Origin of the sequence: Micromonospora sp. A3M-1-15, assembly GCF_024213425.1 — a bacterium.
GTDB classification, from domain to species: Bacteria; Actinomycetota; Actinomycetes; order Mycobacteriales; family Micromonosporaceae; genus Micromonospora; species Micromonospora chersina.
Genome location: NZ_JANAVK010000004.1, coordinates 279,715 through 335,699, shown reverse-complemented (window position 1 = coordinate 335,699; position 55,985 = coordinate 279,715). Strand labels below are relative to the sequence as shown.

Genomic DNA, 55,985 nt, shown 5'->3' with positions numbered 1-55,985 from the left:
CTAGAGCGACAGGTAGCGCTGCCGCTCGTAGGGGGTGACCTCGCGGCGGTACTGCTCCCACTCGGCCCGCTTGTTGCGCAGGAAGAAGTCGAAGACGTGCTCGCCGAGCACCTCGGCCACCAGCTCGGAGCCGGCCATCACGTCGATCGCCTCGGCCAGGTTCTCCGGCAGCGCCTCGTAGCCCATGGCGCGGCGCTCGGCGCTGCTCAGCGACCAGACGTCGTCCTCCGCGCCCGGCGGCAGCTCGTAGCCCTCCTCGATGCCCTTGAGGCCGGCGCCGAGCATGACCGCGAACGCCAGGTAGGGGTTGGTCGCCGAGTCCAGCGAGCGGACCTCGACCCGGGCCGAGTTCGGCTTGCCGTAGGCGGGCACCCGGACCAGCGCCGACCGGTTCAGGTGACCCCAGCAGACGTACGCCGGGCTCTCGGTGATCCGGTCCGGCAGCGCCAGCGGGAAGAGCCGCTTGTAGGAGTTGACCCACTGGTTGGTGACGGCCGTGTACTCCCGCGCGTGGGTGAGCAGGCCGGCGATGAACGACTTGGCCACCTTGGAGAGCTTCATCGGATCGCCGGCGTCGTGGAACGCGTTGCGCTCCCCCTCGAACAGCGACAGGTGGGTGTGCATGCCGCTGCCCGGCTGGTCGGTGAAGGGCTTCGGCATGAAGCTGGCCTGGACGCCGGTGGAGAGCGCGACCTCCTTCACCACGTGGCGGAAGGTCATGATGTTGTCGGCCGTGGTGAGCGCGTCGGCGTAGCGCAGGTCGATCTCCTGCTGGCCGGGTGCCACCTCGTGGTGGCTGAACTCCACCGAGATGCCGATCCGCTCCAGCGCCAGCACGGCCTGCCGGCGGAAGTCACGGGCCACCGCGTGGGTGGTGTGCTCGAAGTAGCCGCCGGTGTCGACCGGGACGGGCAGCGAGCCGTCCTGCGGGCCGTTCTCCAGCAGGAAGAACTCGATCTCCGGGTGGGTGTAGAAGGTGAAGCCCTTCTCGGCCGCCTTGGACAGCGCCCGGCGCAGCACGTGCCGCGGGTCGGCCCAGGACGGGCTGCCGTCGGGGAGCAGGATGTCGCAGAACATCCGCGCGCTCTCGCCGCTGACCCCGCCCTCGAACGGGAAGACCTGGAAGGTGGTCGGGTCGGGCATGGCCACCATGTCGGACTCGAAGACCCGGGCGAAGCCCTCGATGGCCGAGCCGTCGAAGCCGATGCCCTCCTCGAAGGCCGCCTCCAGCTCCGCCGGGGCCACCGACACGCTCTTGAGCGTGCCGAGCACGTCGGTGAACCACAGCCGGACGAACCGGATGTCCCGCTCTTCCAGCGTACGGAGGACGAACTCCTGCTGACGGTCCACTTCCACCCCTCGCGACGCGTACGTCCGAACCGGTCGGGCCGGCCCGGCCTGACCGCCCAGTCTCCACCGGGCTCGTTACGCCGACGTTACGCCCCCGGCGTCTCCCGCGTCCGGTCGGATTCGGCCCCTGCCGCTGGGGCAAGATGAGGGCATGCCCACCCTGCGTCTCGCCCTGTGCCAGGTCGACCCGACGGTCGGCGACATCGCCGGCAACGCCGACCTGGTCCGCGCCTGGACCCGGAAGGCCGCCGACGCCGGCGCCCAGCTCGCCCTCTTCCCGGAGCTGATGCTGACCGGCTACCCGGTCGAGGACCTGGTCTTCCGCCGGTCCTTCGTCGCCGCCTCGCGGGCCGCGCTGCACCGGCTCGCCGCCGACCTGGCCGCCGACGGCCTGGGTGACCTGCCGGTCCTGGTGGGCTACCTCGACGCGGACGGCCCGCCGCAGGTCAGCGCCGACGCCGAGCCGGGCCGGGGTGCCCGCAACGCGGCCGCGCTGCTGCACGGCGGGGCGGTGGTGGCCACCTACTTCAAGCACCACCTGCCCAACTACGGGGTCTTCGACGAGGACCGCTACTTCGTCTCCGGCGACGCGCTGACCGTGGTCCGGATCGGCGGGGTGGACGTGGCGCTGACCATCTGCGAGGACCTGTGGCAGGCCGGCGGCCCGTTCGCGGTGGCGCGGCACGCCGGCGTCGGGCTGGTGCTCAACATCAACGGCTCGCCGTACGAGCTGAACAAGGACGACATCCGGCTGCCACTGGTCCGCCGCCGGGCGGCCGAGGCGGGCGCCGCCGTCGCGTACGTGAACATGGTCGGCGGCCAGGACGAGCTGGTCTACGACGGCGACTCGATGATCGTCGACGCGACCGGCACGCTGCTCGCCCGGGCGCCCCAGTTCGTCGAGCACCTGCTGGTGCACGACGTGGACCTGCCGCCGGCCAAGGAGCCGGTCGACGGCGAGCAGGTCGCCGGCGGCATGCGGATCGTCCGGGCCAAGGTCAGCGACATCCTCCCCCCGGCGCCCGTGGGCGAGGTCGCGGTCGGCGGGATCATCGCGCCGGTCGCCGACGAGGCGGAGGTCTGGCAGGCGCTGGTGGTGGGCCTGCGCGACTACGTCAACAAGAACCGCTTCCCGTCGGTGGTGCTCGGCCTCTCCGGCGGCATCGACTCGGCGGTGGTGGCGGCCCTGGCCGTGGACGCGCTCGGCCCCGACCGGGTGGTGGGGGTGTCGCTGCCCAGCCAGCACTCCTCCGAGCACTCCCGCGCCGACGCCGAGGAGCTGGCCAAACGCACCGGCCTCGACTTCCGGATCGAGCCGATCCAGCCCATGGTGGACACCTTCCTGGCCAACATGTCGCTCTCCGGGGTGACCGTGGAGAACCTCCAGGCCCGGGTCCGTGGCGTGATCCTCATGGCGCTGTCGAACCAGGAGGGCCACCTGGTCCTCACCACCGGCAACAAGAGCGAGCTGGCGGTCGGCTACTCCACCCTGTACGGCGACTCGGTCGGCGGCTACAACCCGGTCAAGGACGTCTGGAAGACGCTGATCTGGCGGCTGGCCAAGTGGCGCAACGCCGACGCCGAGCGGCGCGGTGAGACGCCGCCGATCCCGGAGAGCTCGATCGGCAAGCCGCCGTCGGCCGAGCTGAGCCCCGGCCAGCTCGACAGCGACAGCCTGCCGGAATACGACGTGCTCGACCCGATCCTGATCGGCTACGTCGACGGCGACCTGGGGCGGGAGGGCCTGGTCGCGTCCGGCCACGACCCGGCGATCGTGGACCGGGTGCTGCGGATGGTGGATACCGCCGAGTACAAGCGCCGGCAGTCCGCCCCCGGCACCAAGATCTCCATCAAGGCGTTCGGCCGCGACCGGCGGCTGCCGATCACCAACCGCTGGCGCGAGGACGGCTGACCCGGTCCCGGCGGCCCGCCGGGAGTGAAATCCTCCACTCCGCCCTGCCCCCGGCCGGTGCCCCGGTGCGACGATCGCGGCGGAACCCGGGGACCGCGAACGCGGCCTCGAGGAAGGAGAGAGTCATGGTGGAGTCCACCCCGACCGAGGTGACCGCCCTCTACGGCGGGCCGGCCACCCGACGGGTCCGCACCCGAGACCTGATCGCCGCCAAGGAGCGCGGCGAGCGCTGGGCGATGCTCACCTCGTACGACCAGTACACCGCCTCGATCTTCGACCAGGCGGGGATTCCGGTGCTGCTGGTCGGCGACTCGGCCGCGAACAACGTGTTCGGCTACGAGACCACCCTGCCGGTGACCGCCGAGGAGCTGCTCCCCCTGGTCCGCGCGGTGGTCCGGGCGACCCGGCAGGCGCTGATCGTCGGCGACCTGCCCTTCGGCTCCTACGAGGAGGGGCCGACGCAGGCGCTGCGGACCGCGGTGCGGTTCATGAAGGAGGGCGGCTGCCACGCGGTGAAGCTGGAGGGCGGCCGGCGCTGCGCCGCCCAGATCGAGGCGATCGTCGGGGCGGGCATCCCGGTGATGGCGCACATCGGCTTCACCCCGCAGAGCGAGCACACCCTGGGCGGCTACCGGGTGCAGGGCCGCGGCGACACCGCCGAGGAGGTGCTCGCCGACGCGCGGGCCGTGGCCGAGGCGGGCGCCTTCGCCGTGGTGCTGGAGATGGTGCCCGGTGAGGTGGCCAAGCGGATCACCGCCGAGCTGCGCATCCCCACCGTGGGCATCGGCGCCGGCCCGGACACCGACGGGCAGGTGCTGGTCTGGCAGGACATGGCCGGGCTGCGCACCGGTAAGGCCCCGCGCTTCGTGAAGCGCTACGCCGACCTGGCCGGCGCGCTGACCGACGCCACCCGCCGGTTCGCCGAGGAGGTGCGCGGCGGCGAGTTCCCCGCCGCCGAACACACCTTCTGACCGTACGCCGGGCGGCGCGGCTCCCGGCCGCGCCGCCCGCACCGGTCAGACCACGCAGAACTCGTTGCCCTCCGGGTCGGCCAGTTGGAACGAGTAGTGGTCGTTGTCCGGCGCGTCCATCCCGCCGAGCACCCGGGCGCCGAGCGCGGTCAGGCGGGCCACCTCGGCGTCCACGCGGGACCGCCGCTCGGCCAGCGGCACCGCACGCCCGCCACCGACCTTCAGGTCGATGTGCAGACGGTTCTTGACCGCCTTCGGCTCGGGGACCGGCTGGAACCAGATCCGCGGGCCGGCGCCGGTCGGGTCCTCCAGCCGGTCGGCGCAGTCACCGTCGCCGAGCTCCTCCTCCGGGATGCCGACCGAGAGGTACCAGTCCCGCCAGGTCGCGTGCCCGTCCGGCGGGGGCTGCGGCCGGTAGCGCAGCGCCTCCGCCCAGAACGCGACGAGCCGCGACGGCTCCCGACAGTCGATCACCAGTTGCCATTCCATGCGGCGATGGTGCCGCACGGGTACGACGGTCAGAGGTCGGTGACGCGGATGCCCGCGTGCGCCTTGTAGCGCTTGTTGATCGCGATGAGGTTGGCGGTGAACGCCTCGATCTGGTGGGCGTTGCGCAGCCGGCCGGCGTAGATGCCCCGCATCCCCGGGATCCGGGCGGCGAGCGCGGCGACCACACCGACCAGGTCCCGGTCCTCGGTGCAGATCAGCACGTCCAGGTCGATCCGCTCGACCTCCGGATCCGCCAGCAGGGGCGCGCTCACGTGGTTGAACGCGGCGCAGACCCGCGAGTCGGGCAGCAGCCCGGCGGCCTGCTGCACGGCGCTGCCCTCGGCCACGGCCAGCGCGTACGGGCCCTGCTTGTCGAAGCCGAGCGGGTTGACGCAGTCGATGACGATCTTGCCGGCGAGCGGGGCGGCCAGCGCCGCCACGATGGCGGCGTGCCCGTCCCACGGCACCGCGATGATCACCACGTTGCTGCGGCGGGCGACCTCGTCGTTGTCCGCGCCGGACACCGTGGCGCCGGCCGGCACGCCGGGCAGGGCGGCGATCTCGGCGGCGGCCTGGGCGGCCCGGTCGGCGGCGCGGGAGCCGATCAGCACGGTCTGCCCGGCCCGGGCGAACCGGTAGGCGAGACCCCGCCCCTGGTCGCCGGTGCCACCGATGATGCCGACGGTCAGCCCGGAGACGTCGGGCAGCGTGGTCGCGTCGTAAGCCATGCGCTCATCCTCGCAAAGGTCACCGCCCGGCAGCGCGGCCGGGCGCTGTGACAATCCCCGCGCTCGGCGCGCCTCACGCCCGTTCGAAGGCCACCTTGCGCTGGGTCGGGTCGGCGGCGGTCAGGCGGACCCGGACGCGCTCGCCGAGCGGCAGGTCACCGGTGCAGCGGCCGCGCACCGGCGGCTCGTCCAGGGCGACGGTGCCACCCGGCGGGCGGCCCGCCCGGCCGTTGCCCGCCGGCCGCGGCTCGTCCACGTCGAGCACCGCCGCCTCGAAGGTCTCCCCCACCCGGTGCGCCAGCAGCACCGCCTCGGCCAGCTCCACGGCACCCCGGGTGGCCGCGGACGCGGTCCGGTCGGTCGTCGCCATCACCTCGGGCAGCTGCGGCAGCGCGGCGCGGACGTGCTCGGGCACCTCCCGGCCCTCGTGCAGGGCCAGGCACAACTCGGTGGCGTACCGGTCGGCGAGCCGGCGCAGCGGCGCCGTCACGTGGGCGTACGCGGCGGCCACCCCGCCGTGCTCGGGCTGCTCGGGCACCTGCCCGTCGAACGCCGTGTACGCGGCGCCGCGCATCAGCTCGGCGGCCTGGTCGACGAAGGCCGCCGCGCGGGGCTGCGAGGCGTCCAGCCCGACGAGCACCGTGCCGACCGGGGTGTCGGCCGGCCAGGGCACGCCGAGCGGCCCGGCGGCCAGCCGCAACCGGTCGACCGCCTCCGGTCGGGGCGGCGGCATGGTGCGCAGCAGCCCGATCCGGCCGGCCAGCATGAGGTCGGCGGCGGCCATCCCGGTGAGCAGGGAGATCTGCGCGTTGTGCTCCTCCATGGGGCCGGGCCCGCGCAGCACCAGCCGCCAGCCGTCGCCGTCCGGCTCGACGTCCTGCTCGGGCAGCGGCAGGTTGATCGCGCCCCGGCGCAACCCGCGGGCGGTGAGCAGGGCGCCGATCTCGGGCAGGAGGGCGATCGGGTCGGGCAGCCGGCCGGCGTCGGCGTCGCGCTGCACCCCGGAGTAGTCGAGCTTGGCCCGGCTGCGCACCCGGGCGCGCTCCAGCGTGACGGCGACCGTGCCGCCGTCGGCGTCGAGGTCGATGGTCCACAGCACCGCCGCCCGGTCGGCGTCGGGCAGCAGGCTGGCCGCCCCCTCGCTGAGCGTGTGCGGGTGCAGCGGCACGTTCCCGTCGGGCAGGTAGACGGTCTGCCCCCGGCGCCAGGTCTCCGCCTCCAGCTCCCCGCCGGGGCGGACGTGGGTGAAGACGTCGGCGATCGCGTACCGGACGCGGAAACCGCCACCGGGCCGGCGGGCGAGGTGCATGGCCTGGTCGAGGTCGCGCGAGGTCGCCGGGTCGACGGTGACGAACGGGATGTCGGTCCGGTCGGCGACGGCCGGCAGCGGCGCGGCGGCGGCCGCGTCCGCCTCGCGCTGCGCCGCGGCCGGGAAGTCTTCGGGAAGTCCCAGCTCGCGGCGCAGCGCGCCGAAGTCGATGCGGGGCGCCAGTACGCGTCGGATCACCACGGGGTCAATCCTGACAGCGCTCCGCGTGATCCGCTCACCGGCCAGCGGCTCCCGGCCGGTGAGCGGCGGCGTCGGATCCGCCGCGCCGGAGTTGCCACCGGCGGTGCGCCGGTCGGCGGCGGAACCCGGATCTCAGCCCGCGGTCCGCGCGGTGCCTCCCGGCTTGGCCGTGGACCGGCCGGCCACGACCCGCGTGCCGGCCGGCTTCCGGGCGGCGGTGAGCCGCTTGTGGGTTCCCGTCGAGGTGCTCGTCCGGGCTTCGACGGGGCCGACCGACGACGCCGCGGAGGTGGCCTTGCGACCCGCCGACTTGCGGGCCGTGGCGGAGGAGGTGCCGGTGACCTTCCTGGCCGGCGCCTTCTTCGCCGCCGCCTTGCGGGCGCCGCCGCTCGGGCGGCTCACGGTGGCCTTGGCGGCGGTGGTCTTCTTCGCCGGCGCCTTCTTCGCGGCGGTCTTCTTCGCCGCCGCGCCGGTCTTCTTCACCGCGACGGTGGCCTTCTGCCCGGTGGAGGTGACCTTGCGGGCGGCGGTGGTCTTCTTCGCCGGGGCCTTCTTCGCCGCGGTCGTCTTCTTCGGCGGGGCCTTCTTCGCCGCGGTCGTCTTCTTCGCCGGCGGCGCCGTGGTGGTCTTCCGCGCCGGCGCCTTCTTCGCGGCGGCGGTCTTCCTGGCCGGAGCCTTCTTCGCGGCGACCGTGGTCTTCCTGGCCGGAGCCTTCTTCGCCGCGACCGTGGTCTTCCTGGCCGGAGCCTTCTTCGCCGCGACCGTGGTCTTCCTGGCCGGGGCCTTCTTCGCCGCCGTCGTCTTCTTGGCGGCGGTGGTCTTCCTCGCGGCGGTGGTCTTCTTGGCGGGCGTGGTCTTCTTCGCCGCCGCGGTGGTCTTCTTGGTGGTGGCCTTCGTGGCGGGCGCCTTCTTGGCCGTGGTCTTCGTGGCCGGGGCCTTCTTCGCCGGCGCCTTCCGGGCGGCCGACACGACCTTCTTGGCGGCGGCCTTCCGCGCGACCCCGGTCTTCGCCGGCACCCGGCCGGCACCGGCGCCGGAGGCGTTCGGGGACGCCTTGGTGACCGTCGTCGTCCTGCCCGCGGTGGTCTTCTTCGCGGTCGTCCGTTTCGCGGCCGGGCGGGTGGCCTGCTGTGCTTCGGCCATCTCGGTTCCCTTTCCTGGGGACGTGCTCCCGCCCTCGCGGGAGCACGGATCACCTCGACGCGGGCCGTCCCGCGCCGTCTACCTGTCCTCCCCGGCCCAACGGGCGTCCTCGGCTTCCCACGCTTCGTTGCGCTCCCGCACCTGCTGCAGGGCGTTCTCCGCGTCGGCGGCTGAGGCGTACGGTCCGAGAACGTGCTTCGCGGGGCACACGTCGGCATCGGTCTCGACCCGGTGGTGTCGGGTGCACCAGTAGTAGTGCCCACCACGTCCGTCGTCGCTCATGCGATCACTGTGCACCGCGAACCGCCCGGCCGCCACCGGAACGCCGTAAATAGTCGCCGATGTCCTCCACATTAGACCTGGTCAGGGCGGTTCCGGGCCGGAACGGCGAAAGACGGGGCAGCCGGCTGCCGGGTCGGTGTCGGACAATCCCCGGGTGCGCTTCGGGGGAGGACGGTCGGCCCGCCTGCGCCGCCGGCTGGCGGTGGGGACGGCGCTGGCGGCCCTCGCGGCGGTCGGGCTGGCGGTGGGGGTGCCGCTGCTGCGGGACCGGTCCCAGCATCGGCTGGAACGGCGGGCCGACCGGGAGGTCACGGCCACCGCCCAACGCACCCGTGCCGTCCTGCTGGCCGAACCGTCGGCCGGGGAGGCGGACCTGCGGCGCGCCGCCGGAACCGTCGACGGCGTCGAGGTCCTCACGGTGGCGGCGGCCGCCGCCGAGGTCCGGCTGGTCTTCCGGGTGCGCGTGGCGAAGACCGCCGCGTCGGTGTTCGGCTGGCAGCGGGCCGACGCCGACGGCTGCTTCGCGCAGGTGGTGCGCCGGGGGGACAGCCCCGCCCCGCTGGAGCGGCTGCCCTGCCCCTCCTGACCGGCCCGGCTAGTCTCGCCCGCATGGTTCCGCACCGGCTCGACCGCGCCACCGCCCGCCGGGTCGCCGTCCGCGCCCAACTGCTCGACGCGCACCGCCCCACCGAGTTGCTGGCGCTGGTGGACCGGTTGACGTTCCTCCAGATCGACCCCACCGCCGCGATCGCCCCCAACGCCGATCTGGTCGCCTGGACCCGGCTGGGCGCCGGCTACCGGCCGAGCGACCTGACCCGGGCGCTGGAGCGGGACCGCAGCCTGTTCGAGCACCGGGCCATGGTGCGGCCGATGACCGACCTGCGGCTGCACCTCGCCGAGATGGCCGCCTGGCCCGAGCCGGGCCGGCACCGCGACTGGCTGGCCGCGAACGACGCCTTCCGCCGCTACGTGCTGGATCTGCTGCGCGACGCCGGGCCGCTGCTCAGCCGCGACGTCGAGGACCGGAGCGCGGTGCCGTGGCCGTCGACCGGCTGGACGAACAACCGCAACGTCACCCAGATGCTGGAGTTCCTCGCGGCACGCGGCGAGATCGCCGTCGCCGGCCGGGTCGGCCGGCAACGCACCTGGGACCTCGCCGAGCGGGTCTACCCACCCGGCACGCCGGCGGTCCCCGCCGAGGAGGCCCGCCGGCTCCGCGACGAGCGGCTGCTCCGCTCGCTCGGCGTGGCCCGCCCGCTGGTGGTCGGCGAGGCCGGCGAGCCGGCGGAGATCGAGGGTACGGCCGGCGCCTGGCGGGTCGATCCGGCGGCGCTCGACGGCGCGCCCTTCGGCGGGCGCACCGCGCTGCTCTCCCCCTTCGACCGGCTGGCGCACGACCGCAGGCGCGCCCTGGAGCTCTTCGACTTCGACTACCGGCTGGAGATGTACGTGCCGAAGGCACAGCGGCGCTGGGGCTACTTCGCGCTGCCGGTGCTGCACCACGACCGGCTGGTGGGCAAGGTGGACGCGACCGCCGACCGGAAGGCGTCGGTGCTGCGGGTCGACGCGGTCCACCAGGACGTGCCGTTCACCGCCGGGGTGACGGCCGCGGTCGACGCGGAACTGTCCGCGCTGGCGGCCTGGCTGGGCCTGGCCGGCGGGGTCCGTCGACAGTGAGGGGTCGGCGCGGGCCTATCCGAGAACCTGCTGGAGGAAGGCGGCCAGGTTGGTGGTGGTCCGGTCGATCTTCTCGGCGAGCGTGATGGACTCGTCGAGGCGCCGTCCGGCGTTCTTCTTCCCCCGCAGGTAGAGCGAGCAGGCAAGGTCGGTGCAGAGGTAGCTGCCGACCGAGTTGCCGGCCCGGCCGTCCCGCCCCGCCTTGCGGGCGGTCATCAGCGAGACGCCGTCCCCGGTGTGCGTGGTCAGGCAGAGCGAGCACATGCTCCGCCGGACGCGCCCGGTCTGCGGCGCCACGCGCAGGGCCACCCCGAGCAGCCCCGTGCCGGACCCGGCGACCAGGTAGGCGCGCTCCGCCGCCGCGGGGTCGCGCCAGCCGAGGAAGTCGAGGTCGGCCCACGGCCGCTCGGCGAGATCCCGGGGCACGGCCAGGCGCTTCGCCTCGCCCTTGGTGCAATTGACGAAGGAGGCCCGGATGTCGGGCTCGGTGAGGGGTGTCATAGGCGCTAGTCTAGACCTCCTAGGTAAAGAACTTGAGCATCTAGACGTGGGGTGGGACACATGGCCCGTACCGGGTTGACGGTCGAACGCCTGACCCTGGCGGCGGCGGAGATGGCCGACGAGGTCGGCTTCGAGAACGTGACCGTCTCGGCGCTCGCCCGCCGGTTCGGGGTGAAGGACGCCAGCCTGTACTTCCACCTCAGGAACGCCCAGGAGCTACGGGCCCGGGTGGCCGTGCTGGCCCTGGCGGAGATGGCCGACCGGGCCGCCGACGCGCTCGCCGGCCGGGCGGGCAAGGACGCGCTGGTGGCGTTCGCCAACGCCTACCGCGACTACGCCATCGCGCACCCCGGCCGGTACGCCGCGGCACAGCTGCAACTCGACCGGGAGACCGCGGAGGCGAGCGCGGCGCGGCGGCACGCGGAGATGACCCGGGCGATCCTGCGCGGCTACCAGCTCGCCGAGCCCGACCAGACGGACGCGGTACGCCTGCTGCACAGCACCTTCCACGGCTACGTGTCGCTGGAGCGGGCGGGCGGCTTCCGCCACACCCCGCGGACGACCGACGCCACCTGGTCCCGCACGCTCGACGCCCTCGACGCCCTGCTGCGGAACTGGCCGCGGTGACCTGAGGGCTACCGGAGCGACCGGCGGACGGCCAGCAGGGCGATGTCGTCGGCCGGATGCTCGGTGTCCAGGGCCGCCATGACGGTGGCGGTCACGGTGTCGACCGAAGCCAGCGGAACGGCTTCGATCAGCCGGGCCACACCCGTGTCGTACAGCTCCCCGCGCCGCTCGACGAGGCCGTCGGTGTAGGCGACCAGGACCGAGCCGGGCGGGAAGTCGAACGTCATGCTGTGCCGCGTCTGGTCCTGGCGGCCGGCGCCGAGCGGCGGATCGATGTGCGCCGCGAGCACCGTGTTCGGGAGGCCGGGCCCGGCCAGCACGGGACGCGGGTGGCCGGCCACCGAGACGAGCAGCGTCTCCCGGTCGGGCGAGATCATCGCGTACAGGGCCGTGGTCAGGCTGCCGGCCTCGAAGTGGACCACCTTCCGGTCGAGCAGGGTGAGCGCCTCCGCCGGGTCGTCGCAGACCAGCGCGTAGGCGCGCAGCGCACTGCGGACCCGGCCCATCACGACGGCGGACTGGAGCCCGTGCCCGGAGACGTCGCCGACGACGACACCCACCCAGCCGGAGGGCAGGGTGAAGACGTCGTACCAGTCGCCGCCGACGCCGGAGGCGTGGCCGGGGACGTACCGGCCGGCCAGCTCCAGGCCGGGCAGGTGGGGCAGCTCGGTGGGGATGAGGCTGCGTTGCAGCGCCAGAGCGGCGGCCTGGTCCAGTGTGTTCTCGCGGGCGCGGCTGGCCAGGCTGACCCGGTCGGCGACCAGTTCGAGCAGGCGGACGTCGTCGAGGTCGAACCGCCGGGGCGTCAGGGTGCCCACGTGCAGGACCCCGACGAGCTCGCCCCGGGCCATGATCGGCACGCCCAGCAGGGACTGCACCCCGGTGTCCAGCAGGATCGGGTTGACCACGTTGTCGGAGGTGACGGTCTGGAGGATCACCGGCTGCCGGGTGAGCGCGACCTGGCCGGCGAACCCGCGACCGACGGAGACCCGGAAACCCTGCCGGACCTCCTCCTCCAGCCCCCGGGCGGCGGTGGCCACGAGCTGCTGGGCGCGGACGTCGAGCAGGAGGATCGCGGCCGTGTCGACCTGGAGCAGGTCCCGCACCCGGTCGAGCAGTTCGTCGAAGAGGTCGGCGACGTCGAGTCGGGACAGGGTGGCATCGGTCACCGCCTCGATACGGCGCAACCGCTGCTCGTCCCGCATGACCTCCGCCCGGACCACGCCACGATCCTAGTTGCGCCCGCGGAAAATCCGCCTCTGGCGATCCCTGGAACCGGCGTCCCGGCACGTGGGCGGAACCGGACAACCGGGCCGTAGGGCGACGGACGAGTCGACCTGTACGCCGGATTCTGGTGAGAGCATAGGCGCGAGCTGGGCGAATACGGCCACTCCCTCACCTCAGGCCGTCTCTGGGCCGTCAACCACCCGGGGCCGGAACAGTCGGTCGATGGCGTTGCGGGTGCGTTCCTCGCTGGCCGGCATGAGGTGCGTGTACACCCGGAGGGTGAATCCGGGGTCGGAGTGGCCGAGGTAGGAGGCGAGGGCCTTGATGCTCTCCCCCGCGTCGAGCAGCGCCGAGGCGTAGAAGTGCCGCAGCCGTCCCAGGTGATGCTGGACGGGGCAGCCTAGATGGTTGAGTCGGGTCGCAGTACAGCCAGTGACCAAACTCTGGCCGTACGGATTCGTGTCAGCCCTCGCAGGTGCTCGGGGTGGGAGTCGGCACGGTAACCATGTTGCGTAGGGCGGCCAGGAGGTACTCCCGGTCGTCAGCAGGGAGACCAAACCGGGCACGCGAGAGTTTCGTGGCGTGCCGCGCGAGGGCGTCGAGGTCGGCAAGTTGTTGCCGTGCCTCCGCATCCATCGCAGCATCGGCGTCGATGGCCTCGTCGCCTGTGTAGTCCTCGGTCGCCAGTTCCATGCGGTACTCGACGGCGGCGATGGCCCGGCCTGCGACGTTTGCGGCGAACCTTGGTTCCGCGTGGAGGTAGCACTCCGCCGCGTAGAGGGTCGCTGCGGCGGGGTCATCGTCGGCGTCATCCGGACCGTCCGGCCCATCGTTGTGGCAGTACTCGCTGATGTAGAACTGGCCGAGGGCGACGGCGATCGGCTTGAAGGCGGTCTGATCGCCGGCGGCAGCACGCCACACCAGGTCGAGCAGAGGTCGCAGGCTCTGCGTGAACGGCAGCCTTTGCGGGTCCAGCCGCATAAGCCGCTCCGCTGTGATAGCGGCGAATGCCACCGCCGTACCAGCGTTGACGGCCAGCACTCGCGACCGCACCTGCTCGCTCAGGGTCTGCCAATCCGTCATTCCAACCTCCGAACACCGACGCGGCCAAAGACACGACCGGAACCCCGGCCCTGGTACGCCGACTCGACGACACGCCCAGCGCGCACGGATTGTGACGGACGCTGCCACGCCCCGATAGCGGTGGTCAAGCATCAGGTGGGACGCGACTGTCAAGCATGTCCCGTGACGGGACACAGCCGGCTGCCGGCGGGGCGGTTCAAAGTTTCTGTACGTCTTCAAGGCGGCCCGCAATGGGCCGCACGCGCCGCCGCCTGGGCGCGCGCCGGCCGCTGCCGCTGGCGCTCTGCGGCCGTCACGCCTGACGCCCGGCGGCTGGCGCGGAAGGCGGGAGCCCGGAGGGCCGCCACAGAACGACAGGCCGTTGGCGGGTGAGGGTGGTGGGCCGGCAGCCGGCCGGGCCGCGCGGCCACGAGCCCGCGCGGCGTAGGGAAGCGCACGCCGGCCGCGCCGGCGAGCTGGCGGCGGTCGCGGGGTTGCACCTACTGCGCCTCCGGCGGGGGCACAACGACTCCAGGATGGTCGGGGTACCGCTGGCTGGTCGCGGTCCGAGGGTGGTTGGGGTGGACCATCCCGTATGCCACCGACCCGGGCGAGCCGAGCAGACCACCGCCCGGCTCGCCAGCGTCCGAACGTGCGTCAAGGCCCGCTTGACGTGGCGAGCCGAGCGGCGGCCCGCTCCCCAGAAGGGCGGGTCGGCGGCATACGGGATGGCGTGATGGCTCTTGGACGCGGATCCGCTTTGGTTGACCTGAGCGCGACTAAGCGGAGATTCCGCGCACCTTGTCCCAGCCAGCCAGGAGCACCACCGCGCCTGCTCAGTCTCCGTTCCCGCCGCCTTTCAACGGGAAGAAGCCATAGCGACCAAAGTCGGCAAGCTTGGTGAAGAAGAGGACGTCGGCCGTCTCGGAAAGTTCCGACGGCGGAGTCGTGTTCTCGATAATGATGGCCTGCCCGTCGAACTCTGTGTCGACGTAGCGGTAGAACGCGGAGACGACATTGGGAGTGACGAACTCCTCACCCTCAGCCACGTCCTCCACCACGCTGTCTGGCTCACGATACGTGACAAGCGGGGAGTCAAGAACGACGAACCCAGGATGCTGCAACTCTCGCTCTATGCAGTACTCGGCTAGGCCGAGTGTAAAAGCAGCATGGAGGATCGATCTCATGCCCTTCCCGCGGCTCGCCCGAGGCTTCCCATCGATCACTAGGTCTTCAGCCTCTTGGTCAATTAAGACGGGACCGTCCTGCGGAATGCCCCAAGCGGACAAGATAGTCGCGACCGTACGACAGAAGTCGTTAAGAACCGCGGTGCTTGGCCATCGCCTGGGAGCCGATGGCCTCTCGATAGGCGCTGGTTCGAATGTTTGGGCGAGAGCCTCGATGCGCTCGATCTGGGCGTAGTTGTTCAGTAGCTGCTCAATCGCCGATTTCTGGTTGTACATCTCTGCCGCAACGGCTTGTTGCGGACGAAGTTGCTCTTCGACCTGGCGATCGCGTTGAGGCGCCGGCATTGGCCGGCGCGGTCGGCCACACCGCCGGACGGCCAACGGCGTCGACGAGCGCGATCGGCGGAGCAGGCTCGATTCGCGGTGCCGGCTCACGGAAGGCTGCGGCGGACGATCATGGCCTCCACGGCTTCCTTGCCCGCCGCCAGACTCGCGCCGGTCAGCTCGCGGTACATCTTGATGGCCTGGATCTTCCTCCCGGCCTGGGCCAACTCGTTGACCGACGCCATGCTCGGTGGCAACTGGCTCCACGGCGGTGGCTCCCGTCGCGGCCACAGCGCCTCGCGCCACGTCATCCCGGACACCCTGCGCAGCACCCAACTGATGACCAGCAACCCAACGAACTCGACACCGACAGCGGCCAGGCCACCGCCATGATGACCGAGAAGCCTCTCGTCGATGAGGTAATGACCCAACCCAAGCGACACACCGACCAACGGAAGCCCATCGGCGACCCGGCGCAACTTCTGTCGATCCACCTGCCGCTCCCTTCGCCCGTTGAGCATCCCACGACAAGGCTCACGACCAACAGGCCGCGAGTCGCGAGCACGATCCATCCGCTGTCGTACGTCCGTCGTGGTGTCGACGCCTGTCAATCCAGGAAATCGTGCAGCGGCAGATAACCAGACCCGCCGATCAACGACCACGACCCGCGGCACAAGGAGATCCGGACTATGCCTCATAGGCGAGGCGCTAGGCAGCGAGGCAGCAAAAAGGCAGCGCGAGCCTCGATGCGGGTAGGACCCAAACGTCAACCGACGGGATACGGCACCTGCTCGTCGATGCGGGCCGCCACCAGATGGCAGCGGTCAACAGCGTTAGACCGCATCCCCCCAACGGGGGTCATGCACGGGGTAGCGATCAGTCTCCGGGCGCGCCGCTGCGACAACGGCAGGCCAGGACGACCTCGCCGCCGGCGCGGACCTGCGCTGGGATGGGGCGTGACGGGTCGGCGGTCACGCGTCCGGTGGGTCGTTCCGTGGCACGGCGGCGATCTTCTTGGCGTCTCGCCTCAGGTCCCAGACGTAGGCGCTCAGCAGGAAGGCGCAAGCCCCGCCCACGTACAGGATGGTCGAATTGCCGGCCATCACCGCGACGGCGATCACCAGGAACCCCGCGGCTAGCAGGAAACCTGGGGCGTGGCGTAGGACCTTCTGTCCGAGGACCAGGTGGGCGTATTGCACGGCGGCCATGTCCACGGCGGGATCCGGGTAGGGCTGCCCCCGCTTTGTCGACCGCAGGACGTCCAGGCGGGTCGCGAAGGGAACCTGGCGCCATGCCTTCTCGATAGCGCGTCGTTCGGATCTGGTCATGTGGATCTCTGGCACGGGGCGCAGTACAGCCGAGTCGAACGAACTTGTCAACGATGGTGTCACGTGCCTCGGGTCGAGGGCCGACAGCAACGGCGACCTGACATCAGCCATTGACATCAACGGTGGCGGCCGAAGCCGGATGAGTGCGAACGGATGTCGCCTCCGGCCTGTACCCGGTGGACGTCAGCGGACACTACGACTCTCGCCGCAAACGCCTTGTAAGCGAGAAGTCGTCGGTTTTGCGAGTCCGGTCACCGCTACGCCGCACACGTGGCGAAGCGCACGGCGGGCCCCGGAAGGGGCCCGCCGTGGCGGCTGGTGCTGTGCCGGTTATCTGGGTGGGAACTGCGATTTGCGGGCCGGTTCTGCGAGGTTGGCGGTGGGTGCCGCGGCGGTGAAGCCGATGACCGCGCAGTTGATGTCGACGCCGACCGAGCCGTAGGGTGCGGGTTCGCCGGTGGCCGGGTCGACGCCGGTCAGCAGGTCGGGTCGGGTGGCTGCCAGGTTGAAGACCTCGACCTCGTCGGTTTGGCGGGTGTTGAGCCCCTGCTCGACGGCCTTCTCGGTCCACAGGCCGAGCTGCGCGTCCCACAGCGGGCTGTAGGCGTGGGAGTGACGCGGGTCGGCCAGGGTCGGGAAGTCGCCGAACACGTTGAGCAGGTCACCGCCGTTGCGCAGCGCGTTGATCAGGCGCTCGTTGTCGGCGCGGGCGTCCTGGGAGATGTGCCCGTCTTCGGCCAGGTGGACGAAGCCTTGCGCCTCGGGGTTGTCGGCGCCGGTCTGGCCGTTGATGAAGCCGAACAGCCGTTCGCGGGCGGAGCCGAGGAAGTCGTCGCCGCCGTTGAAGGCCGCCCTGTCCAGCGCGGGTACGAAGGTCGAGCGCTCCAGCACTGCGGTCAGCGGCTGACCGGCGTCGGTGCTGAGGTAGAGGATCGGCTGGCCGGCGTCGAAGCCCTTGACGAACAGCATGTCGACCCAGGACTCGTTGAACTGGCCGGGCGGTGAGGGGGGTGCGATGTGCACGCCCAAGACCCGGTCGCCCGTGTCGGTGTGGCGCTTGACGTCGAAGTCGGGGCCGTCGCCGGTGGCCACGATCGGGGCGTTGTAGACGACGTTGGATCCCTTGATGCGGATGAACGGGCTGTACCCCTCGCCGGCTACCGCCCCGGGTTGGAATTCGGCGAGCGGGAAGCCGTTGGGCCCCGGTTCCGCGACGCGGGTCGGGCTGAAGTCCGGCACGCCCTGGAAGTTGACCACCGCGGGTCCGAACCGGTTCTCCTGCGGGGTGGGCGAGTCGAGGGTCACCGTCTGCACGCACTCGCGGCAGCTGATGGCGAGGTTGGCCAGCTTGGGCGCGAAGTTCACGCCCAGGTCGTCCGCCAACCCCTCGTCGGAGGCGTCCATCAGCACGAACCACACCGTCTCGCCGTCGGGGCCCCTGCCCGGGTACAGCGGCAGCCGCACCGTCTCCTTGCTCAGATCGACCTGGATCGCGCTGCCCAAGGTCAGCTTGTCCCGGGGCAGCAGCCCGTTCAGCTGCCCCAGGCCCTCAGCTGCACCTGGCCGGCCATGGGTGGGCGGCGGGCCGTGGTCCCCGTCATGCCGGGGCCCGTCATCGGCGAAGACAGGTTCAAGGACGGGTGGTCCAGCGGCGGACAGCACCGCAGCAGCCGCCAACACAGCCAGCCCGGCGATCCGTTTCCTTCGCATGATGCTCCTTCCGCAGCCTATGACGGCTAAGCGAGAAATCCTCCGATCTGGAGGCTATGCGGAGAGCCGTCCAAGTTTGTCCGAGAAGCGGCCAGTGCACTGGAACGGGTGGTGGTGCGCAAAAACCCATTCCGACGGGACGGATGATGCGAGGGAGTCTGGACGGCTTCGAGGGATTGCAGCCAGTCTCGATCGTCCCCCCGATGCGCCCCCAGACCCTGAGCGACGACGGGTGATGGCTGGACTCAGCCGGACTAGACGAGAACGACCCCCAACCGGCACTTCTGCTGGTCAGGGCCTTCTCGCACCTGGTGGCGGGTAGAGGATTCGAACCTCTGTAGCTTTCGGGACGGATTTACAGGCCGCCGCCGCGGTGTCGCTGAGCTGGGCCGTCTCTGGGCCGCCTGGGCCGCCAACGGGCCGTCAAACGTCGACCAATGACGACCATGGACAACCAGCAGCGCCCGAAGACACAGCAGGTCAGCCACCACGAGGGGGTGGCTGACCTTCTGGGCGACGGACGAGTCGACCTGTACGCCGGATTCTGTCACCGGCACGCCCCGAAGGGCGGCCGGCGGCGGCCATCCATCTCGGCCTGCCGTCGCCGGCAGGCTCCAGCGGCCTACCCGCAGACATCGGGCGGGCCGCCCTCAAGCGTCTGCGCGAGCCGTCATCTTGCGGTGACGGCTCTTTCTTGGCCTTGCTCCGGGTGGGGTTTACCGAGCCATCCCGGTCACCCGGGATGCTGGTGGGCTCTTACCCCACCGTTTCACCCTTACCGTCCCGTGTCGGGCCGGCGGTCTGTTTTCTGTGGCACTGTCCCGCGGGTCACCCCGGGTTGCCGTTAGCAACCACCCTGCCCTGTGGAGTCCGGACGTTCCTCGGCGACGGGCCGGAGCCCGTCGACGCGACCGCCCGGTCGACTCGTCCGTCGCGCTGTTCATCCTAACGACGCGCACCCCGCCCCCATTTCCACCCCGCGATCCGCCGTGCTTCCCGGCGTTGATCAAGAGGTTTGCGTCGCGGCGAGGCCGGATCCTGACGCAAACCTCTTGATCAACTCGGCTGAGGCGCGGGGGCCGGGGGCGGCGGTTCTGCGGGGGTCTTTCGGGCGGGCTAGCCTGCGGGATCATGGAGCTCTCCGACGTCGCGCTGCTGATTGCCGCCGGTCTCGCCGCGGGCACGGTGAACGCGGTGGCCGGGGGCGGCTCGCTGATCACCTTCCCGGCCCTGATCGCGGTCGGCCTTCCGCCGGTGCCCGCCAACGTCAGCAACTCGGTGTCGGTCTTCCCCGGCTACGTGGCCAGCGTGGCGGGCAGCCGGGCGGACCTGCCCCGCGGGCGGGCGCTCTGGCCGCTGCTGCCCACCGCCGTGGCCGGCACGGTCGTCGGCTGCGTGCTGCTGCTGGCCACCCCGGCGCGCGCGTTCGAACTGGTGGTGCCGTTCCTGGTGCTGGGCGCGACCGCCGTGCTGGCCTTCCAGGACCCGCTGCGCCGGCTGGTCGGCCATCCGGCCGACCTCGCCCCGCGCCGCCGTACCGTCACCGTGCAGGCCATGGTGGCGCTGGGGACGGTGTACGGCGGTTACTTCGGCGCCGCCCTCGGGGTGATGCTGGTGGCCGGCCTGGCCCTGGTGCTGGACACCACGCTGGCCCGGGTGTCGGCGATCAAGAACCTGCTCTCGGCCATGGTGGGGCTGACCACGCTTGTGGTGTTCGCGCTGTTCGGCCCGGTCCACTGGGCCGCGGTCGCGGTGGTCGCGCCGGCCACCCTGGTCGGCGGGTACGTGGGCGCCCGGCTGGTCCGCCGGCTCCCGCCGGTGGTGCTGAAGACCCTCATCGTGGTCTTCGGCACGGTGATCGGCCTCTACCTGCTCTACCGCGCCCTGGGCTGACCGAACCTGGGAGGGGCCCCGGCGGAAGGGCCCCTCCGCGGGCTCAGTACGCCTCGCCGACCGGCTCCTCCGGCGCGTGCTCGTTGCGGCGGGCGGCGGAGTTCCACCGGGACCAGAGCACCCGCTCGCCGTAGCCGGCGGCCATCACGTGCGCGAAGGCGAGGTAGACCAGCACGCCGACGGCGAGCACCCCGAAGCCGACCCAGAACGGCAGGGCCAGGCCGTGCTCGGCGAGCTTGCCGGAGATGATCGGGGCCGGCGCGGCGGCGCCCCAGCGGACCAGGTTGAACGCCCCCGTGGCGACCCGGCGGTCGCCGGAGCCGAGGCCCAGGGCCAGGTCGGTGAGGTTGGCGTTGGCCAGGCCCATGAACAGGCCGGCCAGCACCAGCACCACAAGCGACATGGCGGTTCCGGTGGAGGTCGCGAAGAGCACCATGCAGACCAGCAGGCCGGCGATGGCGACGCCGACGGTCTGCACGGCGCCGATCCGGTGCGCCAGCCGGTGGCCGACCAGCAGGATGCCGGCGGCCAGGCCGAGGCCCCAGCCGGTGAAGGCCAGGCCCAGCGGGATGACGTCGAGGTGCAGGTAGAGCGGCGTGTAGCCGAGCACCACGAAGAAGACGAAGTTGTAGGCGGCGGTGACCACGCAGAGGGTGACGAACGCCGGCTTGCGGTAGGTGGAGAAGATCGCGCCGAGGCGTACCGGGGGCTGCCTGTGGGCCGGTTCGCGGAGCTTGCGCGACGCGACGGCCAGCGCCAGCACCATGAACACGCCGCAGACGAAGAAGGGCAGCCGCCAGCTCACCTCGCCGAGCAGGCCGCCGATCAGCGGGCCGACGGCGAAGCCGAGACCGAGCGCGGTCTCGAAGAGGCCGACCACCCACTCCCGGTCGTTGGCGAGGTTGACCAGGACCACCATGGCGGTGGCGAAGAACATCGCGTTGCCCAGGCCCCAGACGCCGCGCAGCACGGAGAGCTGCACGATGTCGTTGCTGAACGACGCGAGGATGGCGGCCACGCCGACCACCGAGACGCCGGTGACGAGCACCGGCTTGAAGCCGAACCTCCCGCTGGCCAGGGTCGCCGGGATCATGCCGACCGCCATCACCGCGATGTACGCCGTGAAGAGCAGTTCGACCTGCCAGGCGGTGACCCCGATGGCCTCGCCGATGGCGGGCAGGATCGGGTCCACCACGGCGATGCCCGCGATGGCGAGGAAGGCCACCAGGGTGGTGGCGTAGATGGCACTGCGGTTGGGTTCGGATCGCCGATCCACTCCGCGCCTCCAGACAGATAGCTGTATGTTACAGGTAATTCTGTTGTATCATACAGCTATGAGGGACGACCACACGACGGGAACCGACCCGGACGCCGCCACGCTCGGCCGGATCGAGACCGAGATCGCGCTGCTCATGCGCCTCGGCGAGGCGACCCGCCGGGCCACCGGCACCGCCGAGCACCGGGTGCTGGACCGGGCCGCCTACGTGATCCTGCGGCACCTGGACAAGGCCGGCCCGCAGAACGTCTCAGCGCTGGCCGCCCGGCTGAACCTGGACGGCTCCACGGTCACCCGGCAGGTGTCCGCCCTGCAACGGGACGGGCTGATCGCGCGTACCCCCGACCCGGCCGACGGTCGCGGCACGGTGATCTCACCGACCCCCGCCGGCCTCCAGCGGATGGCCGCGGTGCGGGCCGCGCGCACCCGGCTCTACGGCGACATCCTGGCCGACTGGACCGGCGACGACCGGGACACCCTCGCGGAGCTGCTGCACCGCCTCAACGAGGCCCTCGACGCGCGCAACCGGCGCCGCTGACCGCGCAGGGCCCCCGGCCGACGCGAGGCGTCGACCAGGGGCCCTGCTCCTCAGGTCAGGCGACCGGCTCGCGAGCGGATTCGGCGTCGCGGTCCGGGCCGGGGGTGACCCGCGGGTCGCCCTCGTCGGCGAAGTAGTCGTCCGGAGTGGTGCCGTCCACCCCGTCGGCCACCTTCGCGGCCCGCAGCACCAGGGTGAGCAGCGCCGCCACCGCCAGGTTGACCAGCACCGCCACGATGCCCACGTAGATCGTCTTCTTGGTGTCGAAGCCGAACTCGGAGAGCGGGAAGGCCGAGCCGGCGAAGTGCTTCTTGCCGGTCGCCGGGTTCCCGACCTGGTAGAGCATCCACATGCCGAGCCCCATGCCGGCCACCCAGCCGGCGATCAGGGCGCCCCGGTGGAACCAGCGGGTGTAGAGGCCCAGCGCCACCGCCGGCAGCGTCTGGAGGATGATCACGCCGCCGATGAGCTGGAGGTCGATGGAGAACTGCGGGTCGAGGAAGACGATGCAGGCCACCGCGCCGACCTTCACCACCAGCGAGGTGATCTTCGAGACGTTCGCCTCCTGCGCCGGGCTGGCGTCCCGCTTCAGGTACTCCTTGTAGATGTTGCGGGTGAACAGGTTCGCCGCCGCGATCGACATGATCGCCGCCGGCACCAGCGCGCCGATGCCGATGGCCGCGTACGCCACGCCCGCGAACCAGTCCGGGAACTGGCTGTCGAAGAGCAGCGGCACCACGGTGTTGCCGTCCACGCTGCCGGCCTTGGCGCCGGGCAGCGGCTTCACGTTGGCCGCGATGGCCATGTAGCCGAGCAGCGCGATCAGCCCGAGCAGCAGGCTGTACGCCGGCAGCGCGGACATGTTCCGCTTGATCACGTCCCGGTTCCGGCTGGCCAGCACGCCGGTGATGCTGTGCGGGTAGAGGAAGAGCGCCAGCGCCGAGCCGAACGCCAGGGTGACGTACTGGAGCTGGTTGTTGGCGTTGAGCAGGATGCCGTCCCCGGGAGCGGGTGACGCCTTGAACTTCGCGTCGGCCGCGTCGAAGATGTCGCCCCAGCCGCCCAGCTTGTACGGCAGGTAGATGACCGCCACCAGGATCACGATGTAGATCAGCGAGTCCTTGACGAAGGCGATCAGCGCCGGCGCGCGCAGCCCGGACTGGTAGGTGTAGGCCGCCAGGATGGCGAAGGCGATGATGATCGGCAGGTGCCGGGCCAGCGCGCTGTCCCCGGTCACGCCCATCGTCTTGAGCACCGCCTCGATGCCGACCAGCTGGAGGGCGATGTACGGCATGGTCGCCACGATGCCGGTGATCGCCACCAGCAGCGCCAGGATCGGCGAGTCGAACCGGTTGCGGACGAAGTCCGCCGGGGTGACGAAGCCGTGCCGGTGCGACACCGACCAGAGCCGGCAGAGCACCAGGAAGACCAGCGGGTAGATGACGATCGTGTAGGGCACGGCGAAGAAGCCCGCCGCCCCGGCCCCGAAGATCAGCGCCGGCACCGCCACGAAGGTGTACGCGGTGTAGAGGTCACCGCCGACCAGGAACCAGGTGATCCAGCCGCCGAAGCTGCGCCCGCCCAGCCCCCACTCGTCCAGGTGCGCCATGTCGCGCGGCGCCCGCCACCGGGCCGCCACGAAACCCATGGCGCTGACCAGCAGGAAGAGGAGGCTGAAGACGATGATCTCGGTGAGGTGGTCGCGCCACATCAGCGGTCACCTCCCCGCTTCTTCGTCATCTGGTAGACCAGCGTGGTGGTGGCCACGCCGAGGATGATCCAGGCCAGTTGCAGCCAGTAGAAACGCGGGAACCCGAACAGCCGGGGTGAGTCGGCGTTGAAGAAGGCCGGGATCAGCGGCACCACGATCGGTATGAAGAGCAACCAGTTCCAGGGGCTGTGGTCCTTCGCCCTGGATCGCGCCGGTGTCGGCGCCTCCGGTTCTGGTGAGGCCATGTGACACACCTCCGGGAAGTCGTAACTTGCCATGTGACGGCCGGAGGCTACGACCCTGTGAGCGCAGTCACGTTCTGCCGGAGGACGGCGATGCGCCGAGCGGCCGCCCGCATGCGCCGAACGGCCGGCGGCTCCAGGTCGCGGCGCGCCGTCAGACGCGCCGCGGCGGAGCCGCCGTCGGCGGTCAGAGGTCGGACAGGTGCGCGGTGTCGTTGACCGAGCGGACCGCGACGCCGCCGTCCGGGTAGAGGTCGAGCACCGAGACGCCCGCCGTGTCCAGGTAGAGCCGGTGCAGGAAGGCGTCGCCGGCCGCCAGCGCGTCGCGCAGCACCAGCTTGATCGGCGAGACGTGGGAGACCACCACGACGGTCTCCCCCGGGTACGCCGTCCGCAGGCGGTCGACCGCTCGGCCGGTCCGCTCGGCGACCGCGGTGAACGACTCGCCCTCGGGCGGGGCGATGCTCGTGGAGGCCAGCCAGGCGTCCAGTTCCCCGGCCCAGCCGTCGCGCACCTCGGCGAAGGTGCGCCCCTCCCAGACCCCGAAGTCGCACTCGATGAGGTCGTCGTCGGGGCGTACCGGCGGGTTGCCGACCAGCGCGGCGATCGCCTCGGCGGTGGCCGTGCACCGGGACAGCGGGGAGCTGACCACGGCGGCGACCGACGGCGCGAGGGCGGCCACCCGGGCGGCGGTGGCCCGGGCCTGCGCCCGGCCCCGGTCGGTCAGCGGCACGTCACCGCGACCGGAGTAGCGCTTCTGAACGGTCCGCTCGGTCTCGCCGTGCCGCACCAGGATGAGCCGGGTGGCCTCCTCGGTCGGGCGCGGCTCCCAGGAGGCCGGCGTGGTGGCCGGGTCGGTGCCGGTGGCCCGGCCGGTGGCGGCACGCGCGGCCACCTCGCGGGCCGCGGCCCGGGCGGCCGAGTCGGGGGCGGCCACCTCACGCGGCGGCTCGACGATCCGCGGCGACTCCACGACCGGTCGGGTCGGGGCCCGGCCGGCGGCCGCGTCCATCGCCGCGTTCGCCAGCGCGTCGGCGTGCTTGTTGCGCTCCCGGGGGACCCAGCTGAACCGCACGCTGGCGAACCGGCCGACCAGGCCGGCGGCCTGCGCGGCCAGCGGTCGCAGCCCCGGGTTCTTGATCTGCCAGCGGCCGCACATCTGCTCGACCACCAGCTTGGAGTCCATCCGCGCCTCGACCTCGGCCGCGCCCAGCTCGGCGGCGGCCTCCAGCCCGGCGATCAGGCCCCGGTACTCGGCCACGTTGTTGGTGGCGGTGCCGATCGACTCGGCGCGCTCGGCCAGCACCTCACCGGTCGCCGGGTCCCGGACCACCGCGCCGTAGCCGGCCGGCCCCGGGTTGCCCCGGGAGCCGCCGTCGGCCTCCACCACGACCGCGCGCACCGCCACGACGGCTACAGCCCCGACTCGTTGGTGCGGACCATGATCCGCCGGCACTCCTCGCAGCGGACCACGTCGTCCGGGTCGGCCTTGCGGATCCGGGCCAGGTCGGCGCCGGACAGCTCCAGCCGGCAGCCACCGCACCGGCCGCCGGTGAGCAGCGCGGCACCGAGCCCGGTGTCCGTCCGGATCTTCTCGTAGAGGGCGACCAGGTCGGCCGGGAGGTCGCCGGCGAGCGGCTGGCGGGAGCCGCGCTTGAACTCCTCGTCCTTGGCGATCTCGGCGAGGCTGTCGTCGCGGCGCTGCTCGGCCGCGGCGCGCCGGTCCCGGGCCTCGGCGATCCGCCGCTCGACGCCGTCGAGCACGCCCTGCGCGGTCTCCCGCTGCTCCATGAGCTCCAGCTCGGCGTCCTCCAGGTCGCTCTGCCGGCGGTTCAGCGAGGCCAGCTCGTGCTGGAGCGCCTCCAGCTCGCGGGCCGGGCCGCTGCCCGCGGCCAGCCGGGCCTCGTCCTTGCTCTTGCGGGCCCGGACCTGCTCGACGTCCTTCTCCAGCCGGGCGATGTCCCGGTCCAGGTCGTCCACGGCCACCTGGGCGCGGACCCGCTCGTCCTCCAGGGCGGAGAGCTCACGCGCCAGGGCCTCCAGCTCGGCCAGCTCCGGCAGGGTCCGGCGGCGGTGGGCGAGCTGGGCGAGCGCGGTGTCGATCGCCTGCAGGTCGAGCAGGCGGCGCTGCACCTTCGGGTCAGCCTTCACGGTCGGGGCTCCTTGTCGTCCGGTCGGGGTGCGGCGGCGTGCACGGTCCACGGGTCGGTGTCCAGGTCGGACACCACGGTCTCGACGCCCAGCTCGTCCCGCAGGTGGGCGGCCAGGTCGTCCAGCCAGGGTCGCTCGGTCGCCCAGTGGGCGGCGTCCAGCAGGGCCGGCCCGCCGGCGGCGAGGTGCTCGCCGGCGGGGTGGTGGCGCAGGTCGGCGGTGAGGAACGCGTCCACCCCGGCCGCGGTCGCCTCGGCGAGGAAGCTGTCCCCCGAGCCACCGCTGACGGCGAGGGTACGAACCATACGCCCGGGATCCCCGGCGGCGCGAACTCCCCAGGCGGTGACGGGAAGCACGGCGGCGGCGTGCCGGGTCAGCTCGGCCAGCGTCAGCGGGGCGGGCAGCTCGCCGATCCGGCCGATGCCCCGGCCGGGGCCGTCGGCGGGCGAGCCGGGGCGGGGCGGGTGCAGTGGGCGCAGCCCGGTCAGCCCGAACCGGGCGGCCAGGGCGTCGGACACCCCGGGGTCGGCCACGTCGGCGTTGGTGTGCGCCACGTACAGCGCCACGTCCGCCTTGATCAACCGGTGCACGATCCGGCCCTTGTACGTGGTGGCGGCCACCGACGAGACCCCGCGCAGCAGCAGCGGGTGGTGCGCGACGATCATGTCGGCCCCGGCGGCGAGCGCCTCCGCCACCGTCTCCGGGACCACGTCGACCAAGCAGGCGACCCGCCGGACCGGGGCCGCGGGCTCACCGAGCACCAGGCCGACCCGGTCCCACTCCTCGGCCCAGGCCGGCGGGTAGCGGCGGTCCAGCGCGGCCACCACGTCGGCGACCGTGGGCGGCGATCCGGTTGTGCTCACGGCCGGCCAGCTTACCGGCGTCGGGGCGCGGTATGGGCCGGCTGGCCCGGACCGGGCCGGACCGGCGGGACCGGACCGGGCCGGCGGGGGCGGACCCGCCGGGCCGGTCCGGAGACGGTCAGCCGACCGGGGCGACCGGGCGCGGCACGCCGCGCAGGGCGGCCAGGCCGGCTCCCCACGGGAAGGCGTCCAGGTGCCGCTCGCCGGTGCCGGGCGGGTGCAACGGCACGACGTGGTCGCCGAAGACCACCCGTACCCCCCACTCGCGCAGCCGGGCCAGGCTGGCCCGGAACGCCGGGTGCGCGGCCATCGCCACGTTGGTGTACGGCACGGCCGCGATCGGCACTCCCAGCCCCTGCCCCTCGACCAGCAGGCCGAGGGCGAGGGTGTCGGCGATGCCGACCGCCCACTTGTTGACGGTGTTGACCGTCGCCGGGCAGACCAGCATGGCGTCCGCCGGTGGCAGCACGTCCGGGTCGCCCGGGTTCTTGTAGTGGGTGCGGACCGGGTGGCCGGTCTGCCGCGCCAGGGCCGTCCGGTCGACGAACTTCGCGCCGTCCGGCGTGGTGACCACGCAGACCTGCCAGCCCTCCTGCTGGGCGAGGTCGACCAGCCGGCCGACGTGACGGGCCAGCGGCGAACCGCAGGCGATGACGTAGAGCACCCGGCGGTGCCCGTTGCTGGTGTGCGGACCGCTCATCCGACCGGCCGCGCGCTCATACTCCGACTCCCATGTGCTCAGCCAACTCCGCGATCGGCGAAGGCGGCGCACCCCGTGTGCGACGGAGCACGTCCGACATCACCTCGTGGGCGATGGGCCGGCAACGGATCTCGGAGGGCGCGAGCCGGTCGCCGCGGAGCAGCATGTCCCCGGCGTTCGCGACATCGCCGATCTGGGCGAAGCCGCGGGCGATGTCCAGCAGGTGGTGCGCGCGCCGCTCGGGCAGCAGCGCGTTGAACGCGGGCTCGGCAAGGCGGTGGTGGGTCTCCACCGCCCGGCCGCCGTCGCCCAGCTCGACGGCCGCGGCGGCCCGGTGCAGCTCCAGGTTGGTCGGGCCGAACGAGGTCCAGTAGTGGTTGTGGTCCCCGCCGAGCAGGGTGGCCGCCTCGGCGGCCCCGGTCAGCAGGTCGTCCACGGTCGCCGAGTCGCCGATCCGGGCGGCGGCCATCGCGCCCTGGAGCAGCAGCATGCCGTAGACGGAGAGACGTTCCGGCCGGACGTCGTTCTCGCCGCCGGGGGCGAGCCGGTTGGCGATCCGCACGTTGAGTTCGAGCGCGGGGCGGGGGCGGCCCATCGCGACGAGGGCGTTGCAGACCCGGGTGGTGGCGATGCCGGCGAGCAGGGGGTCGTCGGCCCGCTGGGCGACCGCCATCGAGCGGTCGGCGGCCAGCCAGGCCAGGTCGCACTCGCCGAGCTTGCGCAGCACCGAGGAGGCGATCTGGTAGACCTGCCCGAGCAGGTGGGCGGCCTCCCGGGCCTGGTCGCCGCCGTAGCCGGCGTCGGCGGCCTGGGCGTCGCGCAGCAGCTTGGGCAGGGCGCGGGTGAGCATGCCGTAGCGGCCGTACTGGTAGGTGAGCCAGGCGTGGTTGACCGCCTTGCGCATGTCGTTCAGCGGCGGGGGGTAGGGCGCCGCGTCGAAGTACGCGCTCATCGAGTCGTAGCGCTCCAGCGCCGCCCGGATCTCCTCGACCTCGACCTGGTCGATGCAGTTGAGGGCGTCGGTACGCCGCTCCGGGTCCTTGCCGAGGAGCAGTTGCACGTCGACCTGGAGGATGTCGGCGATCTCGTAGAGGACGGAGAACTTGTCCAGCCGCCGGACGCCGCGCTCCACCTTGTCCACCCAGCTCTTGGACTTGCCGAGCCGGTCGGCGAAAACCTGTTGGGACATCTTGCGCCGGCTCCGCCAGTACGCCACCCGCCGGCCTATGGGTAGCTCGTCCATCTGACCATCCCTCCCCCTGCCCGCATCCGGCTGATCCCCCCGGTCGACCAATTGCGACGGTCCTTCAGTTTTCAGGTTTTCGCTGGTCGCACAGTCTGTACGTCGGCCGTACGGCCAGTTCTCGTAGTTTTCGTGCAAGTTGCATCAGCCGTTCGTCAGCTCAACGAGTGTGGGTTACGGCAGTGACGGCCTTCGAGGTGTGGCGTGTGGACAGTCCAGATGGGGCGAGAAGGGGTGGCACACATGTGGGGGAATGTCGGACCGCGCGTGGCTCACCTGTCGCCGCTGGAACGGGTCCGGCTGCGCCGGGTCGCCGTCCGGTACGCCGCGCACGGCTGGGAGGTGACCCCCGGCGCGTGCCTGGCCAACAGCCGCTTCGTGTGCGGCCGGGCCGGCTGCCCCACGGTCGGCTGCCATCCCGCCCTGGAGAACTGGGAGCACGCGGCGAGCGCCGACCCGGCCCGGGTGGCCACCTGGTGGCGCAACCGCCCGCACGGGGTGCTGCTGCCCACCGGGCGCGCGTTCGACGTGCTGGAGGTCGCGGCACACCTGGGCCGGCGCGTGCTGGACACGGTCGCCACCCACCCGGCCGGCTCCGGCGTACGCGGTCCGGTGCTGGTCACCCCCACCGGCCGCTGGATGTTCCTGGTCCGCCCCGGCGACCCGCTGCGGCCGGAGCTGGAGCACTGCTTCCACGTGGTCCGGCACGGTCCCGGCTCGTGGATCCCGGCCCCGCCGACCCGGCTGCCCGAGGGGACGGTGCGCTGGGCGGTCGCCCCCGAGCAGGCGCGCTGGCGGCTGCCCGACTCGTACCTGGTGCAGAACGCGTTGATCGCGGCGCTACGGGCGGCCGGGATCACGCTCGCCGCCGACCTGCTCCCCGGCCAGCTCCCCCTCCCCCGACGCAGCTGCTGACCGACGACTCCCGGACAGCGACCTGACCGGCGTCGCACTCGTTGTGCCTGCTGAGGGCGCACGCGCGCCAGAGCGGGGGTTGACGATGTCCGAGGACGACGCGGCCCGCCACAGCGGCGGTACCGAGCCACCGCGGCACCGGCGCCGCCCGTACCGCTGGGCGTTCACCCGCCCGTGGGGCACCCGGCCCCGCGGCTCGCGGCCCCGGGGCTCCCGCCCCGCCACCAACCACCGTCCCCTCCGCTGACCTCTCCTCGCCCCGGATCAGGTCGTCGACGGCAGGGCCCGGGACTGCAGGAGCCGGGCGTCCTCCGTCACGACCGCGTGGCGCCAGGGCGCGGGGAGGCCGTCCAGCCAGGCGATGCCGGGCTCACCCATGGCGACGGCGGCCGTCGCGTAGGCGTCGGCGACCCCGAGGTCGGGGCCCACCACGGTGACCGAGCGCAGGCCGACGGCCGGGGCGCCCCGGCGCGGGTCGACGACGTGGTGGCCGCGCTCGTACACCCCGGAGGTGGCGACCGCCAGGTCGGTGCCGGTCAGCACCAGGCAGGTGGCGGCCGGGTCCCAGGGGTGCCGGACGCCGATCCGCCACGGGTCGCCGGTGGCCGTGTGACCGCGTACCCGGACGTCGCCGCCGGCGTTCACACAGTGGTTCGGTGCGCCGGCCGCGACCAGCCGGTCGGAGGCGACCTGCGCCGCCCAGCCCTTGACGTAGCCGGACGGGTCCAGCCGCCCGGTGGCGTACGCGTCGAAGAACCCGTCGGTCCCGGTCCACAGGTCGGCGCAGCACTCCAGCACCGCCCGCAGGTCGGCCGACGCCTCGGCGAGCGGCAGCTCGCCCCGGTCCAGGCGGCACACCTCGCTGTCCGACCGGTAGGTGCTGAACCGGGCGTCCACCTCGCGCAGCCAGGCGAAGGTCCGCTCGGCCAGCTCGTGCAGGGTGGCGGCGGGCAGGTCGTCGGCCAGGTCGAGGCTGATCGCCGTACCCATGATCTGCTCGACCCGACGCAGGCCCGGACGGCCGGCACCCACCTGCCTCACGCAGTGCCGCTTTTCGTTCGCGACTGCGGGGCTCGCAAACCCGGCTCACTCCTCGCGCTCACGCCTTGTCCAACGCGGCCTGGAGCGACTGCTTGTACGCCGTGCTGGTGTAGGTGGCCCCGGAGACGGTGCTCAGGTTGGCGCTCTGCTTGGCGACCACCTCGCCCGAGCTGCCGCTGTAGCGGGCCTGCACGTCGTCGCTGCGCAGCCCCGACTGCCCGTCCAGCGGCATGCCGAGGCCGGTGGCGTCGACGATCCGGCTCCCGCTCAGCGTGATCCGCACCTGGAGCGAGCCGTACTTGTAGCTGACCACCGGCCCGGTGACCGTCCGGGTGGTGACCTTCGGCGCGCTGGTGGTGGTCCGCGGCGCGGCGGTGGTGGCCCGGGTGGTGGCGCTGGTCCGGGTGCCGGGGGTGCGGCTGGCGGCGGCGCTGGCGCTCGGCTTCGCCGACGCTCCGGGCCGCGCGGAGGGGGTGACGCCCCCGGGGGTCCGCTCGGGGGCCGCCGAGCCGCCGGGGACGACGGGTGCCTCGGCGACCGGCCGGTCCTGGGCGGCCTGGCTCGTGCCCGGGGCGCCCTTGAGCACCACCAGCACGGTGGTGCTGGCGGCCAGGCCGGTGATCGCGAGGAGCGCGCGACGCATGGGCGGGGCCTCTCTACAGCTCGAAGGTCGCGAGGTGGATCTGCCGGCGCGGCACGCCGGCCCGGCGCAGCACCCGGACCGCCTCGTCGACCAGGCCGCCCGGGCCGCACAGGTAGACGTCGCGGCGGGTCAGGTCGGGCACCAGCCGGCTCAGCCCCTCCGGGCTCATCACCTGGCGGGGACCGGGGTCGTCGCGGGAGCCGATCACGTACCAGACCGAGGTGCGCCGGGCCTGGGCCAGCCAGTCCAGCTCGTTGTGCAGCAGCACGTCGGCCGGGGTGCGGGCGCGGTAGATCAGGGCCGCGCCGGGCGGCAGCTCCTCCAGCATGGCCCGCAGCGGGGCGATGCCGCTGCCGCCGGCGATCAGCAGGGCCCGCTCGCGGGTCCGGTGCGCCGCCGTGAAGGTGCCGGACGGCCCCGCCGCCCAGACCCGGGTGCCCGGGTGGAGATCCCGCAGCTCGGCGGTGTGCCCGCCCACGACCTTCACGGTGAGCCGCAGCCAGCGGTCGTTGCCCGCCGCGGAGAGCGAGAACGGGTGCGACTGCCACCAGCAGCCGGGGTTGAGGAAGCGCCAGCGGAAGTACTGGCCGCCGAGCAGGTCGATCTGGTTGAGCCGGTGCCCGGTCAGGTAGATCGAGATGGTGTCCGGGCTCTCCGCGACCACGTCGGCGACGCGCAGCCGGTGCCGCAGGTTGAAGCGCAGCGGGGCGATCAGCCGGCCCCACACCAGCGCGGCCACCACCAGCAGGTACGCGGCGATCCAGCCGGTGCGCACCGGGCCGGGCTCGTAGAGCTGGGCGCCGTTGCTGAACTGGTGCCCGTAGCCGAGCAGCAGGGCGAGGTAGCTGGTCAGGTGCAGGTGGTGCCAGAGCTCGTAGGGCAGCCGCCGGCGGACGCCCCGGACCGCGGTGACGCCGACCGCCACCATGATCCCGGCGGCCACGAAGGCGGAGATCATGTCCTCGTAGTGGGTCAGCAGGGCGCCGACCTGGCCGAGGATCGAGTTCTTCTCCATCCGGGCGTAGCCGACCACCAGCAGCGCCAGGTGGGCGAGGACCGCCACCAGCAGGGTGGCGCCGACGTCCCGGTGCGCCCGGGAGATCCGCTCGCCGCCCAGCCGCCGTTCCAGCACGCCGAGCCGGCTCATCATGAGCACCTGGACCAGCAGCAGGTAGCCGGCGACCAGGCCGGTGATCCGGCCGGCCGCGGTGAGCACGTCGGTGGTGTCGGCCAGCGAGCCGGGCGGGGTGGCCAGCCACCAGGGCAGCACCGCGGCGACCAGGCCGAGCCAGAAGGCCGCGGCCAGCGCCCGCCGCCCGCCGGGTCCCCGGCGCGGCCGACCCGGGGGTACGGGGGCAGCCGGACGGCCGCCGTACGGGGCGGAGGGCCCGGTACGGCGGCCGGTGGCGTACGTGTCCTGGTATGTCACGCGTACAGCTTCATGGGGGCGTATTTCTGCCGGGGGAAGACCTTGTCCACCTGTGCGGTCGTCAGTCCGAACCGGCCCTGCGCGACCGACCCGTAGACGTTGAACATGTTGTTGTACTCGGGTACGTCTCCGCTGTCCAGATCGTTCAACCCGTTCCACGTGCCGAGGAGCGAGCCCGCGAGCCTGCGCCCCGACAGGATGGTAACCACCCCGCCGTGCCCGTGGTCGGTGCCACCCTGGTTCGAGGCGACCCGCCGGCCGAACTCGCTGGACACCATCACCGTCACGTCGCCGGCCCGGTCGCCGAGGTCGGTGAAGAACGCCGCCATCGCGTTGGCCAGCTCGTTGAGCCGGCGCCAGAGCTGGCCGCCCTCGCGGGTGCCCTGGTTCTCGTGGGTGTCGTAGCCGCCCATGCCGACCGTCGCCACCCGGACGTTCGCGCCGCCCTTGATGAGCTGGGCGAGCTGCTGGAAGGCGTAGCCGACGCCCTCGTACTTCACCCCGGCGGCGGCCGCGTACGGCTTCGCGGCGAGCTTCTGCGCGGTGGCCAGCGCGCCCATCCCCTCGATCACCGCCTCCTCCACCGGGTGGTTGATCCCGGTGAAGAGGCCACGGATCGCCTTCTCGGTCGCGGCGCGGTACCTGTCGTCGCCGTTGAGCCGCAGCTCACCGACGTTGTTGAGGGAGATCGCGCCGTTCACGCCGACCAGCGAGCGGGGCAGCGTGCTGCCGATGCCGACGCTGCGGAACGCGGTGCCCTTGCCGAGGGTGTCCACCAGGCTGTCCAGCCAGCCCCGGCCGCCGGTCTCACCGGGCAGGCCGCCCAGATTGCAGGCGTCCGCGGCCTGGAAGTGGCTGCGGGACAGCCGCGGGTCGGAGACCGCCGGCACGAAGCCGAGCTGGCCGGCCTTGAGCCACTGCTCCAGCGGGGCGAACGCGCTGGTCAGCTTGAAGCCGCGGCCGAGGGCCAGCGAGTCGTCGCCGAGCAGCAGGTCGGGGCGGGTCCGGCTGAGCACCGGGTCGTCGGCCGGGGCGACCAGGCTCAGCCCGTCCAGCCCGCCGTAGAGGAAGACGTGGATCAGCGTGCCGGTCTTCGTCGCCGCGAACGACGCCGAGGTGGTGACGAACTGGGCGGTGGCCAGGGCGGTCGCGGTGGCCGCGGCGCCGGCGACGAAGGTACGCCGGGTGACGCCCCGGCCGTCCTGCTGGGCCTCCTCCAGCTCCTCCAGCCGGCGGTACCGGTCCGCCTCGGCGGCGTTCTCCGCCGCGACGATGTCCGCCTCCGCGCGCAGCAGCGCCTCGGCCGGGTTGTCGGCCAGCCGCCGAACGTCGGGGCATTCGGGGTGCAGGGGGTACGGGTTCACGGTCATCTCCATCGAATGCCTCACCGGAGGTGGTGCTGGGGGGACGCGAGGATCGTCCGCGCGACCGCGGCGATGGCCCCGTTGAAGGTGGCGTCGACCTTGGCGCCCGCCGGCACCCCGGCCACGCCGAGCACGAGGGCCTTCTCCTTGGCGCTCAGCTTCTGGTGCACCAGCCGCTGGGCCAGCGCGTCCACGTACGCCCCGGCAGTGGCCGGCGGCTTCGCCACCAGCTTCTCCGGCTTGACGTAGGTGAACTGCTTGCGCCAGCCGCCGATCAGGTCGCCGGCCTCGTTCCAGCCGTCGACCATCGTGCCGGCGGAGGTCCAGGCCACGTAGACGTCCGCGTAGCCGTCCGGGGTGGGCTTGCCCATCGGGAACTGGCCCAGCTCGCGCATCTTGTCCTGGACCTGCCGCAGCCCCTGGGCGAACGGGGTGCGCCGCTTGTCGCCGTCGAAACCCGCGGACGCCTCCGGCCCCACGCCCAGCGACCGGTACGTGGCGACCAGGTACTCCATCGGCCGGCGGACCTTCTGGCCCACCGCGGCCCAGAACTCCGAGGAGCTGAACAGCGTGGCCAGCACCGGCCGGATCTGCCCCCGGTTGGTGGTGTACGCCTTGGCCAGCCGGTCCACGAGGGACTTCGGCGGGGTGTCGGAGACGAACCGCGTGGCCAGGTTGCGGGCCACGTAGCCGGCCGTCGACGCGTGCAGCGCGATGTACCGGATGTAGTCGTCGATCACCTTGTCGGCGACCTTCGGGTCGGCCGAGTTGTTGGCGTGGCTGAACCCGAGGATCTTCACCTTGCCCAGGTAGTGCCGGTCGGCGTGGAAGACGTACTTCCCGTCGGCCACGCCCCGGCCGGTCTGGAGCAGGGCGGCCTGGCGGACGTCCTTCTCGGTGTAGCCGCCGTCCACGCCGACCGAGTAGAGCTCCAGGTTCTCCCGGGCCAGGTTCTCGTTGACCGCGTCCTTGCGGGACTCGGTCTGGTTCAGGTAGATCAGCAGCGCCGGGTGCTTGTTGGCGGCCACCAGCATCTCCGGGTAGCTGCCCAGCGCGTGCTTGCGGACGACGTCCCGGTCGAACGAGTTGCGGTAGATCTCGCCGCCGTCGAAGTCGGCGGCGACGTGCAGGAAGTCGTTCCAGAAGTCGACCATCACCTCGAAGAGCTGGCGGTCGGACCAGATCTGCCGGGCGATGGTGGCGTCGACGGTCTCCCGCGCCGGGTCGACGCCCCGCTCGTTGAGCTGGTCCCGCTGGTCGCGCAGCTGCGTCGGGCTCAGCTTCAGCGAGGGCAGCTCGGCCAGCTTCAGCTCCGCCTTCGTCGGGGGGATCTTCTCCGGTTCCAGCTGCTGGCGCAGCCAGTCGTCGATGCCGAGCCGCTTGATGTCGGCGAGCACCTTGGGCGTCGGGCCGAAGGTGGCCCGGCTGGCCAGGTGGCGGATCGGGTCCTTGGCGAGCACCGTCTTGACGGTCACCTGGGTGGCCGCCGCGGCGGCCGCCGGGCTGGCGAAGATCCGGCCACCGGACGGGGCGTTGCGCTTGAGCGCCGCGCCGGCCCGGGAGCCCATGTAGCTCTCGTTCTGCTCGGTGTAGGTGCGCACCGTGCTGGGCTGCTGGCCGCTGGGGCGGGCCGACGTGCCGTCGGTGACCACCGTGCCGGTGGCGTCACCGGCGACCGGGTCGTCGGAGAACAGGCCGCGGACCCGCGGGGAGAGGCCGAGGGCGGCGCCGCCGGCGACCACGGCGGCGCCGCCGAGCGCGACGAGGGCCTTGCGCCGGCCGCGACGCGGCTCCTCGTCGTCGTCCAGGTTGGGCAGTCCCGGGCCGGGCGGCGGGGCGTACCCGCCGGACGGCTGGGGGTAGCCGCCGCCCGCGAACCCGTTGGGCCCGACCCACTGCGGCCCGGACGCCGGGGCCGCCGGGGTGGCGGGGCCGCCGGGACCGGCGTACGGCATGGCGTTGTCGCGGTACCCGTCCGGATGGGGGTGCTGGTATCCGTCCCAGCCGCGGTCGTCCCGGGGTCGACGCGGTGGCACGTTCAGGTCGGCCATGTAGCTGTCCCGTTTTCTTCGAGCGCCGGCTCGCCTGCCACCCAGGGGGTGGGCGGAGGGGCGGCGACGGTTGCCGGAGGAGTTGCTACGGGAAAGTAACCATGCGCATCCGGGCGCTCAAGGCACGCCGATGCCGCCGCCGAGGGCACTTAAGACGGTGCTCAGGCCGGCCCCGCGACGGCCCGTGGGACCGGCCCGGACCGGCGGTGCCCGGAGCAGGGCCAACCCGGGCGGCGACCGCCCGGACGTAACGTTTTTCCCCGTCGCGGCGCTGTTCGGGGCGTTCAACCGCTCAGGGAAACTTAAGGCACGGATAAGCCCGTGCTGAGGTCTCCGACCGGTGCGTCCAGCCCCGTCCCGCTCGGCGAAACCGGCAGCAGGAGCGGCGCGTGACCCGCCCCCGTTGCGGGTATGCCGCCGAACCGCTGAAGCCGTGAGGGGAAGGCACCGCCATGCTCAGCAAAGAGGATCAGCGCAGGTTCGAACAGATCACCCGCCAGCTGCGGGAGAGCGACCCGCAGTTCTTCGCCCGGCTCGACCACCGGGCCCGGGCCCGCCGAGGCCGGTACCTGATGCTGCTGACGATCGTGCTGTGGGCCTCGCTGCCGGCGATGACCGTACTGGCCGGGCGGCTGGCCGGCGCGATCTGCGCCGTGGTGCTGCTCGCCAACGCCGGCCTCATGTGGCGGTTCCGCCGCCGCTGGCTATGACCGTGCCGGCGGCGGTCAGCGCGGTTCGTCCGCGTCAGTCGCTTCGCGACCGAACCGCCGGTACGCCCGGCGGAGCCGCTCGACGAGCCCCGGGCCGCCGATCGCGGCACCGGGTGGGCCGAGCTGGCGCAGCAGCAGTTCCGGTCCGGTGGCCAGGGTGGGCGGCCGGTCCGGCAGCGCCACCGGGGACAGCCAGAACCGGTCGACCTCGTCGTCCGGCGGGACCGCCGGCAGGCCACCCAGCACCCGCCCCGCACCGGCCACGGGCCGCGCCGCCGGCCCGGGCCCGCCGTCCGCGGCCGCGGGGACGGCCGGTCCGTCCGGGTCCGCCGCCGGGCCGCCCGGCGCGCCGCCGGGTGCGGCGGCGCCGCGCAACGTACGCAGCCGGTCGAGCAGGTCGCCCCGGGCGCGCCCGCGCCAGTGCAGGAGCTGGAACGGGTCCGCGTCGAACGCCTCGGCGAGCAGGTAGAAGGTGGCCGCCAGGTGCTTGCACGGCACCGCGAAGTCGGGACAGCCGCAGTGCTGGGCCAGCTCGCCGACGGCGCCCGGGAACAGCGGCGCGCCGGCCGCCGCGAACAACTCCTCCAGCTCGGCCGGCAGGTCACCGGCGAGCAGCCGGGCGCTGAAGAACGCCTGCCCGGCCAGCTCCGCCTCGATCCGCTCCCACACCTCGTCCGGGTAGGCGGCCAACCCGATCCGCACCGGGTACGGGTCCGGCCTTGAGCCCTGCACGCTGGCGGTGACCAACCCGGGCGCGACGTCGAGCCGGAGCACCTGGCCCCGGCGCGCGTAGGCCCGCCCCCGGGTGAGCCGGGTGCCGAGCGCGAAGGACTCCAGCACCTCCAGGAACCGCCGCGACCACCAGGAACGGCCGATGGCGCCCCGGGTGCTGCGCGCCTTCAGGCCGCCCTCGACCCGCCGGGGCGGCCCGAACTCGGCGAACCGCGACCCTCCGTCCGGTGTGGTCACTCCACCACCGCCCCGGCCTCCAGGGCGAACAGCTCGCGCAGGGTGTCGGTGGAGAGTTCGGTGACCCACTGCTCGCCGCTGCCCACCACCCGCTGGGCGAGGCTGCGCTTGTCGGCGATCATCGCGGCCACCTTCTCCTCGACCGTGCCGGCGCAGACGAACTTGCGTACCTGCACGCGGCGGCGCTGGCCGATGCGGAACGCCCGGTCGGTGGCCTGGTCCTCGACGGCCGGGTTCCACCAGCGGTCCACGTGCACCACGTGGTTGGCCGCGGTCAGGGTGAGCCCGGTGCCGCCGGCCTTGAGCGAGAGCACGAACAGCGGCGGGCCCTCCGGGGACTGGAAGCGGGTCACCATGGCGTCCCGTTCGGCCTTGCCCACGCCGCCGTGCAGGAGCAGCACCTCCCGGCCGGTACGCGCCGACAGGTGGCCGCGCAGCATCCCGCCGAACTCGGCGTACTGGGTGAAGAGCAGCGCCCTCTCCCCCGCCGCGAGCACCTCGTCGACGATCTCCTCCAGGCGTTCCAGCTTGCCGGAGCGGCCCGGCAGGGCGGAGCCGTCGTGCAGCAGTTGGGCCGGGTGGTTGCAGACCTGCTTGAGCCGGGTCATGGTGGCCAGCACCAGCCCGCGGCGCTCGATGCCGTCGCTGGACTCGATCTTCGCCATCATGTCGTCGACCACCGCCCGGTAGAGCGCCGCCTGCTCGGCCGTGAGGTTGCAGAGCACCTCCATCTCCAGCTTCTCCGGCAGGTCGGTGATGATCGACGGGTCGGTCTTGAGTCGGCGCAGCACGAACGGGCCGGTGATCCGGCGCAGCCGCTCGGCCACCTCGGCGTCGCCGTGCCGCTCGATCGGCTCGGCGAACTTCTTCTTGAACGTGGCCGCCGGCCCGAGCAGGCCCGGATTCGCGAACTGCATGATGGACCAGAGGTCGGCGAGCCGGTTCTCCACCGGGGTGCCGGTGACCGCGACCCGGTGCCGCGCCGGCAGGGACCGCACGGCCTCGGCCTGCCGGGTGGAGGCGTTCTTGATCGCCTGCGCCTCGTCCACCACCACCCGGTGCCAGTCGATCCCGGCCAGCTCGTACGCGTCCCGCGCCGCCACCGAGTAGGTGGTCAGCACCAGGTCCGCGGCGTGCACGGCGGCGGCGAACGCCTCGCCCCGGGCCCGTTCGGCGCCGTGGTGCACGTGGACCCGCAGCCGCGGGGCGAACTTCGCGGCCTCCCGCTGCCAGTTGCCGACCAGCGACATCGGACAGACCAGCAGCGTCGGCCCGGCCGCCGGCGGGTCACCGGCGAGCAGCGCGAGCAGTTGCACCGTCTTGCCGAGCCCCATGTCGTCGGCGAGGATCCCGCCCAGCCCGAGGGACTGGAGGAACGCCAGCCAGGCCAGCCCACGCCGCTGGTACGGCCGCAGCGTCCCGGCGAACCCCGACGGTGGGTCGGCCGGGGTGAGCCGCCGCTCCGCCTCCCCGGCCAGCAGCTCGCCCAGCGCGCCGTCGGCGGCCACCTCCAGCACCGGCAGCTCCCCGGCCCGGTCGGCCCCGGCCAGCCCCATCCGCAGCAGGTCCGCCACCGTCAGCTCGCCCGAGGAGCGGAGCAGCCGCAGCCCCGCTTCGAGCCGCTGCGGGTCCAGCTCGACCCAGCGACCGCGCAGCCGGACCAGCGGCGACTTCAGATCGGCCAGCGAGGCCAGCTCCTCGGCGGTCAGCGGCTGGTCGCCGAGGGCCACCTCCCAGCGGTAGTCGACCAGGGCGTCCAGCCCGAGCCCGCCGGCCGCGACGGCCACCGTGCCGGGCGCGGTCCGGCTGCGGGCCCGCAGCCGCGCGCCGAGCCGGGACGAGGAGCGCCGCCACCAGGAGGGCAGCAGCACCCCGAAGCCCGCCGCGTGCAGCACCGGCGCCCCCTCCCGGAGGAACCGGTGCGCGCCGTCCGCGTCCAGGTCCATCCCCTCCGGCGCGGCGGTGCGCAGCGCGGCGTCCAGCTCGGGCCAGAGCCGGCTGGCCCGGCCCAGCTCGGCCAGCAGGGTCTCCTGCGGGTCGACACCGCGCGCGGCCAGCGCCGGCGCGGGCCGCTGCCAGATGTGCGCCGCGTCGACCACCAGCCCCGGCTCGTCGGTCGGGTGCAGGCCGAACTCGACCCGCCAGGCACCCCCCTCGACCAGCTCGGCCACCGGGTCGGCGGCCGGCTCGACCAGCCGGAACGCGGCCCGCACCGGGCCGCCGGCGGCGTCGCCCTGCCAGGCGTCCAGCTCGGCCCGGAGCAGGTCCAGGGCGGCCGGCTCGGCGGCGAAGACCCGCTCCGGGCCGGTGAGCGCGGCCAGCCAGCCCGGCACCGGCCCGCCCGGGCGCATGCCCCGGGGCAGCCGGGTGTCGCCGAGGGCGGCCCGGGCGGCGGCGTCGACGAGCGCGTCAAGCGCATCGGCCACCAGCTCCCCGGGTTCGACGCCGCCCGCCGCGATCAAGCGGCCCGGTGCGGCCGCTGCCACGTCACCCCGAGCGGACGGGGACGGTGCGGCCGCAGGCGGGCCGTCCGCTGCTGTGGGGGCATCTGTTGTCGCCAGGGCGACAACGGACGCACCCGAATCCGGGGCGACGGGGTGCGGTTCGCGGGCCGCGCGGGCGGCCGGGGGCAGGGCGAGCGCCAACGAACGGGCCCACGCCGCGTCCGTGCCGGTGAGCAGCGGACGCCACAGCGCCGCCGCCGTCACCACGTCCGAGTCGTCGACCACGCGCAGTCGGCCACCGTCGGCGCGGACCGCGTCGACACCGGGAGCAGCGACAGCCGGCAGGACGCGGCCGCGGGTGACCAGGTCGGCGGCGAAGTCGGCCAGCTCGGCCAGGTGGCGCAGGCTCGCCCCCGGCACCGCCTCCGCCGGTTCCAGCGCCCGGAGCAGGGCGAACGCGGCGTCCGGGGCGTACACCAGGGCGGGGACCCGCCAGCCGGCGCGGGTGACCGGGCCGCGGGCCGGTTCCCCGACGGCGGTCCGGACCAGTTCGGGTGAGTCGATCGGGGAGCCGGCCCGGGTGGGCAGGTCGAGCAGCACGGAGGCGGGCGCGCCCGGCGGGCCGCCGAGCGCGGCGGCCAGGGCGGCGTGGTCGGCGGCGAAGGGGTGCGGCCGCTCGCGGGGGGCGCGGCCGGGCCGGCGGGGCGCGCGGGCCGGCAGCCTGCTGTCCTCGGCCCAGAGGGCGAGCCCGCGGCCGGACAGCCACAACCCGTGGATGACCAGCACGCACTCCCCCTCGACGACGCCCGGGGCCAGGATAGGCGGCCGGCGCGGACTAGTGTCGGCGCCATGGTCGATCTGCTCGTGATCGGCGGGTTGGGCGTGGACATCCGCGCCCAGGTGCCCGCCCTCCCCCTGCCGGCCGCCGACTCGCTGGCGGTGCCCCCGATCGAGTTGCGGATCGGCAACACCGGGGCCGGGGTGGCACTCGCGGCGCACGCCCTCGGCCTGCGGGTGGCGCTTGTCGACGTGCTCGGCGCGGACCCGGCCGGCGACGTGGTCCGGGCGGCCCTGGCCCGCACCTCGGTACGCGCCGTGCTGGCCGACGCGCCGGCCGGCACCCGCCGCTCGGTGAACATGGTCGACCCGACGGGCCGGCGGATGTCGCTCTACGACCCGCGTCCCTGGTCGGGCCCGGCGCCGTTCGCCGAGGCCGAGCTGGCCGGGCTGGTCCGCGAGGCGGGACACGTGCACGTGTCGATCATGGATTGGGCCCGGGACGCGCTGCCGGCGCTGCGGGCCGCCCTCGGCGCCGGGGTGTCCCTCTCCACGGATCTGCACGACTGGGACGGCGAGAACGACTACCACCGGCCCTTCGCCGACGCGGCCGACCTGGTCTTCGTCAGCGACGTCCGGCTGGGCGACCGGGCCGGGAAGGTGGCGGCCGGGCTGGCGCCGCGGACGGTGCTGGTGACCGGCGGGGCGGCCGGCGCGACCCTGCACGGCCCGGACACCCCGCCCGTGCACGTGCCGGCGACCACCCCGCCGGCGCCCGTGGTCGACACCAACGGCGCGGGCGACGCGTTCGCGGCCGGCCTGATCGCCGCCCGGCTGCGCGGCGCCACTCCGCTCGACGCGGCCCGGTACGCCGCCCGGGTGGCCGCGGCCGCCTGCACCCACGACGGCATGGAGTATCCGGCCGGGCTGCTGCCCCGGGACTGAGGCCGGTCAGATCGCCCCGGTCTCGCCGTCGGTCAGCTCGCGCAGGATGTCGGCGTGCCCGGCGTGCCGGGCGGTCTCCTCGACGAGGTGCACCAGCACCCAGCGCAGCGACACCTCGCCGAGCTGCGGGTGGGGCACCACGTGGTCGAGGTCGAAACGGGCCGCGACGGCCCGGGACCGGGCGCAGGCGGCCCGGTAGGCCGCGGCCAGGCCGTCGAGGGTCTCGCCCGGGTCGAGGGTGAAGCTGGCCTCGGCGTCGGCCTCGCTGGTGAGGTAGACGTCGCCCGGCCCGGGTGCGAACAGGCAGGGCAGCCAGTTCCGCTCCACCAGGGCCAGGTGTTTGAGCAGCCCGGCGAGGGTGGTGCGGGAGGGCACCAGGCGGCGGGTCGCCTCGGCGTCGGAGAGGCGGCTCGCCTTGCGCAGCACGGTGGCCCGGTGGAAGTCGAGGAACGATTCGAGGATGGCCCGCTCGTCGCCCGTGCGGGCGAGGACCGGACCGAGGGTGGGGTCGATCGCGGGTTCCGCCATCCCCGGACCCTAGTCCCCGGGCCCGCCGGCCCGCTGCCCCTCATCCCGCTGCGGGCCGACGATCGGCGCGGCAGGATGGGCGCATGGCATCCACGATGCAGATCCCTCTGGTCGGCGGCACGGCCGACGGCGAGACCGTCACCGTCGAGCTGGACAGCAACGGCCGCCCGCCGCTGACCCACCACCACATCGGGCCGGAGGGGCTGGCGCACGCGCAGATCTACGAGCTGCAGTCGGACGACGAGCACGCGCGCGAGTGGGTGTACACGTTCCGGGGTCCGGCGGCCTGACGCCGCTCAGGCGTTGGCCGCGCTCAGCGTCCGCGACCGGACGCTCTCCAGCACCCCGCGGGTGACCTGGGAGGTGCCGCGGGCCTGCTCGCACACGGCGGCCACCCGGCGGGCGGTCTCGTCGGCGCGCTGGTCGCGCTCGTCCCACAACCGGTCCACCTCGGCCAGCAGCGGGCCCTCGACCTCACGCTCCACGCCGCGCAGCGCCGGCACCCCGAGCCGCTGGGCCAGGTCGAAGACCTTTCCGGCGTACGGCAGGGGCAGGAACGGGGTGCCCATCATGGCCGCGAAGATCAGGAAGTGCAGGCGCATGCCGACCGCGAGGTCGAAGTGCTTCATGAGCCCGAGCACCTGCCGGGGCGAGTAGTCGTTGTGCAGGATCCGCCCCCGTTCGGCGGCGATCATGTGCGACATCACGCCGTGGGAGTGCCGGATGTCGTCGCGTTCCATGGGCACGAAGAGCACGTACGCGTCGATCCGGTGCACCAGGAAGTCGCTGATCTGGGCGAGCAGCCGGTGGTAGCCGTCGACGTCGAGGCGTTCGGCCGCCCGGCCCGGTTCGCGGACGCTCAGCCCGACCAGCTGCTTGCCGGCCGGCACGCCCTCCTCGCGCAGCCAGCTCTCCGGGAAGTCCTCCGGGGTGAGCAGGAACGCCGGGTCGGCGGTGACGGTGATCGGGTTCAGCAGCCCGGCCTCCTCCAGCACCATCCGGGACTCCTGGTCGCGCACGGTCACCTCGGTGGCCTGGCCCAGGGTCTCCCGCACCATCCCGGTGTCCACGCCTTCGCTGAGCGGGCCGACCCCGACCGCGTACGTGAGCAGCGGCAGCCCGCGCTCCTGGGCGACCCGGACGACCCGCAGGTAGCGCCGGGCCTCCTTGTCGTAGAGGATCCCGCCGCCGCCGAGGACGAGCAGGTCGAGCTGGGCCAGGACCGCCGACGAGTCGACCCGGCTGACGCCCTCCCAGGGCACCGCCTCCACGTCCGGGTGGGCCAGCGCGGTGTGCGCCGGGTTCCGGGAGAAGACGATGATCCGGGCGTTGGGCTCCTGGTGGCGCAGGTCGGCCAGGAGGCCGGTGAGGATCGCCTCGTCACCGAGGTTCCGACCGCCGTACGAGCCGAGCACACCGATGGTCAGTCCGGCGCCATCCGTCATCGTCGCTCCTCCCCAGGTGCGTCCCGGTGGGCGTTCCCGCTGGCCGCCGCGACATGCCTGGGGCAAGCGCCGGTCAGCCGGTGACGCCACCGACCAGACGGGAGACCAGGGCGGAGACCACCTGGTCGGCGTCGAACCCGGCGTCGATCGAGGTGGTGAGCAGGTCGAGCAGGAGTCCGTCGACGGCGTAGTGCAGCAGCGCGATCTCGAAGGCGCCGCCGGGCAGCCCGGCGGCGACGTGGAAGGCGACGTCGTCGGCGTACCCCCGGCGCAGCACGCCGCCGAGCGCGGCCCGCAGTTCGGGGCGGCGGGACGCCTCCAGCCGCAGCTCGAACAGGGCGCGGGTGAGGTCGGGCTCGCGGGTGGTCCGCTCGACGATGTAGCGCAGGTAGTCGGTGACCAGCGCGAGGGAGGGCTCGCGCCCGCCGAGGTCGGCCAGCACCGCCGGGTCGGGCGCGATCCGGTCGAAGATCCGTTCGGCCAGCCCGGCGAGCAGCGCCGCCCGGGACGGGAAGTAGTTGGAGGCGGTGCCGGTGGGCACGCCGGCCTCGGCGTCCACCGCCCGGTGGGTCAGGCCGCGCGCGCCGGCGGCGGCGAGCACCCGCAGCCCGGCGTCGGCGAGCAGGGTACGGCGTTCCGGATTCCTGGCCATGCCAGCACCCTAGCAACAACCACGACAGATGCTGTACATTCTCATCGCACCACGACAGCCGTCGTGGTTGATCCCGGACATCGGAGTCGGTTTGCGCAAGCTCGTGTACTACGTCGCCAGCACCCTCGACGGCTTCATCGCCGCCCCCGACGGGTCCTACGACTTCCTCCCGCTGGAGCCGGACGTGGCGGCCCACCTGACCGCCGAGTGGCCCCAGACCTTCCCCACGTTCACCCACGCGCAGTTCGGCATCGCCTCGCCGCCGGCCGGCCGCTTCGACGCCCTGCTCATGGGCCGGGCCACCTACGACCCGGCGCTGAAGCTCGGCGTGACCAGCCCGTACGCCCACCTCAGGCAGTACGTCTTCGCCCGCTCCCTGCCCCCGTCCGACGACCCGCAGGTGGAGATCGTCGACGCCGACCCGGTGGCCTTCGTCCGCGACCTGAAGGGACGGCCCGGCGGCGACATCTGGCTCTGCGGCGGCGGGCAGCTCGCCGGCCAGCTCCTCGACGAGGTCGACGAGCTGGTGGTCAAGCTGCACCCGATCGTGGCCGGCAGCGGCATCCCGCTGGCCGACCGGGGTTTCACGCCGACCCGGTTCACCCTGGTCGACACCCGGCCGTTCGACAGCGGTCTCGTGGTGCTCCGCTACACCGCCGGGGCGCGGTAATCGGGTTGCCGCGGCCGGACGGGGTCGCGCACGGTGGGTCGGTGACCAGCCTGACGAAGAGCCGGATCCGCTGGGCCGACCTGCCCGCGTCCGTCCGCGCCGCGGTCGAGGAGATCCTCGGCGACCGGGTGGTGGCGGCGGAGTCGCAGCACGGCGGCTTCTCCCCCGGCACCGCCGACCGCGTCCGCACCGCCGGTGGCGGGCGGGCCTTCGTGAAGGCGGTCAGCCCGGCGCAGAACGACCGCAGCCCCGCGCTGCACCGCGCCGAGGCACGCGTCGCCGCCGCCCTGCCGCCCGCGACGCCGGCACCCCGGCTGCTCGGCAGCCACGACGACGGGGACTGGATCGCGCTGGTCTTCAGCGACGTCGAGGGCCGGCACCCGGCCACCCCGTGGGAGGCCGGCGAGCTGGCCGCCGTGCTGTCCACCCTGGAGGCGATGGCCGCGGTCCTCACCCCCGCGCCCGGCGCGGTGGTCACCACCGCGGCCGAGCAACTGGGGCACGACTTCGGCGGCTGGCGGCGGATCGCCGCGGACCCACCGACCGACCTGGACGGTTGGGCGCGGGCCCGGCTCACCGAGCTGTGCGCGGCCGCCGACCGGGGGCTGGCCGCGCTGGCCGGCGACACCCTCTGCCACGTCGACGTCCGGGCCGACAACCTGCTCATCGGTCCGGACGGCGGCGTCACCGTGGTCGACTGGCCGTGGGCCTGCCGCGGGCCGGCCTGGCTGGACAGCCTGCTGACCCTGGTCAACGTGCAGGTGCACGGCGGCCACGACCCGGACGACCTGCTGGCCGCCCTGCCGCTCACCGCCGGGGTGGACCCGGCCGACCTGACCGGGGTGCTGGCCGGGTTCACCGGGTTCTTCCTCGACGGCGCCCGCCAGCCGCCGCCGCCCGGCATCCCGACGGTCCGGGCGTTCCAGCGGTTGCAGGGCGACGCGCTGCTCCCCTGGCTGGCCCGCCGCCTGGGCTGACGACCGGCGGCCGCACCCGCGGGACTGTCCGGCCGGTTCGTGACCCGGGGGGCGTACCGGCGGGGCGTGGTCGAATGACCGCCTCAACCATCCGGCGGGCGGACCGCGTTCTCAGGGGCGAGGGGGTGGGCATGTCGGAGACGTTCCACGAGTTCGTGGTGCAGCGGTCGCCCGCGCTGTCGCGGACCGCGTACCTGCTGACCGGGGACCACCAGCACGCCGAGGACCTGTTGCAGAGCGCGCTGGCCCGGACGTACCGGCACTGGCGGCGGATCCGCGACGGGGACCCGGAGGCGTACGTGCGCCGGGTCATGTACCACCAGCAGGTCTCGTGGTGGCGCCGGAGGCGGGTGGCGGAACGGCTGGACGCCACGCCGGTCGAGCGGGGCGGCGGCGACCACACCGAGAACACCGCGCTGCGGCTCAGCGTGGTGGCCGCGCTGCGCCGGCTCACCGCCCGGCAACGGGCCGTGGTGGTGCTCCGCTACTACGAGGACCTCACCGAGGCGCAGGTGGCCGAGGTGCTCGGCTGCTCGGTGGGCACGGTGAAGCGGCACGGGCACGACGCCGTGCGCCGGCTCCGGGACCTCGTCCCCGACCTGTGGGAGCGGACGCCGGAGAGGAGCGGGCGATGAGCGTACGGCTGCGGGAGGCGCTGCGGGAGGCGGCGGCCGAGGTGCCCGCGTACCCGGTGCACGAGCGCGCGGTGCGCACCGCGCGGCGCACCCGGAGGCGGATGGCGGCGGCGGTCGCGGCGGTGCTGGTGCTGGTGGCGCTGGTGCCGGTGGCGGTACGCGGTGACGGCCGGCCCGGCGTCGCGCCGGCCGGCGCGGGCGGCCCGGCGCTGCCCGACCGGATCGGGCTGCCCGGGTTCGGGGCGTTGCGCGCCACCGACCGGCCCCGGCTCGGCCCCGCGTCGGTCGTGTTCAGCGGGCAGGCGCGCGGCCTCACCGGGCTGATCGACGAGGACGGCACGGTCGGCATCGTCGCGGCCGACGCCGACCGCTACCGGACGTGGACGGTCGGCCACGAGGCGCCGGCCGGCGAGCAGGTGCTGCTCTCCCCCGACGGTCGGCGGATCGCCGTGCCGGCCGGGTCCGGCGAGCACCCCCGGGTCGACCTGGTGGACCTGGTGGACGGGACGGTCCGGCGGCTGCCCAGCCCACGGCCGGGCAGCACCCTGACCGAGCCGGCCGGCTGGGCGCCGGACGGGACCGCGCTGGTGGTCCGGGACACCACGCCGACCAATCCGGAGGGCAGCGCCTACGCCAACACGCTCAGCCTGGTGCGGCTCGACACCGGCCGGGCGGTACGCCTGCTGGAGACCGACCAACTGCCGATCTTCGGCACCCCGGTCGCGTTCACCGCTGACGGGTCCCGGCTGGCCCTCCAGGTCGGCGACAAGGTGCTCGTGACCGGCACCGACGGGCAGAGCATCACCTCCTTCCCCCTGCCACCGGAGAGCGGGCTGGCCGGCAAGGGGGCCTGGCTGCCGGACGGGATGCTGGCCCTGGTAAGCCGCGACCCCGGCACCACCCGGTGGCGGCTGCGCCGGGTCGACCCGGCCACGGGCCGGGACCTCGGCGTGCTGGCGCTGCCCGCGGTCGACGGCGTCACCACCATCCGGCTGCTGGGCTGGTGGCCGGACGGCTCCGCGCTGGTGGTCGGCTACCGGCCCGATCCGCACTCGCCGGAGCGCTTCGACGGTCCCGTCGACATGGACCAGCGGACCGTGTATCCCAACGTGCAGACGGTCCGCGTGCTGGGCCTGACGCCGGGGGCCGTCGCACCGAACACGCTGCTCACCGCCCCGGACCAGGTGCTCGCCATCGACGTGGCGGACGCCGTGGTGCGCGCCGGCCGGGTCCGCGCGGCGGACCCACCGGCCGGCCCGGGCGGCCGGTTCTGGTGGGCGGCCGGGGCGGCGGCGCTGGTGCTGGGCGGCCTGCTGGCCAGGCGGCTGCTCCGGCGGGGACGCGCGCTCCGGCTCACCCGGGGGCGCGCACCTCGTGGGTGAGGAAGGGCAGCACCGCCGCCGGCAGGGCGGGTGAGCCCACGATGTCGTAGTGGGTCAGCCCGGGCAGCACGGCCAGCCGGGACGCGGGCCGGTCGGTGCCGTCCCCGCCGGCGTCCCGGTGGCCGCCGCCGAGCAGCCCGAAGAACTCGGCCACGTGGTGGACCGGGATCGAGTCGGCGTCGGCGAAGACCAGCAGGACCGGCATGGGCAGGGCGGCCACCTCGGCCGACCAGTCGTACTCGCGGCGCAGCAGCTCACCGGTCCTGGCCCAGAGCGACGGCCAGTCCTGCGGGCGGGGCGCGACCCGCTCGTAGAGCTGGTGCGGCGGGGTGCCGCGCATCCGCTCGGCGACCCGTTCGTCCTGGGCGGCCATCGCGGCCAGCACCTCCGGGTACCAGCCCTGCCGGCGGCACGGGGTGGAGACCAGCACGAGGCGGCGGACCAGGTCGGGGTGCTGGATGGCGGCGCGCAGCGCCACCCCGCCGCCGAGGGAGTAGCCGAGCACGTCGGCCGCCGGAAGGTCGAGGTGGCGCAGCAGCGCGGCGACGTCCTCGGCCATCGACTCGTAGCGCAGCGACCGGTCCACGTCGGCGGTGCGGCCGTGCCCCTGGAGGTCGACGGCGACGACCTGCCGGCGCGCGGCGAGGTCGGGCAGGACGGGCGCGAACATCTCCGTCGAGCCGTAGCCGCCGTGCAGCAGGACGAGCGGGCGGCCGGCGCCGTGGACCTCGTACCAGAGCCGCACCCCGTTGACGTCCGCGTAACTCACACCCGTTCAACGACGGTCCGCCCGGCGGCGGGTCGCCCCACCGCCGGGCCGGTCCGTTCGGCGTTACTCGGCGACGTACCGGTGCAGCAGGCCCTCGTCACTGTCGACGGTGCCGTCGCGGCGCAGGCCGGCCTTCTCCAGCACCCGCACGGACGGCACGTTGGCCGGATCGACCGTGGCGTAGACGAGCGTCACCCCGGGCAGCGCGCGGGCGTGGGCCACCAGGGCGCGGACCGCCTCGGTGGTGTAGCCCTGGCAGCGCCGCGACGGGACGATCCCGTAGCCGAACTCGACCGCGCCGTCGGTGGGGGGCCACTTCAGCCCGATGCCGCCCACGGTGAGGCCGGTCTCCCGTTCGATCATGAGCCGGTGGCCGTGGGGCTGCCCGGGTCGGCCGGCGAGGATCCCGGCGATCACCCGCTCGCCGTCGGCGGGAAAGTCCGCCGCCCAGTGCGGGCGCCGCTCGCCGGCGACGACAGCGGCGGCCTCCTCGGCCGGCCAGGGGCGCAGCACGAGTCGTTCGGTGGTCAGGTCAGAGATGAACAACGCGATTCTCCAAGGTCGTGGAGTGACCCGGGTCGCGGTGAGTCTCAGTCAGGTGGCGCGACCCGGAAAAAGGCATGGCAGGGGAAGCTCATGGCAATCCATGGCCTCATCCCCCTGCGCCCACGACGGTCGCGTGTCCGCGCGACGGCACTCTAACCCATGATCCGGATACGCCGCGCCCCCGTTACCTCGGGCCAACGGGTAACGGGGGCGCGGCGCAGGTCGGTCAGCTGACGCCGGTGACGGCCTTGACCAGGTTGATGCCGAAGTAGATCACGAACGCGACGGCCACCGCCCACATCAGCGGGTGGATCTGCCGGGCCTTGCCCTGGGCCACCCGGATCGCCACCCAGCTCACGAAGCCGGCGCCGATGCCGTTGGTGATCGAGTAGGTGAACGGCATGAGGGTCATGGTCAGGAAGGCCGGGACGGCGACGCCCACGTCGGTGAAGTCGATGTCCTTGACCTGGCGGATCATGAGCGCGCCGACCACCACGAGCGCCGGGCCGGCGGCCTCGCTCGGCACCAGCGACACCAGCGGGGTGAGCAGCAGCGCACCCAGGAAGAGCACGCCGGTGACCACGCTGGTCAGGCCGGTCCGCCCGCCGTCCGCGATGCCCGAGGAGGACTCGACGTACGTGGTGGCCGAGGAGGCGCTGCCCGCGCCGCCCGCGACCGCCGCGACGCCGTCCACGAAGAGCACCTTGCCCAGCCGCGGCATGTCGGTGCCGTCCTCGGTGGTCAGGTTCGCCTGCTTGGCCAGGCCGACCGTGGTGCCCATGACGTCGAAGAAGTCGGCCAGCACCAGGGTGAACACCAGCAGCAGCGCGGTCACCAGGCCGACGTGGGCGAACGCGCCGAACGACACGTTGCCGACCAGGTGCAGGTCGGGCGTCTGGAACAGCGGGTCCGGCAGGGTCGGCACGTTGAGCCGCCACCCGTCCGGGTTGGGCTTGCCGTCGACGAGGGCCGGGCCGGGCTTGGCGAACGCGTTGACGGCCACGGCGACGACCGTGGTGACCACGATGCCGATGAGGACGCCGGCCTTCACCTTGCGGGCGACCAGGATGCCGGTGACCAGCAGGCCGACCAGGAAGACGACCGTGGGCCAGCCGTGCAGGGTGCCGTTGCTGCCCGAGCCGAGCTGCAGCGGCACGCCGGTGCCGGCCCGGACCAGACCGCCGTCGACGAAGCCGATCAGCGCGATGAACAGGCCGATGCCGGCCGCGATGGCCGCCTTCAGCTCGGCCGGGATGGCCCGGAAGACGGCCTTCCGGAAGCCGGTGAGCACCAGCACGGTGATGATCAGACCCTCGATGACGACCAGGCCCATGGCCTCGGCCCAGCTCATCTGGGACGCGACCGCGTACGCCACGAAGGCGTTCAGCCCGAGGCCGGTGGCCACGGCGAACGGCACCCGGCCGACGACGCCCATCATGATCGTCATGACCGCGGCGACCAGGGCCGTGACCCCGGCGACCGGCGCGATGCCGAGGAGGTTGCCGTCCTTGTCCGGCGCGGTGCCGATGATCAGCGGGTTGAGCACGACGATGTAGGCCATCGTGGCGAAGGTGGTGATCCCGGCGAGCACCTCGCGCCTGACCGTCGAGCCCCGGCGGGTGATCTCGAAGAATCGGTCGAGGCGGCTCTGCGCGGCGGGTTCCGCCGGCTCCACCGGGACAGCAGGATCCTGCGTAGACACGCTCATGGCGTGGCCTTACTCCGTTCCGGGTTGGCCCAGCCGGTCGCGCCGGCCGGGCGGTGGGGGTGCAGCAGTCCCGTTTCGGTTGGCCCGGAGAACGTCGGGACGGCTGGGCTCCACGGGTCCCGTGAAGCACTACGAAGCCGCGCCCGGGTTCCGGGAAGCGACTTCGCGACGCCCACCTTAACCGCCGGGTAACGGCGGATGACCTGCCCCGACGCGGGGAACCGGCGCGCAGGTGGGCAAGGTCACGTCCGGGCCCGGTGCCGGGCGACCCATTCGGCGTTGAGCGCGTCGGCCTGACGGGCGTGCCGGGGCCGGACCGGCACCCCGGCCGACGGCAGCCCGAGCGCGTCGAGGACGCCCCGGGTGACCCCGGCCGGGTCGGCCGCCAGGTCCTCGTAGCGCACCCGGTGCGGGGTGATCCCGTACCGGGCGAACCAGGTGTCCCAGGCCGCCTGGTGCTCGGCGATCGTGCGCAGCAGCGCGTCGATGCCGTCCGGGTCGTAGCGGGGCTCGCCGGTGGCCGGGCCGGCGGCGTCGACGGCGTCCGGAGCGGTGTCGGTCCACCGGCCGGTCTGCTCGGCGCGCAGCCAGGAGACCGCCTGCGCCAGCACGTCGTCACGGCGCAGGTGCACGAAAGCGGTCCGGCCGAACGCCCGGCGCAGCAGCGCGCCGTCCGCGCCGGCCAGCTCCGGATGCCCGGCGGCCAGCCCCTCGACCAGCCGGTCCAGCGTCCCCCACATCAGCTTCGCCCCGAACACGCCGTTGCCGGTCCGGCCGGCCGCCAGCGCCGCCCGGACGTAGTCGCGGTAGTGCCACTCCCCGGCCGGCAGGCCCCAGCGACCGGCCCAGAGCGGCTCGTCCGGCACCCGGAAGTACGCCTCCGGCCGACCGGCCACCCCGGTGGAGGCCAGCAGCCCGCAGAGCAGCGAACTGCCCGTCCGCGGCACCGCACAGACGAAGTACGCGTCGACGCCGGTCACTCCCCGAGCCAATCGGAGCGGCCCGGTCCGGGCAACCCGATATCCGGACGACCACCGCGACGGTGTCGAACGGCGGGGCGGTCAGCTCCGAGCGGGGTCCCGGGGGCGGGCGCGGAGGTGGGCGCGTTCGCCCTGGGCGCCGAAGAGGCTGAGGAACTCGACCGCCTCACCGTCGGCGGGGCCGAACCAGTGCGGCACCCGGGTGTCGAACTCGGCCGCCTCGCCGGGCGTGAGCACCAGGTCGTGCTCGCCGAGGACCAGCCGCAGCCGGCCGTTGAGCACGTAGACCCACTCGTACCCCTCGTGAGTCTGCGGGGTGGGCTCGGCGGGCCGCCCGCCGGCCGGGATGACCAGCTTGTACGCCTGGATGCCGCCGGGCCGGCGGGTGAGCGGCAGCATGGTCATGCCGTGCCGGGTGACCGGCCGCAGGTGGATGCGCGGGTCGCCGGTGGGCGGGGCGCCGACCAGCTCGTCGAGCGTCACGCCGTGCGCCCGGGCCAGCGGCAGCAGCAGTTCGAGGGTGGGGCGGCGGCTGCCGGACTCCAGGCGGGACAGGGTGCTCACCGAGATGCCGGTTGCGGACGCCAGGTCCGCCAGGGTGGTCTCCCGTTCGCGGCGCAGCGCGCGCAGCCGGGGGCCTACCGCGTCGAGCGCCCGGTCGAGGTCGTCGTCCATCCCGTCAGTTTGCCAGACCAGCAACAAAGTTTGCGGGTACGGCCACCAGGTCGCATGGTTGCCGCGGGAGGTGGTCAGAATGACCGAAGGCTACGAGGTGGCGGTGATCGGCGGCGGCGCCGCCGGGTTGAGCGGGGCGCTGATGCTGGCCCGGGCGCGCCGGTCGGTCCTGGTGATCGACGGGGGCAGCCCGCGCAACGCCCCGGCCGAGGGGGTGCACGGGCTGCTGGCCCGCGACGGCACGCCCCCGGCGGAGCTGCTGGCACGCGGCCGGGACGAGGTCCGCCGGTACGGCGGGCACCTGCGGGACGGCCAGGTCGAGACGGTGACCCGCGACGGCGACGGTTTCCTGGTCGCGCTGGCCGACGGCCGCCCGGTCCGGGCCGCCCGGCTGCTGGTGGCCACCGGCCTGGTCGACGAGCTGCCGGAGGTGCCCGGCCTGCGCGAGCGGTGGGGTCGGGACGTGGTGCACTGCCCGTACTGCCACGGGTGGGAGGTGCGCGACCGGCCCATCGGGGTGCTGGCCACCGGCCCGCTGTCGGTGCACCAGGCGCTGCTGTTCCGCCAGTGGAGCGACGACGTCCTCTTCCTGCGTCACACCGCGCCGCCGCTCACCGACGAGCAGGCGGAGCAGCTGGCGGCCCGTGGCGTCCGCGTCGTCGAGGGCGAGGTCGCGTCGGTGGAGGTGGTCGCGGACCGGCTGGTCGGGGTACGCCTGCGCGACGGCCGGACGGTCGCGCGGGAGGTGCTGGTCGCCGGCCCCCGGATGGTGGCGCGGGCCGGGTTCCTGGCGGCGCTCGGGTTGCCGGCGGTGGCGCATCCGGCCGGGGTCGGCGAGCACGTCCCGGCCGACCCGACGGGGCGTACCGCGGTGCCCGGGGTGTGGGTCGCGGGCAACGTCACCGACCCGGCCGCACAGGTCGGCGCGGCCGCGGCGATGGGCGCCACGGCGGCCGCCGCGATCAACGGTGACCTGGTGGCCGAGGAGACCCGCCGCGCGGTCGAGGCAGCGCGACCGGGTGGCGTTCACGAATAAGACTTACACGGACATTGTTCCCCTTTAGGTTACTGCGGAGGGGTGCAGTCGAAACGGGGGGCGACGTGGACGACGGGTATCCGGCGATCGAGGACCACGGGCTGATCGGTGATCTCCAGACCGCCGCCCTGGTGACCTGCGACGGGACGATCGACTGGTTCTGCGCGCCCCGTTTCGACTCCCCCAGCATCTTCGCCAGCGTGCTGGACCGGGAGCGCGGCGGCTTCTTCCGCATCGCCCCCGACGAGACCACCTACGTCACCAAGCAGCTCTACCTGCCGGGCACCCCGATCCTGATCACGCGGTTCATCAGCGCCGACGGCGTCGCGGAGGTCCAGGACTTCATGCCGGTCACCGGCGAGAAGGCGACCGATGTGCACCGCCTGGTGCGGATCGTCACGATGGTGCGGGGCAGCATGCGGTTCCGGCTGGAGTGCCGGCCCCGCTTCGACTACGCACGGGAGCGGCCCCGCCTGGAACGGCACCGCAACGGATACGTCTTCCGCGGCTCGTCCGCGTCGCTCACCTTCAACCCGGTCCAGCCGGTCCGCCGCCTGATCGCCGAGGAGGACATGCACCTGGAGGGCGGCGACCTGATCGGGTTCGGCACCCTCAACGAGGGCGACACCGGCGGGGTGGTGCTGGAGACGAACTCGGACACGGAACCCCGGGCCGTCCCCCTCGAAGAGGTGCAGGGGATGTTCGAGTGGACCCGCGACTACTGGCGACGGTGGGTCGAGCGCTCCCGGTACACCGGCCGGTGGCGGGAGATGGTCGAGCGGTCGGCCATCACGCTCAAGCTGATGACGTACGCGCCCACCGGCGCCATGATCGCCGCGCCGACGGCCGCGCTGCCCGAACTCGTCGGCGGCACGCGCAACTGGGACTACCGCTACACCTGGGTCCGCGACACGTCGTTCTCGGTGCACGCCCTGCTCGGCCTCGGCTTCACCGAGGAGGTCGGCCGGTACATGGACTGGCTCGACGAGCGGATCCGCGAGGCCGGCGACCACCAGGCGCCGCTGAAGATCATGTACCGGGTCGACGGCTCGTCCGACCTGCACGAGGAGGTCCTCGACCACCTGGAGGGCTACCGCGGCTCCCGGCCCGTCCGGATCGGCAACGGCGCCGCGGACCAGCTCCAGCTCGACATCCACGGCGAGGCGCTGTTCGCCATGCACGTCGCCGACGAACAGGGCATCCGGGTCTCCCACCAGGTGTGGAAGAGCACCGTACGGCTCGTCGACTGGCTGTGCCACAACTGGGACCAGCCCGACGCCGGCATCTGGGAGAGCCGCCACCATCCCCGGGACTACACCTTCGGCCGGGTGATGTCCTGGGTGGCGCTGGACCGGGCCATCCGGCTCGCCGGCCGCACCGGCCGCCCCGGGGACGTCGGCTGCTGGACCACCCAGCGGAACCTGATCTACGACCAGGTGATGGCGCGCGGCTACCACCGGGGCCGGGGCTCCTTCGTCCAGGCCTACGGCGAGAACGTCCTGGACGCCGCGCTGCTGTCCATGCCGGCGGTCGGCTTCGTGACGCCGTCGGATCCGATGTGGTGCCGCACCCTCGAGGCCATCGAGCGCGAACTGGTCTCCGACAGCCTGGTCCACCGGTACGACCCGGTCCACTCCCCCGACGGGCTCCCCGGCCACGAGGGCACCTTCAACATGTGCACCTTCTGGTACGCCGAGGCGCTGGCCCGCTCCGGACGCCTCGACGACGCCCGGCTCACCTTCGAGAAGATGTTCACCTTCAGCAACCACCTAGGCCTCTACGCCGAGGAGATCGCGGCGACCGGCGAGCAGATCGGCAACTACCCGCAGGCCTTCAGCCACCTCGCGCTGATCAACACGGCGCTGGCGCTGAACGAGCTGCTCGACGTCGAGGCGGAGGCCCGCCGCAGACGCTGAACGGTCGGGCTACTCCTCCGGGACGCCCGGGCCGACCTCGCCGCGGCGCAGGTGCTCGACGTTGCGGTCGGCTTCGCTCTCCGCGTTGGCGGCTCCCGCCGCCGGGTCCTCGGTGCGGCGACCCTCGACGTCC

Annotated in this window: 55 protein-coding genes and 1 other RNA gene (1 of these 56 running past the window's edge); 17 read left to right on the top strand and 39 right to left on the bottom strand. The window is 73.5% G+C overall.

The window, feature by feature from the left end:
- Window positions 1-1,350 carry a type I glutamate--ammonia ligase gene (gene glnA, locus NLX85_RS22055; RefSeq protein WP_254338066.1) on the bottom strand — a complete coding sequence of 450 codons (1,350 nt, stop codon included), beginning with the start codon at window positions 1,348-1,350 and terminating at the stop codon, window positions 1-3.
- 151 nt (window positions 1,351-1,501) lie between these two features.
- Between glnA and NLX85_RS22050 the strand changes: the two genes are divergently transcribed.
- Both NLX85_RS22050 and panB read left to right on the top strand, forming a co-directional pair.
- Window positions 1,502-3,262, top strand: a complete 1,761-nt coding sequence (locus NLX85_RS22050; protein WP_254338064.1) for an NAD+ synthase — start codon at window positions 1,502-1,504, stop codon at window positions 3,260-3,262.
- Between the two features lie 125 nt (window positions 3,263-3,387).
- Window positions 3,388-4,233, top strand: coding sequence for a 3-methyl-2-oxobutanoate hydroxymethyltransferase (gene panB, locus NLX85_RS22045; RefSeq protein ID WP_254338062.1), 846 nt, complete (start codon window positions 3,388-3,390; stop codon window positions 4,231-4,233).
- Window positions 4,234-4,278: 45 nt separating this feature from the next.
- On the opposite strand, the gene NLX85_RS22040 is transcribed toward panB, so the two are convergent.
- The 5 genes from NLX85_RS22040 to NLX85_RS22020 all read right to left on the bottom strand — a co-directional run bounded on the left by NLX85_RS22040 (window position 4,279) and on the right by NLX85_RS22020 (window position 8,385).
- Entirely contained in the window at window positions 4,279-4,722 is a 444-nt protein-coding gene (locus NLX85_RS22040; protein WP_254338060.1) for a VOC family protein, read from the bottom strand.
- Window positions 4,723-4,751: 29 nt separating this feature from the next.
- The gene (gene npdG / locus NLX85_RS22035) at window positions 4,752-5,450 is read right to left on the bottom strand and encodes an NADPH-dependent F420 reductase (protein WP_254338058.1); all 699 of its coding nucleotides are present in this window, start codon (window positions 5,448-5,450) and stop codon (window positions 4,752-4,754) included.
- Between the two features lie 73 nt (window positions 5,451-5,523).
- Window positions 5,524-6,960, bottom strand: coding sequence for an RNB domain-containing ribonuclease (locus NLX85_RS22030; protein ID WP_254338056.1), 1,437 nt, complete (start codon window positions 6,958-6,960; stop codon window positions 5,524-5,526).
- Between the two features lie 132 nt (window positions 6,961-7,092).
- Window positions 7,093-8,103, bottom strand: coding sequence for a histone (locus NLX85_RS22025; protein ID WP_254338054.1), 1,011 nt, complete (start codon window positions 8,101-8,103; stop codon window positions 7,093-7,095).
- A 78-nt stretch (window positions 8,104-8,181) separates the two neighbouring features.
- A complete protein-coding gene (locus NLX85_RS22020; RefSeq protein WP_212833635.1) occupies window positions 8,182-8,385 on the bottom strand; it encodes a hypothetical protein in 204 nt (67 codons plus the stop codon).
- Window positions 8,386-8,539: 154 nt separating this feature from the next.
- Here NLX85_RS22020 and NLX85_RS22015 point away from each other — a divergent pair, with 154 nt between their 5' ends.
- Window positions 8,540-8,971: a hypothetical protein gene (locus tag NLX85_RS22015; protein ID WP_254338052.1), complete on the top strand. Its 432-nt coding sequence runs from the start codon at window positions 8,540-8,542 to the stop codon at window positions 8,969-8,971.
- A 23-nt stretch (window positions 8,972-8,994) separates the two neighbouring features.
- Window positions 8,995-10,062: a DNA glycosylase AlkZ-like family protein gene (locus tag NLX85_RS22010; RefSeq protein ID WP_254338050.1), complete on the top strand. Its 1,068-nt coding sequence runs from the start codon at window positions 8,995-8,997 to the stop codon at window positions 10,060-10,062.
- Window positions 10,063-10,077: 15 nt separating this feature from the next.
- Here the strand turns inward: NLX85_RS22010 and NLX85_RS22005 are convergent, their stop codons facing one another.
- Window positions 10,078-10,563 carry an FBP domain-containing protein gene (locus NLX85_RS22005; RefSeq protein ID WP_254338048.1) on the bottom strand — a complete coding sequence of 162 codons (486 nt, stop codon included), beginning with the start codon at window positions 10,561-10,563 and terminating at the stop codon, window positions 10,078-10,080.
- 60 nt (window positions 10,564-10,623) lie between these two features.
- Here NLX85_RS22005 and NLX85_RS22000 point away from each other — a divergent pair, with 60 nt between their 5' ends.
- Window positions 10,624-11,190 (top strand): TetR/AcrR family transcriptional regulator, encoded by a 567-nt coding sequence (locus tag NLX85_RS22000; protein WP_254338046.1) that lies wholly within the window; start codon window positions 10,624-10,626, stop codon window positions 11,188-11,190.
- An 8-nt stretch (window positions 11,191-11,198) separates the two neighbouring features.
- Here the strand turns inward: NLX85_RS22000 and NLX85_RS21995 are convergent, their stop codons facing one another.
- The 8 genes from NLX85_RS21995 to rnpB form a co-directional block, all read right to left on the bottom strand.
- Window positions 11,199-12,413 (bottom strand): PP2C family protein-serine/threonine phosphatase, encoded by a 1,215-nt coding sequence (locus tag NLX85_RS21995; protein ID WP_254338044.1) that lies wholly within the window; start codon window positions 12,411-12,413, stop codon window positions 11,199-11,201.
- 177 nt (window positions 12,414-12,590) lie between these two features.
- Window positions 12,591-12,857 (bottom strand): tyrosine-type recombinase/integrase, encoded by a 267-nt coding sequence (locus NLX85_RS21990; protein ID WP_254338042.1) that lies wholly within the window; start codon window positions 12,855-12,857, stop codon window positions 12,591-12,593.
- A gap of 22 nt (window positions 12,858-12,879) precedes the next feature.
- A complete protein-coding gene (locus tag NLX85_RS21985; protein WP_254338040.1) occupies window positions 12,880-13,500 on the bottom strand; it encodes a hypothetical protein in 621 nt (206 codons plus the stop codon).
- An 815-nt stretch (window positions 13,501-14,315) separates the two neighbouring features.
- Entirely contained in the window at window positions 14,316-14,942 is a 627-nt protein-coding gene (locus NLX85_RS21980) for a hypothetical protein (RefSeq protein ID WP_254338038.1), read from the bottom strand.
- 155 nt (window positions 14,943-15,097) lie between these two features.
- Entirely contained in the window at window positions 15,098-15,484 is a 387-nt protein-coding gene (locus NLX85_RS21975) for a hypothetical protein (RefSeq protein ID WP_254338036.1), read from the bottom strand.
- 477 nt (window positions 15,485-15,961) lie between these two features.
- A complete protein-coding gene (locus tag NLX85_RS21970; protein WP_254338034.1) occupies window positions 15,962-16,333 on the bottom strand; it encodes a hypothetical protein in 372 nt (123 codons plus the stop codon).
- Between the two features lie 315 nt (window positions 16,334-16,648).
- Entirely contained in the window at window positions 16,649-17,821 is a 1,173-nt protein-coding gene (locus NLX85_RS21965; protein ID WP_254338032.1) for a hypothetical protein, read from the bottom strand.
- Between the two features lie 724 nt (window positions 17,822-18,545).
- An RNA gene (rnpB, locus tag NLX85_RS21960) (RNase P RNA component class A) lies at window positions 18,546-18,955 on the bottom strand.
- A gap of 204 nt (window positions 18,956-19,159) precedes the next feature.
- Between rnpB and NLX85_RS21955 the strand changes: the two genes are divergently transcribed.
- On the top strand, window positions 19,160-19,921 hold the full coding sequence (locus NLX85_RS21955) for a sulfite exporter TauE/SafE family protein (RefSeq protein ID WP_254338030.1): 762 nt from the start codon (window positions 19,160-19,162) through the stop codon (window positions 19,919-19,921).
- A gap of 43 nt (window positions 19,922-19,964) precedes the next feature.
- On the opposite strand, the gene NLX85_RS21950 is transcribed toward NLX85_RS21955, so the two are convergent.
- A complete protein-coding gene (locus NLX85_RS21950; protein ID WP_254338028.1) occupies window positions 19,965-21,197 on the bottom strand; it encodes an MFS transporter in 1,233 nt (410 codons plus the stop codon).
- A 58-nt stretch (window positions 21,198-21,255) separates the two neighbouring features.
- Between NLX85_RS21950 and NLX85_RS21945 the strand changes: the two genes are divergently transcribed.
- Window positions 21,256-21,735, top strand: coding sequence for a MarR family winged helix-turn-helix transcriptional regulator (locus tag NLX85_RS21945; protein WP_254338026.1), 480 nt, complete (start codon window positions 21,256-21,258; stop codon window positions 21,733-21,735).
- Between the two features lie 55 nt (window positions 21,736-21,790).
- On the opposite strand, the gene mctP is transcribed toward NLX85_RS21945, so the two are convergent.
- From mctP to NLX85_RS21910, 7 genes are all read right to left on the bottom strand, one after another.
- Window positions 21,791-23,446, bottom strand: a complete 1,656-nt coding sequence (gene mctP, locus NLX85_RS21940; protein WP_254338024.1) for a monocarboxylate uptake permease MctP — start codon at window positions 23,444-23,446, stop codon at window positions 21,791-21,793.
- The gene (locus NLX85_RS21935; RefSeq protein WP_254338022.1) at window positions 23,446-23,691 is read right to left on the bottom strand and encodes a DUF3311 domain-containing protein; all 246 of its coding nucleotides are present in this window, start codon (window positions 23,689-23,691) and stop codon (window positions 23,446-23,448) included. Before NLX85_RS21935 ends, mctP begins: the two co-directional genes overlap by 1 nt.
- 184 nt (window positions 23,692-23,875) lie before the next feature.
- Entirely contained in the window at window positions 23,876-25,096 is a 1,221-nt protein-coding gene (locus NLX85_RS21930) for a bifunctional RNase H/acid phosphatase (RefSeq protein WP_254338020.1), read from the bottom strand.
- A 5-nt stretch (window positions 25,097-25,101) separates the two neighbouring features.
- A complete protein-coding gene (locus NLX85_RS21925) occupies window positions 25,102-25,839 on the bottom strand; it encodes a zinc ribbon domain-containing protein (RefSeq protein WP_254338017.1) in 738 nt (245 codons plus the stop codon).
- The gene (locus tag NLX85_RS21920; protein ID WP_254338788.1) at window positions 25,836-26,666 is read right to left on the bottom strand and encodes a Nif3-like dinuclear metal center hexameric protein; all 831 of its coding nucleotides are present in this window, start codon (window positions 26,664-26,666) and stop codon (window positions 25,836-25,838) included. Before NLX85_RS21920 ends, NLX85_RS21925 begins: the two co-directional genes overlap by 4 nt.
- Window positions 26,667-26,820: 154 nt before the next feature.
- Window positions 26,821-27,402, bottom strand: a complete 582-nt coding sequence (locus NLX85_RS21915; RefSeq protein ID WP_091319840.1) for a flavoprotein — start codon at window positions 27,400-27,402, stop codon at window positions 26,821-26,823.
- Window positions 27,403-27,418: 16 nt separating this feature from the next.
- Window positions 27,419-28,645, bottom strand: a complete 1,227-nt coding sequence (locus NLX85_RS21910) for a helix-turn-helix domain-containing protein (protein ID WP_254338015.1) — start codon at window positions 28,643-28,645, stop codon at window positions 27,419-27,421.
- A gap of 243 nt (window positions 28,646-28,888) precedes the next feature.
- Between NLX85_RS21910 and NLX85_RS21905 the strand changes: the two genes are divergently transcribed.
- Entirely contained in the window at window positions 28,889-29,560 is a 672-nt protein-coding gene (locus NLX85_RS21905; RefSeq protein ID WP_254338013.1) for a bifunctional DNA primase/polymerase, read from the top strand.
- Between the two features lie 264 nt (window positions 29,561-29,824).
- Here the strand turns inward: NLX85_RS21905 and NLX85_RS21900 are convergent, their stop codons facing one another.
- The 5 genes from NLX85_RS21900 to NLX85_RS21880 all read right to left on the bottom strand — a co-directional run bounded on the left by NLX85_RS21900 (window position 29,825) and on the right by NLX85_RS21880 (window position 36,088).
- On the bottom strand, window positions 29,825-30,550 hold the full coding sequence (locus NLX85_RS21900; protein WP_254338786.1) for an FAD:protein FMN transferase: 726 nt from the start codon (window positions 30,548-30,550) through the stop codon (window positions 29,825-29,827).
- A 109-nt stretch (window positions 30,551-30,659) separates the two neighbouring features.
- The gene (locus NLX85_RS21895; protein ID WP_254338011.1) at window positions 30,660-31,244 is read right to left on the bottom strand and encodes an FMN-binding protein; all 585 of its coding nucleotides are present in this window, start codon (window positions 31,242-31,244) and stop codon (window positions 30,660-30,662) included.
- A 13-nt stretch (window positions 31,245-31,257) separates the two neighbouring features.
- A complete protein-coding gene (locus NLX85_RS21890) occupies window positions 31,258-32,673 on the bottom strand; it encodes a ferric reductase-like transmembrane domain-containing protein (RefSeq protein ID WP_254338009.1) in 1,416 nt (471 codons plus the stop codon).
- Window positions 32,670-34,049, bottom strand: a complete 1,380-nt coding sequence (locus NLX85_RS21885) for a DUF1501 domain-containing protein (RefSeq protein ID WP_254338007.1) — start codon at window positions 34,047-34,049, stop codon at window positions 32,670-32,672. The genes NLX85_RS21890 and NLX85_RS21885 overlap by 4 nt, the downstream gene beginning before the upstream one ends.
- Before the next feature lie 8 nt (window positions 34,050-34,057).
- On the bottom strand, window positions 34,058-36,088 hold the full coding sequence (locus NLX85_RS21880; protein ID WP_254338005.1) for a DUF1800 domain-containing protein: 2,031 nt from the start codon (window positions 36,086-36,088) through the stop codon (window positions 34,058-34,060).
- A 452-nt stretch (window positions 36,089-36,540) separates the two neighbouring features.
- On the opposite strand from NLX85_RS21880, the gene NLX85_RS21875 reads away from it, so the two are divergent.
- Window positions 36,541-36,798: a DUF3040 domain-containing protein gene (locus NLX85_RS21875; RefSeq protein WP_089013185.1), complete on the top strand. Its 258-nt coding sequence runs from the start codon at window positions 36,541-36,543 to the stop codon at window positions 36,796-36,798.
- A 15-nt stretch (window positions 36,799-36,813) separates the two neighbouring features.
- On the opposite strand, the gene NLX85_RS21870 is transcribed toward NLX85_RS21875, so the two are convergent.
- Together NLX85_RS21870 and NLX85_RS21865 are read right to left on the bottom strand one after the other, a co-directional pair.
- On the bottom strand, window positions 36,814-37,767 hold the full coding sequence (locus NLX85_RS21870; protein WP_254338003.1) for an SWIM zinc finger family protein: 954 nt from the start codon (window positions 37,765-37,767) through the stop codon (window positions 36,814-36,816).
- A complete protein-coding gene (locus NLX85_RS21865; RefSeq protein WP_254338001.1) occupies window positions 37,764-40,997 on the bottom strand; it encodes a DEAD/DEAH box helicase in 3,234 nt (1,077 codons plus the stop codon). The genes NLX85_RS21870 and NLX85_RS21865 overlap by 4 nt, the downstream gene beginning before the upstream one ends.
- Window positions 40,998-41,060: 63 nt before the next feature.
- On the opposite strand from NLX85_RS21865, the gene NLX85_RS21860 reads away from it, so the two are divergent.
- Window positions 41,061-41,933: a carbohydrate kinase family protein gene (locus NLX85_RS21860; RefSeq protein WP_254337999.1), complete on the top strand. Its 873-nt coding sequence runs from the start codon at window positions 41,061-41,063 to the stop codon at window positions 41,931-41,933.
- 6 nt (window positions 41,934-41,939) lie between these two features.
- Here the strand turns inward: NLX85_RS21860 and NLX85_RS21855 are convergent, their stop codons facing one another.
- Complete coding sequence (locus NLX85_RS21855) at window positions 41,940-42,461, bottom strand: DinB family protein (RefSeq protein WP_254337997.1); 522 nt, start codon at window positions 42,459-42,461, stop codon at window positions 41,940-41,942.
- Window positions 42,462-42,544: 83 nt separating this feature from the next.
- On the opposite strand from NLX85_RS21855, the gene NLX85_RS21850 reads away from it, so the two are divergent.
- Window positions 42,545-42,751, top strand: a complete 207-nt coding sequence (locus tag NLX85_RS21850; RefSeq protein ID WP_254337995.1) for a hypothetical protein — start codon at window positions 42,545-42,547, stop codon at window positions 42,749-42,751.
- Window positions 42,752-42,757: 6 nt separating this feature from the next.
- Here NLX85_RS21850 and NLX85_RS21845 read toward each other — a convergent pair whose 3' ends face one another.
- Together NLX85_RS21845 and NLX85_RS21840 are read right to left on the bottom strand one after the other, a co-directional pair.
- Complete coding sequence (locus NLX85_RS21845; RefSeq protein WP_254337994.1) at window positions 42,758-43,906, bottom strand: polysaccharide pyruvyl transferase family protein; 1,149 nt, start codon at window positions 43,904-43,906, stop codon at window positions 42,758-42,760.
- Between the two features lie 73 nt (window positions 43,907-43,979).
- Window positions 43,980-44,558, bottom strand: a complete 579-nt coding sequence (locus NLX85_RS21840; RefSeq protein WP_254337992.1) for a TetR/AcrR family transcriptional regulator — start codon at window positions 44,556-44,558, stop codon at window positions 43,980-43,982.
- 91 nt (window positions 44,559-44,649) lie between these two features.
- Here NLX85_RS21840 and NLX85_RS21835 point away from each other — a divergent pair, with 91 nt between their 5' ends.
- From NLX85_RS21835 to NLX85_RS21820, 4 genes are all read left to right on the top strand, one after another.
- The gene (locus NLX85_RS21835) at window positions 44,650-45,228 is read left to right on the top strand and encodes a dihydrofolate reductase family protein (protein ID WP_254337990.1); all 579 of its coding nucleotides are present in this window, start codon (window positions 44,650-44,652) and stop codon (window positions 45,226-45,228) included.
- Between the two features lie 41 nt (window positions 45,229-45,269).
- A complete protein-coding gene (locus NLX85_RS21830; protein WP_254337988.1) occupies window positions 45,270-46,205 on the top strand; it encodes a phosphotransferase in 936 nt (311 codons plus the stop codon).
- A gap of 131 nt (window positions 46,206-46,336) precedes the next feature.
- Window positions 46,337-46,840, top strand: coding sequence for a SigE family RNA polymerase sigma factor (locus tag NLX85_RS21825; protein ID WP_091319787.1), 504 nt, complete (start codon window positions 46,337-46,339; stop codon window positions 46,838-46,840).
- Complete coding sequence (locus tag NLX85_RS21820; protein WP_254337986.1) at window positions 46,837-48,222, top strand: WD40 repeat domain-containing protein; 1,386 nt, start codon at window positions 46,837-46,839, stop codon at window positions 48,220-48,222. Before NLX85_RS21825 ends, NLX85_RS21820 begins: the two co-directional genes overlap by 4 nt.
- Here the strand turns inward: NLX85_RS21820 and NLX85_RS21815 are convergent.
- The 5 genes from NLX85_RS21815 to NLX85_RS21795 all read right to left on the bottom strand — a co-directional run bounded on the left by NLX85_RS21815 (window position 48,194) and on the right by NLX85_RS21795 (window position 52,900).
- Entirely contained in the window at window positions 48,194-48,991 is a 798-nt protein-coding gene (locus NLX85_RS21815; RefSeq protein WP_254337984.1) for an alpha/beta fold hydrolase, read from the bottom strand. The two genes, NLX85_RS21820 and NLX85_RS21815, sit on opposite strands and share 29 nt — an antisense overlap.
- 63 nt (window positions 48,992-49,054) lie before the next feature.
- Complete coding sequence (locus tag NLX85_RS21810) at window positions 49,055-49,537, bottom strand: GNAT family N-acetyltransferase (protein ID WP_254337982.1); 483 nt, start codon at window positions 49,535-49,537, stop codon at window positions 49,055-49,057.
- A 226-nt stretch (window positions 49,538-49,763) separates the two neighbouring features.
- A complete protein-coding gene (locus NLX85_RS21805) occupies window positions 49,764-51,245 on the bottom strand; it encodes an NCS2 family permease (RefSeq protein ID WP_254337981.1) in 1,482 nt (493 codons plus the stop codon).
- A gap of 242 nt (window positions 51,246-51,487) precedes the next feature.
- Window positions 51,488-52,225, bottom strand: coding sequence for a Stf0 family sulfotransferase (locus NLX85_RS21800; protein WP_254337980.1), 738 nt, complete (start codon window positions 52,223-52,225; stop codon window positions 51,488-51,490).
- Window positions 52,226-52,306: 81 nt separating this feature from the next.
- Entirely contained in the window at window positions 52,307-52,900 is a 594-nt protein-coding gene (locus tag NLX85_RS21795) for a helix-turn-helix domain-containing protein (protein ID WP_254337978.1), read from the bottom strand.
- Window positions 52,901-52,979: 79 nt separating this feature from the next.
- Between NLX85_RS21795 and NLX85_RS21790 the strand changes: the two genes are divergently transcribed.
- A complete protein-coding gene (locus NLX85_RS21790; RefSeq protein WP_254337977.1) occupies window positions 52,980-53,936 on the top strand; it encodes an NAD(P)/FAD-dependent oxidoreductase in 957 nt (318 codons plus the stop codon).
- A 65-nt stretch (window positions 53,937-54,001) separates the two neighbouring features.
- Window positions 54,002-55,852 carry a glycoside hydrolase family 15 protein gene (locus tag NLX85_RS21785; protein ID WP_254337975.1) on the top strand — a complete coding sequence of 617 codons (1,851 nt, stop codon included), beginning with the start codon at window positions 54,002-54,004 and terminating at the stop codon, window positions 55,850-55,852.
- Between the two features lie 9 nt (window positions 55,853-55,861).
- On the opposite strand, the gene NLX85_RS21780 is transcribed toward NLX85_RS21785, so the two are convergent.
- Window positions 55,862-55,985 carry the 3' portion of a ribonuclease gene (locus tag NLX85_RS21780; protein WP_254337973.1) on the bottom strand. 65 nt of this gene lie beyond the right edge of the window, so the window shows 124 of its 189 coding nt (coding positions 66-189); its start codon lies off the right edge, out of view; its stop codon occupies window positions 55,862-55,864.

Coding starts and splice junctions, on each gene's coding strand:
- NLX85_RS22050 (WP_254338064.1), top strand. CDS start 1,502: ATGCCCACCCTGCGTCTCGCCCTGTGCCAGGTCGACCCGACGGTCGGC.
- panB (WP_254338062.1), top strand. CDS start 3,388: ATGGTGGAGTCCACCCCGACCGAGGTGACCGCCCTCTACGGCGGGCCG.
- NLX85_RS22040 (WP_254338060.1), bottom strand. CDS start 4,722: ATGGAATGGCAACTGGTGATCGACTGTCGGGAGCCGTCGCGGCTCGTC.
- npdG (WP_254338058.1), bottom strand. CDS start 5,450: ATGGCTTACGACGCGACCACGCTGCCCGACGTCTCCGGGCTGACCGTC.
- NLX85_RS22025 (WP_254338054.1), bottom strand. CDS start 8,103: ATGGCCGAAGCACAGCAGGCCACCCGCCCGGCCGCGAAACGGACGACC.
- NLX85_RS22020 (WP_212833635.1), bottom strand. CDS start 8,385: ATGAGCGACGACGGACGTGGTGGGCACTACTACTGGTGCACCCGACAC.
- NLX85_RS22010 (WP_254338050.1), top strand. CDS start 8,995: ATGGTTCCGCACCGGCTCGACCGCGCCACCGCCCGCCGGGTCGCCGTC.
- NLX85_RS22005 (WP_254338048.1), bottom strand. CDS start 10,563: ATGACACCCCTCACCGAGCCCGACATCCGGGCCTCCTTCGTCAATTGC.
- NLX85_RS22000 (WP_254338046.1), top strand. CDS start 10,624: ATGGCCCGTACCGGGTTGACGGTCGAACGCCTGACCCTGGCGGCGGCG.
- NLX85_RS21985 (WP_254338040.1), bottom strand. CDS start 13,500: ATGACGGATTGGCAGACCCTGAGCGAGCAGGTGCGGTCGCGAGTGCTG.
- NLX85_RS21980 (WP_254338038.1), bottom strand. CDS start 14,942: ATGTACAACCAGAAATCGGCGATTGAGCAGCTACTGAACAACTACGCC.
- NLX85_RS21955 (WP_254338030.1), top strand. CDS start 19,160: ATGGAGCTCTCCGACGTCGCGCTGCTGATTGCCGCCGGTCTCGCCGCG.
- NLX85_RS21945 (WP_254338026.1), top strand. CDS start 21,256: ATGAGGGACGACCACACGACGGGAACCGACCCGGACGCCGCCACGCTC.
- mctP (WP_254338024.1), bottom strand. CDS start 23,446: ATGTGGCGCGACCACCTCACCGAGATCATCGTCTTCAGCCTCCTCTTC.
- NLX85_RS21935 (WP_254338022.1), bottom strand. CDS start 23,691: ATGGCCTCACCAGAACCGGAGGCGCCGACACCGGCGCGATCCAGGGCG.
- NLX85_RS21915 (WP_091319840.1), bottom strand. CDS start 27,402: ATGAGCGGTCCGCACACCAGCAACGGGCACCGCCGGGTGCTCTACGTC.
- NLX85_RS21910 (WP_254338015.1), bottom strand. CDS start 28,645: ATGGACGAGCTACCCATAGGCCGGCGGGTGGCGTACTGGCGGAGCCGG.
- NLX85_RS21905 (WP_254338013.1), top strand. CDS start 28,889: ATGTGGGGGAATGTCGGACCGCGCGTGGCTCACCTGTCGCCGCTGGAA.
- NLX85_RS21900 (WP_254338786.1), bottom strand. CDS start 30,550: ATGGGTACGGCGATCAGCCTCGACCTGGCCGACGACCTGCCCGCCGCC.
- NLX85_RS21895 (WP_254338011.1), bottom strand. CDS start 31,244: ATGCGTCGCGCGCTCCTCGCGATCACCGGCCTGGCCGCCAGCACCACC.
- NLX85_RS21885 (WP_254338007.1), bottom strand. CDS start 34,049: ATGGAGATGACCGTGAACCCGTACCCCCTGCACCCCGAATGCCCCGAC.
- NLX85_RS21880 (WP_254338005.1), bottom strand. CDS start 36,088: ATGGCCGACCTGAACGTGCCACCGCGTCGACCCCGGGACGACCGCGGC.
- NLX85_RS21875 (WP_089013185.1), top strand. CDS start 36,541: ATGCTCAGCAAAGAGGATCAGCGCAGGTTCGAACAGATCACCCGCCAG.
- NLX85_RS21860 (WP_254337999.1), top strand. CDS start 41,061: ATGGTCGATCTGCTCGTGATCGGCGGGTTGGGCGTGGACATCCGCGCC.
- NLX85_RS21855 (WP_254337997.1), bottom strand. CDS start 42,461: ATGGCGGAACCCGCGATCGACCCCACCCTCGGTCCGGTCCTCGCCCGC.
- NLX85_RS21850 (WP_254337995.1), top strand. CDS start 42,545: ATGGCATCCACGATGCAGATCCCTCTGGTCGGCGGCACGGCCGACGGC.
- NLX85_RS21845 (WP_254337994.1), bottom strand. CDS start 43,906: ATGACGGATGGCGCCGGACTGACCATCGGTGTGCTCGGCTCGTACGGC.
- NLX85_RS21840 (WP_254337992.1), bottom strand. CDS start 44,558: ATGGCCAGGAATCCGGAACGCCGTACCCTGCTCGCCGACGCCGGGCTG.
- NLX85_RS21825 (WP_091319787.1), top strand. CDS start 46,337: ATGTCGGAGACGTTCCACGAGTTCGTGGTGCAGCGGTCGCCCGCGCTG.
- NLX85_RS21820 (WP_254337986.1), top strand. CDS start 46,837: ATGAGCGTACGGCTGCGGGAGGCGCTGCGGGAGGCGGCGGCCGAGGTG.
- NLX85_RS21805 (WP_254337981.1), bottom strand. CDS start 51,245: ATGAGCGTGTCTACGCAGGATCCTGCTGTCCCGGTGGAGCCGGCGGAA.
- NLX85_RS21795 (WP_254337978.1), bottom strand. CDS start 52,900: ATGGACGACGACCTCGACCGGGCGCTCGACGCGGTAGGCCCCCGGCTG.
- NLX85_RS21790 (WP_254337977.1), top strand. CDS start 52,980: ATGACCGAAGGCTACGAGGTGGCGGTGATCGGCGGCGGCGCCGCCGGG.